Source organism: Azospirillum sp. 11R-A (assembly GCF_049472615.1).
Classification (GTDB): Bacteria; Pseudomonadota; Alphaproteobacteria; order Azospirillales; family Azospirillaceae; genus Azospirillum; species Azospirillum palustre.
The window spans coordinates 1-57671 of the sequence record NZ_JBCEBL010000033.1; the positions used below are offsets into that span (position 1 = coordinate 1).

General features: G+C 63.4%; 49 protein-coding genes and 6 pseudogenes (1 of these 55 running past the window's edge). 31 read left to right on the plus strand and 24 right to left on the minus strand.

The annotated features are described in order from the left end of the window. The first annotated feature begins 990 nt into the window (after positions 1-990). Both VH569_RS29980 and VH569_RS29985 read left to right on the plus strand, forming a co-directional pair. Positions 991-1785, plus strand: coding sequence for a hypothetical protein (locus tag VH569_RS29980; RefSeq protein WP_423320307.1), 795 nt, complete (start codon positions 991-993; stop codon positions 1783-1785). A gap of 34 nt (positions 1786-1819) precedes the next feature. Continuing rightward, positions 1820-2221: a hypothetical protein gene (locus VH569_RS29985; RefSeq protein ID WP_423320309.1), complete on the plus strand. Its 402-nt coding sequence runs from the start codon at positions 1820-1822 to the stop codon at positions 2219-2221. A 241-nt stretch (positions 2222-2462) separates the two neighbouring features. Here VH569_RS29985 and VH569_RS29990 read toward each other — a convergent pair whose 3' ends face one another. The 8 genes from VH569_RS29990 to VH569_RS30025 all read right to left on the minus strand — a co-directional run bounded on the left by VH569_RS29990 (position 2463) and on the right by VH569_RS30025 (position 9887). Beyond that, positions 2463-2816, minus strand: coding sequence for a PepSY domain-containing protein (locus VH569_RS29990; protein ID WP_423320311.1), 354 nt, complete (start codon positions 2814-2816; stop codon positions 2463-2465). A 218-nt stretch (positions 2817-3034) separates the two neighbouring features. Continuing rightward, the gene (locus VH569_RS29995; protein ID WP_423320312.1) at positions 3035-3667 is read right to left on the minus strand and encodes a DedA family protein; all 633 of its coding nucleotides are present in this window, start codon (positions 3665-3667) and stop codon (positions 3035-3037) included. 7 nt (positions 3668-3674) lie between these two features. Then, on the minus strand, positions 3675-4283 hold the full coding sequence (locus tag VH569_RS30000) for an undecaprenyl-diphosphatase (RefSeq protein WP_413342621.1): 609 nt from the start codon (positions 4281-4283) through the stop codon (positions 3675-3677). Between the two features lie 84 nt (positions 4284-4367). Then, a complete protein-coding gene (locus VH569_RS30005; protein ID WP_423320314.1) occupies positions 4368-5039 on the minus strand; it encodes a DedA family protein in 672 nt (223 codons plus the stop codon). 4 nt (positions 5040-5043) lie between these two features. After that, complete coding sequence (locus VH569_RS30010) at positions 5044-6459, minus strand: sensor histidine kinase (RefSeq protein ID WP_423320316.1); 1416 nt, start codon at positions 6457-6459, stop codon at positions 5044-5046. After that, positions 6443-7123, minus strand: coding sequence for a response regulator transcription factor (locus tag VH569_RS30015; protein ID WP_109074839.1), 681 nt, complete (start codon positions 7121-7123; stop codon positions 6443-6445). Before VH569_RS30015 ends, VH569_RS30010 begins: the two co-directional genes overlap by 17 nt. 473 nt (positions 7124-7596) lie before the next feature. Next, the gene (locus VH569_RS30020; protein WP_423320318.1) at positions 7597-8415 is read right to left on the minus strand and encodes an AAA family ATPase; all 819 of its coding nucleotides are present in this window, start codon (positions 8413-8415) and stop codon (positions 7597-7599) included. Beyond that, positions 8412-9887: a Mu transposase C-terminal domain-containing protein gene (locus VH569_RS30025; protein ID WP_423320319.1), complete on the minus strand. Its 1476-nt coding sequence runs from the start codon at positions 9885-9887 to the stop codon at positions 8412-8414. The genes VH569_RS30020 and VH569_RS30025 overlap by 4 nt, the downstream gene beginning before the upstream one ends. Positions 9888-10050: 163 nt before the next feature. On the opposite strand from VH569_RS30025, the gene VH569_RS30030 reads away from it, so the two are divergent. From VH569_RS30030 to VH569_RS30040, 3 genes and pseudogenes are all read left to right on the plus strand, one after another. Continuing rightward, positions 10051-10617, plus strand: a complete 567-nt coding sequence (locus tag VH569_RS30030) for a recombinase family protein (RefSeq protein ID WP_423320321.1) — start codon at positions 10051-10053, stop codon at positions 10615-10617. Positions 10618-10757: 140 nt separating this feature from the next. Next, a complete protein-coding gene (locus VH569_RS30035; RefSeq protein ID WP_423320323.1) occupies positions 10758-11336 on the plus strand; it encodes a recombinase family protein in 579 nt (192 codons plus the stop codon). A gap of 138 nt (positions 11337-11474) precedes the next feature. Further along, a pseudogene (locus tag VH569_RS30040) lies at positions 11475-13748 on the plus strand (Tn3 family transposase); the annotation flags it as partial. Between the two features lie 142 nt (positions 13749-13890). Here VH569_RS30040 and VH569_RS30045 read toward each other — a convergent pair. Beyond that, entirely contained in the window at positions 13891-15954 is a 2064-nt protein-coding gene (locus tag VH569_RS30045) for a tyrosine-type recombinase/integrase (RefSeq protein ID WP_423320325.1), read from the minus strand. Beyond that, the gene (locus tag VH569_RS30050; protein ID WP_423320326.1) at positions 15951-17087 is read right to left on the minus strand and encodes a tyrosine-type recombinase/integrase; all 1137 of its coding nucleotides are present in this window, start codon (positions 17085-17087) and stop codon (positions 15951-15953) included. The genes VH569_RS30045 and VH569_RS30050 overlap by 4 nt, the downstream gene beginning before the upstream one ends. A 72-nt stretch (positions 17088-17159) precedes the next feature. Between VH569_RS30050 and VH569_RS30055 the strand changes: the two are divergent. The 6 genes and pseudogenes from VH569_RS30055 to copM all read left to right on the plus strand — a co-directional run. Next, positions 17160-17861 (plus strand): annotated as a pseudogene (locus VH569_RS30055) (Tn3 family transposase); the annotation flags it as partial. A gap of 229 nt (positions 17862-18090) precedes the next feature. Further along, positions 18091-18291, plus strand: a complete 201-nt coding sequence (locus VH569_RS30060) for a heavy-metal-associated domain-containing protein (RefSeq protein WP_423320327.1) — start codon at positions 18091-18093, stop codon at positions 18289-18291. Positions 18292-18389: 98 nt separating this feature from the next. Beyond that, positions 18390-18716 carry a hypothetical protein gene (locus VH569_RS30065; protein WP_423320329.1) on the plus strand — a complete coding sequence of 109 codons (327 nt, stop codon included), beginning with the start codon at positions 18390-18392 and terminating at the stop codon, positions 18714-18716. A 186-nt stretch (positions 18717-18902) separates the two neighbouring features. After that, positions 18903-21341: a heavy metal translocating P-type ATPase gene (locus VH569_RS30070; protein ID WP_423320331.1), complete on the plus strand. Its 2439-nt coding sequence runs from the start codon at positions 18903-18905 to the stop codon at positions 21339-21341. A gap of 10 nt (positions 21342-21351) precedes the next feature. Beyond that, positions 21352-21795: a Cu(I)-responsive transcriptional regulator gene (gene cueR, locus VH569_RS30075; protein ID WP_423320333.1), complete on the plus strand. Its 444-nt coding sequence runs from the start codon at positions 21352-21354 to the stop codon at positions 21793-21795. Positions 21796-21898: 103 nt separating this feature from the next. Next, positions 21899-22309 (plus strand): CopM family metallochaperone, encoded by a 411-nt coding sequence (copM, locus tag VH569_RS30080; protein ID WP_423320335.1) that lies wholly within the window; start codon positions 21899-21901, stop codon positions 22307-22309. A 544-nt stretch (positions 22310-22853) separates the two neighbouring features. Here the strand turns inward: copM and VH569_RS30085 are convergent. The 3 genes from VH569_RS30085 to VH569_RS30095 all read right to left on the minus strand — a co-directional run bounded on the left by VH569_RS30085 (position 22854) and on the right by VH569_RS30095 (position 24909). After that, positions 22854-23858 (minus strand): trypsin-like serine protease, encoded by a 1005-nt coding sequence (locus tag VH569_RS30085; protein ID WP_423320337.1) that lies wholly within the window; start codon positions 23856-23858, stop codon positions 22854-22856. Between the two features lie 134 nt (positions 23859-23992). Beyond that, positions 23993-24319: a hypothetical protein gene (locus VH569_RS30090; protein WP_423320338.1), complete on the minus strand. Its 327-nt coding sequence runs from the start codon at positions 24317-24319 to the stop codon at positions 23993-23995. Positions 24320-24324: 5 nt separating this feature from the next. Continuing rightward, positions 24325-24909, minus strand: a complete 585-nt coding sequence (locus VH569_RS30095; RefSeq protein WP_423320435.1) for a DUF4167 domain-containing protein — start codon at positions 24907-24909, stop codon at positions 24325-24327. A gap of 62 nt (positions 24910-24971) precedes the next feature. Here VH569_RS30095 and VH569_RS30100 point away from each other — a divergent pair, with 62 nt between their 5' ends. Then, entirely contained in the window at positions 24972-25169 is a 198-nt protein-coding gene (locus tag VH569_RS30100; RefSeq protein ID WP_423320440.1) for a hypothetical protein, read from the plus strand. Between the two features lie 211 nt (positions 25170-25380). Here the strand turns inward: VH569_RS30100 and VH569_RS30105 are convergent, their stop codons facing one another. Next, on the minus strand, positions 25381-25851 hold the full coding sequence (locus VH569_RS30105) for a DUF305 domain-containing protein (protein WP_423320340.1): 471 nt from the start codon (positions 25849-25851) through the stop codon (positions 25381-25383). 184 nt (positions 25852-26035) lie between these two features. Here VH569_RS30105 and VH569_RS30110 point away from each other — a divergent pair, with 184 nt between their 5' ends. Further along, complete coding sequence (locus VH569_RS30110; protein ID WP_423320341.1) at positions 26036-27307, plus strand: type II restriction endonuclease; 1272 nt, start codon at positions 26036-26038, stop codon at positions 27305-27307. A 19-nt stretch (positions 27308-27326) separates the two neighbouring features. Here the strand turns inward: VH569_RS30110 and VH569_RS30115 are convergent, their stop codons facing one another. Further along, the gene (locus VH569_RS30115; protein WP_423320343.1) at positions 27327-27926 is read right to left on the minus strand and encodes a hypothetical protein; all 600 of its coding nucleotides are present in this window, start codon (positions 27924-27926) and stop codon (positions 27327-27329) included. A gap of 238 nt (positions 27927-28164) precedes the next feature. Between VH569_RS30115 and VH569_RS30120 the strand changes: the two genes are divergently transcribed. Then, positions 28165-28659: a Crp/Fnr family transcriptional regulator gene (locus tag VH569_RS30120; RefSeq protein ID WP_423320344.1), complete on the plus strand. Its 495-nt coding sequence runs from the start codon at positions 28165-28167 to the stop codon at positions 28657-28659. Positions 28660-28954: 295 nt separating this feature from the next. Here VH569_RS30120 and VH569_RS30125 read toward each other — a convergent pair whose 3' ends face one another. The 3 genes and pseudogenes from VH569_RS30125 to VH569_RS30135 all read right to left on the minus strand — a co-directional run. Then, on the minus strand, positions 28955-29254 hold the full coding sequence (locus VH569_RS30125) for a hypothetical protein (RefSeq protein ID WP_423320346.1): 300 nt from the start codon (positions 29252-29254) through the stop codon (positions 28955-28957). Positions 29255-29535: 281 nt separating this feature from the next. Further along, positions 29536-29694, minus strand: a pseudogene (locus VH569_RS30130) (ISNCY family transposase); the annotation flags it as partial. Between the two features lie 52 nt (positions 29695-29746). Beyond that, a pseudogene (locus VH569_RS30135) lies at positions 29747-29866 on the minus strand (IS5/IS1182 family transposase); the annotation flags it as partial. A gap of 308 nt (positions 29867-30174) precedes the next feature. On the opposite strand from VH569_RS30135, the gene VH569_RS30140 reads away from it, so the two are divergent. Continuing rightward, positions 30175-31800: a recombinase family protein gene (locus VH569_RS30140; RefSeq protein WP_423320348.1), complete on the plus strand. Its 1626-nt coding sequence runs from the start codon at positions 30175-30177 to the stop codon at positions 31798-31800. On the opposite strand, the pseudogene VH569_RS30145 reads toward VH569_RS30140, so the two are convergent. Then, positions 31720-32417 (minus strand): annotated as a pseudogene (locus VH569_RS30145) (IS5 family transposase); the annotation flags it as partial. The gene VH569_RS30140 and the pseudogene VH569_RS30145 overlap by 81 nt on opposite strands. Positions 32418-32504: 87 nt before the next feature. Between VH569_RS30145 and VH569_RS30150 the strand changes: the two are divergent. Both VH569_RS30150 and VH569_RS30155 read left to right on the plus strand, forming a co-directional pair. Then, positions 32505-33203 carry a transposase gene (locus VH569_RS30150; RefSeq protein ID WP_423320436.1) on the plus strand — a complete coding sequence of 233 codons (699 nt, stop codon included), beginning with the start codon at positions 32505-32507 and terminating at the stop codon, positions 33201-33203. Positions 33204-33376: 173 nt separating this feature from the next. Further along, positions 33377-33553, plus strand: a pseudogene (locus VH569_RS30155) (IS630 family transposase); the annotation flags it as partial. Between the two features lie 162 nt (positions 33554-33715). Here the strand turns inward: VH569_RS30155 and VH569_RS30160 are convergent. The 5 genes from VH569_RS30160 to VH569_RS30180 all read right to left on the minus strand — a co-directional run bounded on the left by VH569_RS30160 (position 33716) and on the right by VH569_RS30180 (position 39213). Beyond that, on the minus strand, positions 33716-35065 hold the full coding sequence (locus tag VH569_RS30160) for an ATP-binding protein (protein ID WP_423320350.1): 1350 nt from the start codon (positions 35063-35065) through the stop codon (positions 33716-33718). Next, a complete protein-coding gene (locus tag VH569_RS30165; RefSeq protein ID WP_423320352.1) occupies positions 35065-35778 on the minus strand; it encodes a response regulator in 714 nt (237 codons plus the stop codon). Before VH569_RS30165 ends, VH569_RS30160 begins: the two co-directional genes overlap by 1 nt. A gap of 214 nt (positions 35779-35992) precedes the next feature. Beyond that, a complete protein-coding gene (locus VH569_RS30170; protein ID WP_423320354.1) occupies positions 35993-36748 on the minus strand; it encodes a copper resistance protein B in 756 nt (251 codons plus the stop codon). Between the two features lie 13 nt (positions 36749-36761). Then, on the minus strand, positions 36762-38636 hold the full coding sequence (locus tag VH569_RS30175) for a copper resistance system multicopper oxidase (RefSeq protein ID WP_423320355.1): 1875 nt from the start codon (positions 38634-38636) through the stop codon (positions 36762-36764). A gap of 10 nt (positions 38637-38646) precedes the next feature. Next, positions 38647-39213: a cupredoxin domain-containing protein gene (locus VH569_RS30180; RefSeq protein ID WP_423320357.1), complete on the minus strand. Its 567-nt coding sequence runs from the start codon at positions 39211-39213 to the stop codon at positions 38647-38649. A 1258-nt stretch (positions 39214-40471) separates the two neighbouring features. On the opposite strand from VH569_RS30180, the gene VH569_RS30185 reads away from it, so the two are divergent. The 14 genes from VH569_RS30185 to VH569_RS30250 form a co-directional block, all read left to right on the plus strand. Continuing rightward, on the plus strand, positions 40472-41956 hold the full coding sequence (locus VH569_RS30185) for a calcium-binding protein (protein ID WP_423320359.1): 1485 nt from the start codon (positions 40472-40474) through the stop codon (positions 41954-41956). Positions 41957-42471: 515 nt separating this feature from the next. Further along, on the plus strand, positions 42472-43197 hold the full coding sequence (locus tag VH569_RS30190; RefSeq protein ID WP_423320361.1) for a response regulator: 726 nt from the start codon (positions 42472-42474) through the stop codon (positions 43195-43197). After that, complete coding sequence (locus VH569_RS30195; protein WP_149226141.1) at positions 43194-44540, plus strand: ATP-binding protein; 1347 nt, start codon at positions 43194-43196, stop codon at positions 44538-44540. The genes VH569_RS30190 and VH569_RS30195 overlap by 4 nt, the downstream gene beginning before the upstream one ends. A 688-nt stretch (positions 44541-45228) precedes the next feature. Next, on the plus strand, positions 45229-46500 hold the full coding sequence (locus VH569_RS30200; protein ID WP_423320364.1) for a TolC family protein: 1272 nt from the start codon (positions 45229-45231) through the stop codon (positions 46498-46500). Continuing rightward, positions 46497-47894: an efflux RND transporter periplasmic adaptor subunit gene (locus VH569_RS30205; RefSeq protein WP_423320366.1), complete on the plus strand. Its 1398-nt coding sequence runs from the start codon at positions 46497-46499 to the stop codon at positions 47892-47894. Before VH569_RS30200 ends, VH569_RS30205 begins: the two co-directional genes overlap by 4 nt. A 19-nt stretch (positions 47895-47913) precedes the next feature. Then, entirely contained in the window at positions 47914-51102 is a 3189-nt protein-coding gene (locus tag VH569_RS30210; protein ID WP_423320367.1) for an efflux RND transporter permease subunit, read from the plus strand. Next, positions 51092-51436: a copper-binding protein gene (locus VH569_RS30215; protein WP_423320369.1), complete on the plus strand. Its 345-nt coding sequence runs from the start codon at positions 51092-51094 to the stop codon at positions 51434-51436. Before VH569_RS30210 ends, VH569_RS30215 begins: the two co-directional genes overlap by 11 nt. A 157-nt stretch (positions 51437-51593) precedes the next feature. Next, positions 51594-52052, plus strand: a complete 459-nt coding sequence (locus VH569_RS30220) for a DUF411 domain-containing protein (RefSeq protein WP_423320371.1) — start codon at positions 51594-51596, stop codon at positions 52050-52052. Between the two features lie 1246 nt (positions 52053-53298). Further along, the gene (locus VH569_RS30225; RefSeq protein ID WP_149226131.1) at positions 53299-53565 is read left to right on the plus strand and encodes a DUF2933 domain-containing protein; all 267 of its coding nucleotides are present in this window, start codon (positions 53299-53301) and stop codon (positions 53563-53565) included. Then, positions 53562-54239: a methyltransferase family protein gene (locus VH569_RS30230; RefSeq protein WP_423320372.1), complete on the plus strand. Its 678-nt coding sequence runs from the start codon at positions 53562-53564 to the stop codon at positions 54237-54239. The genes VH569_RS30225 and VH569_RS30230 overlap by 4 nt, the downstream gene beginning before the upstream one ends. Positions 54240-54435: 196 nt before the next feature. Continuing rightward, a complete protein-coding gene (locus VH569_RS30235; RefSeq protein ID WP_423320374.1) occupies positions 54436-55698 on the plus strand; it encodes an ABC transporter ATP-binding protein in 1263 nt (420 codons plus the stop codon). 85 nt (positions 55699-55783) lie between these two features. Then, entirely contained in the window at positions 55784-56650 is an 867-nt protein-coding gene (locus tag VH569_RS30240) for a hypothetical protein (RefSeq protein ID WP_423320376.1), read from the plus strand. A 24-nt stretch (positions 56651-56674) separates the two neighbouring features. Further along, a complete protein-coding gene (locus VH569_RS30245; RefSeq protein ID WP_423320378.1) occupies positions 56675-57643 on the plus strand; it encodes a zinc metalloprotease HtpX in 969 nt (322 codons plus the stop codon). Between the two features lie 8 nt (positions 57644-57651). Beyond that, a protein-coding gene (locus VH569_RS30250) for a c-type cytochrome (protein WP_423320380.1) crosses the window boundary here: on the plus strand, positions 57652-57671 show its start. It continues 448 nt past the right edge of the window; 20 of the gene's 468 nt are visible here — the first part of the coding sequence; its start codon is at positions 57652-57654; the stop codon falls past the right edge of the window.

Here is a 57671-nt window from a genome sequence, read left to right on the forward strand (position 1 = left end):
AACCCACACCCATCAAAAAACCGCCATCATCGCGGCGTCGACGGCGTGCGCCTTCGCAACCTCCCGATGAACATCCCCGTTCAGCGGCCAAATGACGATTCACCCTGGTGCATAAAGGCGGCTAACGTTCTTGGCCAGCTTGGCGCCTGAGTGATCGGCATAGAAGCGTGCGCCAGCGGACATTTGCGGGCTCAAGAAATCAGTATGCTCGGGCATAAGGGGGACCTGATGCCGCCGCAGTAGGTGAAGCCCACCGTCAAGCGTCACAAGAACAACCGGGCAGATGCCGCGGCAATCTGCGCGGCCGTCCAGCGCCCCAGCATGCGCTTCGTGCCGATCAAAAGCGAGGACCAGCAGAGCACACTGGTCATCGATCGCGGCGGGCAAATAAGTGGTCGTTGCCACTGATCGCGAAAGGGCGCGAGTAGGAAATCCTTCAACAGGATTTCGATGACCTCTCCGTCGATTAGCCCCATTTCGGTTTGCCGCCGCTCATTTCGATGAGCCGCCACTCAGTTCGCCAGTGGGCAGCGTCGTGGCGACCGCTCCCTCATCCAGGCCGACCACCTCGGCTCGGACGCCTTTGCTCAAGCCGCCAAGTGGCTGGCGGAGCAACACCGATCCTCGTGTCGTCGACACGATCCTCCGGATAAACCCGCAGATAGACGGTCCGCCTCCCTATCTTCGAGAGTTCGAGCTGGCGTGGGCTGTGGAGGGGCAGCATCCTGAAAATGCAAATGATCCGCAACATCAGAAACGAGGCGCGCACCTCCTTCGGTCAAACATTGGGTATTTGTAGGGTTTCTGTGGGCTGCCGGTAAGGGACAAGAGGCGCCACCAGGATATCTTTTATCGGGCGGCGTATGATCCGGTGGCACTCACTTCCGACATTGGGATTTTTCAACATCGGGTCCACCGCCGGCGAACCTTGCCGACCCTAGGCTTCTTCCGAGCCGCGAAATCACCGCGAACATGCGAAGGAGCCATCCAATGCACGCGACACACGATGCACGAGCGTCCGGCACCGGTATGCTGAACAAGGTGCCGGAGGTAACGCTCATCTTCTGGATCATCAAGATCATGTCCACTACGGTGGGCGAAACCGGGGCCGACTATCTGGCCGTCCATGTCGGCCTGGGGACCGGCCTGACCGGCGGGATCATGGCCATGCTGCTGGGCGGCGCRTTGCTGCTGCAACTGCGTGCGCGGGCTTATGTGCCCTGGATCTACTGGTTGACCGTCGTTCTGGTCAGCGTCGTCGGCACCCAGATCACGGATGCGCTGACGGACGGCCTGAACGTCAGTCTCTACGTCAGCACCACGGTGTTCGCGGTGGCCCTGGCGGCGATTTTCGCCACTTGGTATGCGGCTGAACGGACCCTGTCGATCCACACCATCGTCACCAGCCGTCGCGAGGTGTTCTACTGGACGGCGATCCTCTTCACCTTCGCCCTGGGCACGGCGGCCGGCGATCTTGCGACCGAGGCGCTCCAACTCGGCTTCCGGCTCGGCGTGCTCGTCTTCGGCGGGCTGATCGCGCTTGTCACGTTGGCCTACTACCGCAGCGCCGACCCGATCCTGACCTTCTGGATCGCTTATGTGCTGACGCGGCCGCTTGGCGCATCGCTGGGCGATTTCCTGTCGCAGGCCCAGCAGTACGGTGGTCTGGGGCTCGGCACGATCATGACCAGCGCCGTCTTCCTGGTCGTCATCGTGGCCCTGGTGGCGATGGTGAGCGTCACCACCGCTCAGCATCGCAATGCATCCGTAGGCGATGAAGCCTGATCATCCTTTCCTTCATGCAAAGCAGAGATCGTCGATGAAACACTCCTGGATCGCACTCACCGCTGTTGCGCTCGTTGCCACGGGTGCCGTGGCAGTCACATATTTCATGCCGGTAGCAGGCGCGGTTTCGCAGGCCGAAGCGTCTGCCGGACTGGGCGACATCTCGGGCTTCCGCAAGATTGTCGTCGATACGGCGGCCCTGGTCGATAAAGGGGACCTTGCGGGCGCGAAGATCCGCATCAAGGATCTTGAAACGTCATGGGACGAGGCGGAAGCGGGCCTGAAGCCCCGAGCACCGAGCCAGTGGCATGCGGTCGACAACGCCATCGACGGGGCACTGTCGGCTTTGCGCGATAGCGCCCCGACGGTGGCCGCGTGCAAGAAGGCATTGACGACCCTGCTCGATACCATGGACAGCAACGGCACACATGGCTGAGTGACCATCGCGCCGATCAGCGTCTGCCGGTTTGACGGGGCTGACGACCCAATAGCCGGACATTCCGAAGGAAAGAGGCGCGGTGGGCATTCCCATCGCGCTTTTCCATGTGTCGGCGGTGGTTGTGCGGGAGGGGGCCGCCGGCATATTCGACATGCCCTCAAGGGCGCCGGAGCCGGTGCCGATCCAAAGAAAATGGCCCGGAAGTCTCCTTCCGGGCCAGACACAGACGGCATCAAGATCATTCGGCGTCGTTGTCTTCCTGTTCTTCACCATCGCCCTTTGCGACATGACGCTTCACAACACTGCCGGAGGCTGCGTCCACGACCACAGTCTCGGTCGCCTTGTCCTTGGCGACCTCGACTCCGAACGCCACCTTTCCATTATCCTGCAGGATGTCGGCAGACAGTGCCTTGCCGCCGGTTTCCTGTTCGGCGGCGGTCACCGCCTGCGACAACGAGATCTTCGCCTGCGACAGCGCCGACAGGTCACTGGCGTCTTCATGGGTCTTCTGGGCGGCCTGCGCGCCATAACCGATGCCAGCCACCAGCAGTGCCGCACAGATCGCAGACGCGGGCTTCATGACGGTCTTCATACGAATCGCTCCTGTTGCAGGGCGCCATGCCCCGGTACGGACGATCCTAGGCGGGGCTGGCTTACCAGCCTTTGGCGAGCGCTATACGGTTTGGTAAGATCGAGGCCGCGGCTTCGCCATGACCGGCGGCAGACCCTTTGGATCGGGCAACCAAGACCGGCAACTCGCCAGCGGTACGGCCCAATTCGGACCGGAGTGCCGGCAGGCAACGGGGGCGATCAACGGTTCGGCTTCGCCGGGGTGCTCAGTCGCCGCCATAGGAACCAGGCCACCGCCGCCGCCATCACGACGATCACCAGAACGTCGAAGCGATGCATCCAGTCCCTCAGCGTCGGGTCGCTGTTCCAGCGTTCTCCCAGCGCGTAGCCGACATAGGCCAGCCCGAAGCACCAGGGCCAGGAGCCGATAAAGGTGTAGAGATGGAAGCGGAGCCTCGGCATGCCGGCCATTCCGGCGGGAAGGGCGATGAAGGTCCGCACAACCGGCAACATCCGGGCCACCAGCACCGCCGGTCCGCCGAGCCGGGAGAAGAAGTGCTCCGCCAGATCGAGGTCATGCTCGTCGAGCAGGACGTAGCGGCCCCAGCGCCGGATCAGCGGCCGTCCGCCCCGCCGTCCCACCGCATAGGCGATCTCGGATCCCAGGTTGCAGCCGATGGCGCCGACGGTGGCGACCAGCATCAGGTTGAAGTGTCCTGTCGAGACGAGATAGCCGGCGAAGGGCATGATGACCTCCGACGGCAGCGGAATGCAGGCGGATTCCAGCGCCATCAGCATCGCGACGCCGGGATACCCCAGCGTCGCGATGACCGACGCGATGATCGATCCGAGTGCTTCGAGAAGATGCCCCACCACGCCCTCACCCGCGGTCCAGCGGGAACAGGGCAGCGGGCAGATGCAGCAACCGCACGGTTCCCTCGTAAAGCCGGACGATGGCCGGCGTCAGCAGTCGATCAACCAAGGGCCGGGCCGGAACGACCAGCAGCGATGCCGTGGCGGCGACCAGAAGCGCTCCAGCCATGTCCAGCGGGAAGTGAACACCGAGATAGATGCGAGCCCAGGCGACGCCGACGCCGAAGGCCATTATCCCCCAGCCCAGCCGCGGCCAGGAACCGCGCAGCAGCAGGCTGATCCCGATCGTCCACATGAAGGTCGCATGGTCACTGGGGAAGGACGAGTCGGCCGCATGCGGGATCAGCTGGTGCCCCAACCCGATCATGAAGGGGCGCGGATGCTGCCAGAAGGCGCCGATCACCGTGTTGATCAGGGCCGCCGTCAACAGGGCGCAGCCGGCGCCGACCAGGGCAGAACGCCCGTTGTGCCGTCCCCACACCCACAGCACCGCGATCAGCGCCGCCGCCAGCACCACCACGTCATCCGCCAGGAAGCGCGCCAGCAGCAGAAGCATAGCCTGCGGATCGGGCGGAGCGTTCAGCAGGAGGAACAAATGCCGATTCAGAGCTTCCATGAGCGATGTCCACTTGTTTCGATGTGATGACAGCCCCGGCAGACAGATGGGCGGTGCGGGGCGCTTCGCGCGTGACGCCGAAGGCTAGGGCTGGAGCGTTCGGGTGAGTTCGGGAGACTGGCGGTGATCGGCGAAGGCCCGGTCTGCGGCACGCTGCAGGCGTTCTTCATGACGCCGCGCATATCGCCAACCCACGACGGCGGCGACCAGGGCAATGCCGCCGGCACCGACCGCCAGGGGGCCATGATAGCGCTCCAACGCCTGCCCGAAGCTCCAGCCACCCAGACCGAACGCAATGGACCAGAGCAGTCCGCCGCAGGCATTCGCGATCAGGAAGCGCCGCCAGCACATACGATTGGCGCCGGCGAGCAGAGCGGTCAGCACCCGCAACAGCGCAACGAACCGTCCAAACAGCACGACCTTGCCCCCGTGCCGTTGGAACAGGTATTGGCCAAGCCGAAGCCGCGGTTCGGTCAGCCGCATGAGCGACCCATAGCGCATCAGCAACCGGTAGCCGTAGTGCCGGCCGATCAGGAATCCGACATTGTCCCCCACCACGGCGCCAGCAGCCGCCGCGCCGATCACGAACTCGATCCGGAAATCGGGGGAGGCCGCCGCCAGAATCGATCCGGCGATCAGCGTCGTCTCTCCCGGTAAGGGCAGACCCATGCTCTCCAGCGCAACCACACCGGCGATCAGCCAATAACCGTAACCGGTCAGAAGTTGGGGAATCAGGTCGTGGAGCGAGACAGACATTGCGTCACCTCGAATGCTGCGTCGTGACCGGGGGGCATTCCCCAGCCGGCCGGGCAGACGCGCCGTCACGGAGATTGAAGTCAAGCGAGACCCGCAGGCCCGGGCCGTTGTCCGTCACGGACACCGTCGCCTCATGACGGTCCGCGATGGCCTTCACCAGACTGAGACCAAGCCCGCTGCCATCGGTGGTGCGGCTCCGCTCCAGCCGGTAGAAGCGGCGGAAAATGCACCCGCGCTCTTCCGCCGGCACACCGGGACCGTCGTCGGCGATCGTCAGCCGCGCCACTCCTGGACCGGCGGCCAGAGCCACCTCGATCCGCGTTCCGGCCGGGGTGTGGCGAATGGCGTTCTCAACGAGATTGACGAGCATTTGGGTCAGCAATTCGCGGTCGCCCGCGACCACCGCCGGGTCGAACCGTGGACTGACCAAGACCTTGCCGTCCTCTTCGGCCGAGGGGGTGAAGGCCTCGACCACTGTCTCCACGATGACGTGAAGCTCCACCGGGTCGCGAACCGGCGGTCGAGCGCCGCCCTCGATCTGGGCGATGCGCAGCAGCGCGGCGAAGGTCTCCAGCAGCGTGTCGGTTTCCGCCAGGGCCGCGTCCACTGCGACCGCGTAGTCGTCGGTCGATGCGGCGGTTGTCCGCACCCGCTCCAGACGCTGGCGCAGCCGCGCCAACGGAGTGCGCAAATCGTGGGCGATGTCGTTGGACACCTGCCGCAACCCCTCCATCAGATCGGCGATGCGGCCGAGCATGTGGTTAAGCGTATTCGACAGCCGGTCGAGGTCGTCGCCGGTTCCCCGCACCGGGATGCGACTGGCCAAGTCACCGGCGATGATCGCTTCCGCCGTGCGCGAGATGGCATCCACCCGCTGCAGGAAAGCCACGCTCAACAGAGCACCGCCGGCGATCCCAAGCCCGAGCGTTACCAGCACCGCGACGGAAAATGCGTGGAAGATCGCCTCGTCGGCATCCTCTATCCATTCAAGATCGTCACCGACCGCCAGCAGTGTGCCGTCCGGCAACCGGACCGTCAGGGTGCGGATCCCCACGAGTTCGCTCTCGTCGCTGGGCATCCGGTGCGGTTCGATGGTACTCCAGCCCGGCTGAGGAACCGTCGTCATATCGCCGGCCAGAATGGTGCCGCCTGCATCGGCGACAAGTTCATGCAGCGCGCCGGGACGGCCAGCGGTGCGCCGCACCTCGGCAGCGAGCTGCGCCTGACCGCCGGTCTGGAATTCACCGCGGAGCCGGTCAAGATCGGCCATGATCCGGCTGTTCATCTGCTGCTCCAACGCCGCGTGGGTGGTCCAATAGACCACTCCCCCCAGGATCAGCGCCGACACCGCGAAGATGAGAGCGAAGGCGGCGGCCAGCCGGAAACTGGCGGTACGGAACAGTCTAGGCAGGGTCGTCATTCAGGGTGTATCCGGCCCCGCGTACCGTGCAGATCAACTCTCTGCTGCGGCCGCGGTCCACTTTGGCCCGCAGGCGGCTGATGTGGGTTTCTACGATGTTGGTCTTGGGATCGAAGTGGAAGTCCCAGACATGCTCCAGCAGCATCGTGCGGGTCGTCACGCGCCCGGCATTGCGCATCAGATACTCCAGCAGCTGGAACTCGCGCGGTTGCAGATCGATGGATTCGCCTCCTCGGGTCACGGAGCGTTTCAGGAGGTCCATTTCGAGGTCGGCCACCCGGAGCACCGTGGGGACGTCGTTCAGCGGCGGACGCCGCACCAGAGCATTGAGACGGGCCAGCAACTCGGCAAAGGCGAAGGGCTTGACCAGATAGTCGTCGCCTCCAGCCTCCAGCCCCTCCACCCGGTCGCCGATCCCACCGAGGGCGGTGAGCAACAGCACCGGCGTCTTCACCCCCGCACCGCGCAAGGTTTTCAGCACCGAGAGTCCATCGAGGCCTGGCAGCATCCGATCGACGACCAAAGCGTCGAACGGCTGTCCCGCGGCGAGAAGCAGGCCGTCGCGCCCGTTGCCCACGCATTCAACGCTGTGCCCCTGTTCTCGCAGACCGGTCTGGAGATAGCCCGCCGTTTCCGGATCGTCTTCAATGATCAATATYTTCATTGGCGCAGCCCCCCGATCYCTCCTCGAAATGTCCGTCTCTGATCCTCWCAGCCGGTCAAACAAGATAGTCGAAGTCGTCTTAATGGGCGGTCACTGATTCTATACGGATTTGTAACCTGGGCACCTCCCGAGGCGGATGGAATGAACAGYTCCTTCAACTTTCCCGGTATCATTTCACGAGGGACATCTGCCCCTCTATGCATGGGGCCAGAAGACGGGTTCAGCTGCAGCGATGCATGTGAAGGCCAAATCGAGATCGACGATGGCGCTGAAGGCGCCAACCGCTCCGCATGCGCGCTGCCGCCACCCTTTCCAGCGGCTTGAACGCTCGGAATCTTTGAACGTCCGGCAATATTGACCTCACGGCGAAACCGCAACGGTTGCTTGCCTCGCGAAACTCCTAAGTTTCGCGACAGGTGGGTGCCGGATTGGATCTGTGACCTTCGAAGATAAGTGGCGGTCTTTCTCCAGCGCTATGTGGCGCCGATGACGAGTGTACTCCGCGCCGCCTCGACCACATCGTCGGTGATCACCGACAGGCCGTTGATCTTCAGGATTCGCCCGATCTGGACGAACAAGCGGTGGAGCAGGCGGAAGTTACCGCCCGTGATCCGCGCGATCGAGGCCATCGCCTGGGCATCGGTGAAGTCGGCCTCGTCGAGGGCAAGTCCGAGCTGCCGCCAGTGGCGGGTGAGCACAAAGGTGAGTTCGTCGCCCTGCAAAGGACGGTAGTGGTGAGCAAAGCCGACACGGCTGTAGAGCTGCGGGTAGCGCGACAGGCGCTTTTCGATGCCCGGCATGCCGATGAGGATCACAGCCATGCCGGTTCTGTCGAAGATGTCGCGCAGGTGCTCGACTGCGGCGGTCGAGAGCCGCTCGGCCTCATCGACAATGAGCAGCTCGGCGGGATTGGCCTGGGCTCCCGTGCGGACGAGGTCATCGCGATGCAGATGTTCGTCAATGCAGACGCCCGCACGCGAGATCAGCTTGGCAATGCCGTCGCGCAACTCGCGGAACGGGCAGCAGACCGTGGGCGTGTAGAAAACAGTTCGGGTGCCGGCGATCGCTGCGTACACCTTCGCATCGGAGGGTTGGCGTGGTCCCCATTCAATAAGCAGAGGCTCGGCAACGTCCCACTTCGCGTAGCGCCGCGCCGACAAGGTCTTGCCGACGCCGGCAGGGCCGAAGCAGAGGCCGATGTAGCGGTGCTTGCGCACGGCATCGGCGAACTCGGAAAAGCGCCGGTGTTCCTTCGTCGCGATGAACGCACCCTCCCGCTCGCCGTCGGTCACGGATCATCCTCCTCGTAGACACGCAGCCGTGGCCGGGCCGATGACGCCGCCGGTCGCGGAGGCGGGGCTTGCCTCGACGGCTGGTCGTGGCGGGGCAGGAAATCGGCGACCTTTGCCACACGTTCGTTGATCGCCGTACGCAAGGACCGGCGATGGGCACGTCGCGCCGCCTGGATGTCCTTGAGCGTCACCACCTCCCCAGCGTGTTCCTCGCTCACCGCGCGGCAGAGGAAGGCGTTGCGGTGGAAGAGCCGGACTTCGGACAGGTCGCGTGGGTCGTAGCGGACGGTAACCGCCTCGCCGACGAAGCCTGCGAGCGTCGGGGCGACGTAGCGCAGTCCTTGGAAGCGGACGCCGTCGCGCCGTACGCGGCGCGGCTCAGCATGCAGGATCAGCAGGAGGTCAAGATCCTCGAGGCTGTCGGGAAGGCAGGGCAGGAAGCCCTCGCCGCGCCACGCGTCGAGGGGCGTCTCGCCGATCTCGCCGTGAATCCGGGTATGATAGGTGCCGGCGATAAAGGCGCCGACCTCGCGGTCGAGCCGCGCCAGCGACAGCGTCGGGGTCGAGGCGGGCTTCCCCTTGACAAGGTGCCCAGGCAACTCGGGCAACAGCTCGGTGTTGATGGTGCCGAACAGGCGCTCGACCTTGCCCCGACCCTGCGGGCGGCCGACGGCGGAGTAGACGACCCGGAACCGCAGGTCCGCCGCCACCCGGTCAAGGTGCCGGCTGGTGAAATCGCTTCCGTGGTCGACGTAGAGGACGTCCGGCACGCCGCAGACCGGCCAGGCGGGGTCGGCCTTGCGCCAGATTGCCTGACGGAGCGCAAGGCACGTGTTGAGCACGCAAGGCGCGCCGAGGAACACCAGGTACCCGGCGACCGCGCGGGAGCGGTCGTCGATTACGGTGGTGAGCCACGGCCGCGCCGGCTTCCCGTCCTCGTCGAGGACGAGAACGTCGAGCAGCGTGTGGTCGGCTTGCCAGAGCGCGTTGGGCGTCTCGGCACGGTGCCGATGGATCAGCTCGTAACGGTCGCAGTAGGCGGCTGGTCCGTCCAGCGCGAGCGTCACCATCGCCGGGTCCAGGCTTGCGAGGATGGCGTGGACCGTGCCGTAGGACGGCGCGCGCCATCCCTGCGCCGCGGCGACGTCGCAGACCCGACGGTGGATGGTGGCGGCCGACAGTCGCGGCCGTTTCAACCCCATGCCCTCGATCAACGTGACGAGTTCGTCGGGCGCGCGACGCGCGCCGGCATCGCTGCGGCCACGACGCGCGAGGCTGGCCAGCCCGTCCCGGCGGTAACGGGCGAGCCAACGCTGCGCCGTTCGCAGCGGCACGCCAGCGTCAGCCGCCGCGCGCGCCAGGGGAACGCCGTCCTCGAGATGAGGCCGCAAGGCGGCGAAGCGCGCCATCGCCTGCGCCTGGCCCTCCTCGTTTAGGGCCGCGAACGAGGCCGTCGTCCTCTCCGGAGCCATGGCCGTCTCCCGAAACCGGCGCTCCCCCGCCGTCCGCAAGGGGATCGCTCAACGGACGGTGCGCACCGTGCCGACCATGCCGCTCGGATCACGGAGCTTCCCGTCTCATTGAAATGGTACGATGATCCTATCATTGAAGGGGCCCTTATCGTACGCTTCGGCCATGTCCGCGATCACCATCGGTTATGCCCGCTGCTCGACCGACAAGCAGGACCTCGCTGCCCAACGGGCAGCGCTTGAGCGCCTCGGCGTACCACCCGAGCGCATCTACACCGACCATGGACTGACCGGCACGAACCGGGCCCGGCCGGGGCTCGACCAGGCGCTCGCCGCCGTGCGCGCCGGCGATACGCTCGTTGTGCCGAAGCTTGACCGGCTGGCGCGCTCGGTTCCCGACGCGCGCGCCATCGCCGATGAGCTGGTCGCCCGTGGCGTCAAGCTTGCGCTCGGCTCGAGCGTCTACGACCCGGCGGATCCCCTGGGGAAGATGTTCTTCAACATCCTCGCCACGTTTGCCGAGTTCGAGGCCGACCTCATCCGCCTGCGCACGCGCGAGGGGATGGCGATCGCTCGCGCCCGCGGCAAACTCCGCGGCAAACAGCCCAAGCTCTCCGAAAAGCAGCAGCGCGAGCTGCGCCGTATGCACGACACCGGTGAGTACTCGATTAGCGATTTAGCCGAGTTGTTCTCGGTCTCGCGCCCGACCGTCTACCGCACCCTCGCCCGGTAGCTACGTCATCGGCGCCACATAGCGCTGGAGAAAGGCCGCCACTTATCGTCGAAGGTCACAGGATCCCTGGGGCTTTTGATGTTGCAAAAGTCTATCGCAAAAGGAAAGAGTTCTGCGATGACTTTTGCGACGGATGCCCCATGCTCATCGGCTATGCGCGCGTCTCCACGGACGACCAGGATCTTTCGCAGCAGCGGGCGTCCCTACAGACGGCCGGCTGTCGCCGGATCTATGAGGAAAAGGCCTCCGGGGCAAAGCGCGACCGGCCACAGCTTGCCCGGCTGATCGACCAGCTCCGGGCCGATGACATTGTGACGGTCACGCGCCTCGACAGGCTTGCCCGGTCGACCCGCGATCTTCTCGATATTGCGGAGCAACTCCAGGGAGCCGGTGCTGGTCTCCGGTCGCTCGCGGAGCCATGGGCCGACACCACCTCGCCAGCCGGCCGGATGGTCCTGACCGTGTTCGCCGGCATCGCCGAGTTCGAGCGTTCCCTGATCGCCGAGCGGACTGGCACGGGGCGCGTGGCTGCCAAAGCGCGCGGTGTGCGGTTCGGCCGACCACCGAAGTTGACCGCTGACCAGATCGCTCTCGCTCGACGCCTAGTCGATGAAGGGCGGTCTCCCCGCGAGGCAGCCAGAATTCTCAATGTCCATGCATCGACGCTGTACCGGGCATTTGCCCTTCAAACTCCCAAGGGTACTGCCTCCGGTTCTTGATCGGTCCTATGACAGTTTCCTGTTCTGCCGCTACCCGGACCAAGACCGGAAGTGGCGTTTGGGTCAGCTCACTCCGTGACACCCGCAGACACGCATCACTATTCTCTCCCGAAAACGAGGTAATGGGAGATTGGAAATATGGCGCGCCGGCGACTGCTGACCGAGGACCAGTGGGCAAGGCTCCTGGCGGTGCCGGACGACGAACGCGCGATGGTGCGCCACTATACGCTCAGCAGGGACGATCTCGACATCATCACCCTCCGGCGCACGACGCACACCCGCCTGGGCTGCGCCATTCTGCTCTGCTATCTCCATCATCCTGGGCGGATTCCCGGGCCGGACGAGCGCCCGCCCATCGCGCTGCTGGCGTTCGTCGCCCGGCAGGTGGGCGCCGAGCCCGACGATTTCATCGCCTACAGTCGACGTGACCAGAACCGGCGCGAGCAGGTTGCCACGATCATGGCACGGACCGGCCACCGTGCCTTTGATCGAACCCTCTTTCGCGACCTCGCGGCCTGGCTGACCTCCAAGGCACAGATCGCACGGGACCCGATCATTCTGGCGACCACCCTGATCGATGAGTTCCGGCGCCGTCGCATTCTGATCCCTTCGGCAGCGATCCTGGAACTGATGCTCCATCAGGCTCGTGGCCGGGCCGAACGGGTTCTGCATCGTGCCCTTGTCGATGGTATCGACCAGCGCACAATCGACGCGCTGGACCGATTGCTGACCCTGCGGGCCGACACCGAAGCGACGATGCTCGCTTGGTTGCGCCGTGTGCCGGCGGCCCCCACCGCCCGCAACATGCTGGCGGTCATTGAGCGCCTTTCCGCCTTGAAGGAACTCGGCATCGACCGGTCGTTGCGCGGACGCGTGCCGGAGGTCGCGTTCGAGCGGCTTGCGGCCGAAGGCCTGCGGATGACGCCGCAGCATCTTCAGGATCTGGCGACGTCGCGTCGGCGTGCTGTGCTCGCAGCTACCGCGATCCGGCTGGAGATGGATCTGACCGACGTTACCCTGTCGATGTTCGACAAGCTGATCGGCAGTCTGGCACGGAAGGCCGAGCGCCGGACGGCGGAAAACACCCTGCGTTCCGTTCGCGATACCCAGATCCAACTGCGGGTGCTGCTGACCGCGTGCAAGGCGGTGATCGGCGCGCGGGAGGCCGGCGCCGATCCCTACGAGGCCGTCGACCAAGGAGTCGGCTGGTTCCGCTTCATGAAATGCGTCACCGACAGCGAAGCCCTGGCGAAGCCGGAGATCGCTGACCCGCGCACCGAGATGCTTGGCCGCTACGCCACCGTTCGAGCCTTTGCCCCCACGCTCCTCAATCGCTTCAGCTTTCTCGGCAGTCAATCGGTGACGCCGTTGCTGCGGGCGCTCGACACCATTCGGGTCATGTACGCCGCCGGGCGCCGTACTCTGCCTGAGAAGCCACCGACCGGCTTCATCCGACGCTCCTGGCGCCCCTTCGTCATCAAGAAGGAGGGCATCGACCGGAAAGCTTACGAAATCTGCGCATTGTCCGAACTGCGTGACCGGTTGCGGGCAGGCGACGTCTGGGTGGAGGGGAGCCGCCAGTACCGGGATTTCGAGAGCTGCCTCATGCCGCGTCCGACCTTCGATATCCTTTGCGAGGAGGGGGCGTTGCCCGTGGCCGTTCCACGCAGCGCCGACGGCCACCTTGCTGGAAGAGGCGCGGAACTCGACCGGATCGTTGCCGAAGTGGCGGACCTTGCCGAGGAGGGGTTGCTTGAAGATGTCGACCTGTCCGACGGCGAACTCCGCGTCACACCGATCCGGGACACGACCCCACCAGAGGCCGAAGACCTTGGCCGCCGAGCTTACGATCTCATGCCACGGGTCAAGATCACCGACCTTCTGCAGGAGGTGGATGGCTGGACCGACTTCTCCGGCTGCTTCACGCACCAACGGAGTGGCCGACCCGCCGACGACCGGGCGGCGGCGTTGACCGCTGTCCTGGCTGACGGCATCAACCTCGGCCTGTCACGGATGTCGGAAGCCTGCCGGGGATCATCCATGCGGCAACTGGCCTGGATGCACGACTGGCACGTCCGCGACGACACCTACATGGTGGCGCTCGCCCGCATCATCGACACGCACCGAGCCTTGCCGTTGGCTGCCGTCTGGGGTGACGGCCGCACGTCATCCTCCGATGGGCAGTTCTACCGTGCTGGCGGACGCGGCGAAGCTGTCGGCGATGTAAATGCCCATCATGGGAACGAGCCGGGCATCGCCTTCTACACCCACGTCTCCGATCAATACGGCCCCTTCCACACAAAGGTGATCGCAGCGACTGCCAGCGAGGCACCCCACGTCATCGACGGCCTTCTCCATCACCAGAGCGGTTTGGACATCGAGGAGCACTACACGGACACCGGAGGCGCGAGCGTTACATGGACAGTCAAGAGGGAACTGGAGGCGGCTGTCCGGATAGTCCACAGAGGGGCCCCGTGCGCCGCGAAGCGCTCCTCAAGCAGCTGGCGGAGCGGCGCACGGGGGGTTGCTGTGGACCCATCCGGTCAGCCGCCGGTCAGCCTTGAGGTGGCGGATCAATCGGCTCGCCCAACTCGCCGAGCAGCCCCTCGATCCTGGCCACAACGGCGCGGTGGCGGTCCACCTCCCGGGGCCATCCCCGGCAGCGCGCATCCTCGACCAAGGCCATCTCGACGTGCCGCCGCTCCCGTAGCCGGCCGACGTAGGCCGGCGTTGTCACGAACCGCGCGCAGGTCAGGTAGAGGTCGCACTCGCACGGCCCCTCGGAGGGCAGCCGCAGGCAGTGTCCCAACTCCAGTTCGGTCTTCAGGAAGTTGAGCTTGAGCCAGTCCACGGCCTCATCCGACAGCCGGCCCGCGCGCAGCGCTTCGACACCGGGGCCGGCGATGACGGCGCCCGGGCCCAGCACGGACCGGTAATCGCGCAGAACCTCCGGGTCGCTGATCCGCGCATACACCATCGACATCGCGGGGCTCTGGTGGCCCAGGATGCTCATGATCGTGTGCAGGCGGGCCCCCTTCTCCGCCAGCTCAGTGCCGACGGTGTGCCGGAACCGGTGCGCCGACACGGTGCCTCGGCCTCGGGCATCGACCAGTCCGGCCTCACGGCAGGCAGCCTGCAAGGCCGTCTCGAACAAGTAGTGCAACGACAAACGCCGCCCGTTCATCACGAACAGGTAGCGCACGCCAAGGCCGGTGACCTCGTCGGTGCAGGGCCGATCCGGACGGCCATCCCGCAGCGCCTGCACCACCCGGATCGCCTCGGCCGCCTCGTCGTGCAGGGGCACAATGCGCTCACGCAACGTTTTGCCGGCCGGCAGCCGCAGCCGCGCTGTCCCGTCGGGGTAGCGGTCAAGGCAGTCAATGGCGAGGCGACGCACCTCCGCCCGCCGCGCGCCGGACCAGCGCGCCACGAGTAGGGCGGCGCGTTGATACACGCACGTCATGGACCGGATGGCCACCATGAGCCGCGCCAGCTCGTCGGCAGGGATGTACCGGGGGATGCGCTCCGCTGCCCGAGGATAGTCACGCCGGTCGACCAGTTGCCGGGGCGGAGCGCCCTCCCAGCCCCAGGCGGCCGTCTGCCGGCAAAACTGCGCCAGAGCGCCTGTCCGGTCGCGACGGGTGTTGGGCGCCAGAATGCGTCCCGTCGTTGGCCGGATCTCCGTCGCCATCCGGTGCATGAAGCCCTGCGCGTGGTCGCGGGTCACCGCGCCGAAGTCCTGCACCTCCGGCACGGTCTCCGCCAGATAATGCAGGAAATGCCGCATGCCGACGGACAGGTGATAGACCGTGGACGGGTTGTCGGTCAGCCGGCGCACCTCCAGCCAGCGCTCGACCAAGGCCAGCATGGCCGCTTGCGGCGGCGCGGGAGCCGCGTAGCCCGGCATCGCCTTGCGCGGCTCGGCTGCAGCCTGGCCGCGGTGGTAAAGGATCATTCGCAGTCGGCCGAGGTGGGTCACCCAGGCCTTGGCGGGCGACACCCGGAACCGCTCTGCGGAGCCCCAGAACTCGCCGACGTCCGGCCGAGCGCCGAATTCCCGGATGGCCGCCATCAGCGCATCCACATGGTCGTCCGAAACCGCGGCGGCCCCGCGGGCCCCGAAGCACAGGGCGATGCGCGCCATCGCCCAGGCTAAGCTGAGCTTGGCGCCGAACCGTTCCAGTCCGTGGGCAGCAGCCTCCGCCGCAAGCAATTCGATTCCCAGGTCGATCCCGAGCGACGCCGCCACTTGGACGGCCCGGAGGTCGCCGATGGCCAACAGCCAGGGCGGATCGAGCCGGATCCGATCCGTGAGTGCCAGATAGTACAGATAGCTGCGCGCCGCGTAGCTGTTGATGCGGACGGCGTCGCCCTGGTGCCGGGCCGGCAATCGGGCGACGCGCACCCCCATGGGCGCCGCGAACCAGTCCGCGAGTTCCGGCCAAAACCGCTCGAACCGGCGTCGGATCGCGATGCGTTGGCGTTTGACCATGGGCGCCAGCGGCAGCCCGTGGATGTAAGCCACGTACTCGGCATCGTCACAGTGCCTCGGCGGAAAGACGGGGGCAACGCGATCACGGGCGTGCATCGCCGCCGCCGGAACGGGTCCGGCCCTCATGGGACCTCCCGATCAAGCCCGACGGCCCGGCGATACTCCGCGACGACGGCGGCATCGGACACCCGGGTGTAGATGCGCGTCGACACCGGTGAGGCATGTCCCAGCCGGCGCTGCAGCGCCAGTTCGCGCATCCCACCCTCCCACATGCGTGTGGCGTGTGTGTGGCGCAGCGCGTGCGGAGTGACCCAGGCCTCGCGGATGCCGGCGCGCGCTGCTGCCCGGGCGAAAAGCTTGGCCAGCGCCGCGTAGCTCAGCGGCTCCAGTCGGCGTCGGCCGTGGCCACCGACTAAGAACAGGTAGGGAGAGTCCGCCTCAACCGGCCTCTCAGACATCATGTAGTCGGCGACGGCGGCGAGGGTCTCCGGTTCGTGCAGGTCGACAACGCGCTCCGTGCGCGATTTCGGCCGCACACCCTTGGGGTGCTCGGTATCGTGCCGTATCACCACCCGGCGCCGGCCGTAGGCGACGTCCGCGACCCGCAGCGCCAATGCCTCGCCCGGGCGCAGGCCCCCGTCCAACATGAGCCTGACCAGGGCAAGGTCCCGCTTGCAGCGCAGGCAGCCGACCAGCGCCGCCACCTGCTCGGGCTCGAGCGGGCGGGGCAACCGGAGCGCCGTCCTCACCCGCATGCCGCGCCGGATCGGCGAGCGCCGCGCGATGCCATCCAGGAACGGCCGATGGCGGTCCGTCACCGGAACGGCGTTCTTGTGCTCCCCGCACGCCAGCGGGTTGGGGCCATCGAGACGCCCCGCGACGATGGCGAACTCGTAAAGCGAGGCCGCCGCAGCAAGCGCCCGGTTGATAGCCGCAGCAGACAGGCCCAGCACGCGATCACCGCCCGCCGCAAGCAAGGACGGCTCGGCGCGCCGCCTCCGGCGAACCGCGACGCTGCGCAGATGGGCGAGCAGACCGATCGCATCGGGGGGCAGCATCCGGTTCCAGGGCAGACCCGAGGCTTCCAGGAAGGTCCAGAGGTGGCGCAGGTCGAAGGCGTAGGCGGCTACCGTGTTGGGTGAACAACCCCGGGCGAGCAGGTGGGCGAGGAAATCCTGGACGATCGGCACCGGCTCACCCGCTGCCGAGACCAAGCGATACCGCACCGACTGCCCCTCCGTGCGCTCGATCCTGGCCATAGATGCCCCCTGTGTCCGATGTCGTCACAAGAACGCTCGAAAGGCTCCTTGGAGCCAAATGTCCATATAATGTCCGATCACGTTTTCGGCCTATGTGCCCTGCTCGGATTCCGTTTCGCCCCGCGTATCCGCGATTTGAAGGACCGGAGGCTTTACCTGCTGCCCGGTCGGGAGGCACCCGCCATTCTGCGGCCCTTGGTTGGCGGAACCATCGACATCGAGCACCTCGCGGCCAATTGGACGGAGTTGTTGCGGCTGGCGACCTCGATCCGCTCGGGCACCGCGACGGCCTCCACCATGCTGCGGCGGCTCTCGGCTTACCCGCGCCAGAATGGCTTGGCCCTGGCTCTGCGAGAACTCGGCCGTATCGAGCGGACCGCGTTCACCTTACAGTGGCTGCGTGATCCCGCCCTCCGCCGGCGCGCCAACGCCGGCCTCAACAAGGGAGAGGCTCGGAACGCCCTGGCCAGGGCAATCTTCTTCAACCGCCTGGGTGAGATGCGCGATCGCAGCTTCGAGAACCAGGTCTTCCGGGCATCGGGGCTGAACCTGCTGGTGTCCGCTATCATCCTGTGGAACACACGCTATCTCGAAGCTGCCTTCGCCGAACTGGCAAGCCAAGGGCATGGCGTAACCTCCGAATTGATGCGGCATGTGGCGCCTCTGGGATGGGAGCATATCGGCCTCACCGGTGACTATGTCTGGGGGGCCGACCCTCTTCCGGAAACCGGTCTCAGGCCGTTGCGGAGATTGCAGTCCTTGCTTGCAGCATGAGTTCCCAGTCCGTTCTCACATCCCGGACAATCTGATCACTTTCGTGTAGTGACCCCAATTCCGGGTCGGTGCTCGCCTCACCGGTGGTTACGAGCAGTACCGATCCAGGTCAGACTCTGAACCTCCAAGTCCTTTACCCTCGGTCGCCCTCAAGCGCCGTGAGTTGGATATTGACCTTCCAGCGATAGGAAGCCGGAAACTGGGGGTATCCGCTAACCAGGAGGACACCATGCTGAAGTTCAAAGTCGATGGAATGACCTGCGGTCACTGCGCCCAGACCGTCACGAAAGCTGTGGAGGCTCTGCCACGGGTCGAACGCGCGGTCGTGGACCTGAAGGCCGGTGAGGTGACCGTCCAGGGCGATGCCGACGAAGGCGCCGTCAGGCAGGCCATCGAGGACGCCGGTTACGACGTCCGCAACGCCGCGTGATACCGAGGACCGGGAGCGGCCAGGAAGCTGCTCCCGGGACCGTCGCCGATCACCGGGATCTCACTGGAACTATATCCACCCTTGGAAAGGAGAGGACGATGATGTTTGGTCACGGTTTGCGCGCCAGTTCGCTAGCTGCCCTGATGCTTGGGCTCGCCGCCTGCGCCGGTGGCACCGGGGAGGCGTCCAGGACGACCACGTCGGGACGCCAGGGAGGCATGACGAGTCAGTCGGGCATGAAACATTCTGAGATGGGCCAGATGGACCACGCCCAGATGATGCAGCACTGCCGGGACATGATGCAGGGCAGCAGTGGTTCGATGGCCTCGGGAACCATGGGTCAGATGGACCACGCCCAGATGATGCAGCACTGCCAGGCCATGATGGGCCAGACGAACCAGAGCGGTGCGCCGGCGAGAAGGTAGCATCGCCCGCTACGATCTCGCGGTTTGGGCGCCACATGCTTCCGGTGATGCGGAAGCAATCTGTGGAGTTCTCGGCTGAATCCATGCAGACGGACGTGCCGAATCCGCCGCTGCCGATTCCCCCCTTGACCTTCCAATGACTGGAAGGACCATCTCCATGGTCAGCTAAGGATGAAGGAGCCAACCATGGCTGATGCAGTTGCAAGAGAATGGACGGGACCGCAGGAGTTGGCCGCGTCGGAGATCGACATCACCGTCGGCGGGATGACCTGTGCGTCCTGCGTTGCCCGGGTCGAGAGGGCCATCCGCAAGGTGCCGGGCGTAGCGGACGTATCGGTGAACCTGGCAACAGAGAAGGCACGCATCTCCTTCGCCGATTCAGTTCCGAACACCCTGGGCGTTGTCGAGGCGATCGAGAAGGCGGGCTACGAACCCGCGACCACTGAGTTTGACCTCCGCGTCGAGGGTATGACCTGCGCGTCTTGCGTTGGTCGGGTCGAGAAGGCGCTGAGGAAGGTGCCCGGTGTCTCCGATGCGGCCCTGAACCTCGCGACTGAGCGTGCCCATGTCACCGGTCATGGCATCGACTCCTCGACCCTGGCGGCTGCCATCGAAAAGGCGGGTTACCAAGCCAGACCCGCCACCGAGGGCACCACCACGGCGTCGGACGAGGCGCAAGACCGCAGCCGCAAAGAGCTCCAGCACGTCTTCATCGGCGCGGTGCTGTCGCTGCCGCTGGTGGTCGGTATGGTCGGCGACCTGCTTGGCTACGATGTCATGCCGCCAGGCTGGCTCCAGTTCCTGCTGGCAACTCCGGTGCAGTTCTGGCTTGGATGGCGTTTCTACAGGGCCGCCTACAGAGCCGTCCGGGCAGGCGCCGGGAATATGGACCTCCTGGTCGCCATTGGCACGACGGCGTCATGGGGCGTTAGCATCTACATGCTCCTGACCGCGCATCCGGGGCATGGAATGCCGCACCTCTACTTCGAGGGCTCGGCGGTCCTGATCACCTTTGTGCTGCTTGGGAAATGGCTGGAAACCCGTGCCAAGGGCCAGACCGCGGTCGCCATCCGTGCCCTGATGAGCCTGCGGCCGGATACCGCCCGCGTTCGTCGCGGCGCCGCCGAGATCGAGGTGCCGGTTGGCCAAGTGAGGCGGGGCGACCTCGTGGTTGTGCGGCCCGGCGAGCGCATACCGGTCGATGGCCGGGTTGTCGAGGGCACTGGCAGTGTCGACGAGAGCATGCTGACGGGCGAGCCGCTGCCGGTTGAGAAGGCCGCAGGGGCCAAGGTCACCGGAGGCTCCATCAATGTCGATGGCCTGCTGATGGTCGAGACGACCGCCGTAGGTGCCGAGACCATGCTGGCAAAGATCGTCCGGATGGTGGAGGGCGCGCAAGCGTCCAAGGCCCCCATCCAGCGTACCGTTGACCGCGTCAGCGCCATCTTCGTGCCGGTGGTCCTGCTCATCGCCATCGTTACATTCGTGGCTTGGTGGGGCTTCACCGGCAACGTGGAGGCAGCCATCGTGACGGCTGTCTCCGTCCTGGTTATTGCCTGCCCCTGCGCGCTCGGCCTGGCCACGCCGACCTCGATCATGGTCGGCACCGGTGCGGCCGCGCGGCATGGCATCCTCATCAAGGACGCCGAGGCGCTCGAGCGGGCGCACGCCGTCACGACCGTGGCCTTCGACAAGACCGGGACGCTGACCGAGGGCAAGCCGATGGTGACAAATGTGTCCCCGGCAGCCGATCAACTCCGCACAGAGGTTCTGCGTTTGGCGGCTACCCTACAGCAGGGCAGTGAGCATCCGCTCGCCCGGTCCATGCGCAAGCGTACCAGCGTGGAAGGCATCACGGCTGCGGCCTTGAGTGATTTCAAGGCGCTCCCAGGGCGCGGGATTTCCGGCATCGTGGAGGGCCGGACTCCTCAACTCGGCTCAAGAAGGCTGGCTGCGGAGAATGGTCATGCCGAACACGCCCTGGAGGTCTCTGCTGCCGACTGGGAGAAGTCTGGGCAGACGGTCTCCTGGCTGTTCGAGTTGGCGCCGGAGCGGCGTGTGCTGGGCATCGTGGGGTTCGGTGACACGGTGAAAGAGGCGGCTCGCAAGGCTGTCCAGAAGCTGCACGAGCAAGGCATTGAGGCCGTCATGGTCACCGGCGACAGCAAAGGCGCCGCCAATGCCGTCGCCCGGGAGCTTGGCATCGACCGGGTGTTCGCCGAGGTGCTGCCCGGAGACAAGGCGGAGGTCGTGGCGAGCCTGAAGCGCGAGGGCAAGGTTGTGGCCATGGTTGGCGACGGCATCAACGATGCTCCGGCCCTGGCCTCGGCCGATGTCGGCATCGCCATGGGCACCGGCACGGATGTGGCCATGGCGACGGCCGGGGTGACCCTGATGCGTGGTAACCCGGTTCTGGTCGGCGGGGCCGTGGACGTCTCCCGGCGGACCTATGCCAAGATCAAGCAGGGCCTGTTCTGGGCCTTCGCCTACAACGTCATCAGCATCCCGCTCGCCGCCCTCGGGTACCTGAGCCCTGTGCTGGCGGGGGCCGCCATGGCGCTGAGCTCCGTCAGCGTTGTCTTGAATGCGCTTACGCTCCGCGGCTGGAAGCCCAGGGGCATCTGAGGAGAACGCCATGAACATCGGTCAGGCTTCTAAGGCGTCTGGCGTCGGCGCCAAGCTCATCCGGTACTACGAGTCCATCGGCCTCATCCCGGAGGCGGGCCGCACCGCCTCGGGCTACCGGGTTTACACGGCGCAGGAGGTGAATGTCCTGCGGTTCATCAAGCGGGCCCGTACGCTCGGCTTCTCCATTGAACGCATCCAGCACCTCGTTGGCTTGTGGGGGGACAAGGAGCGCGCAAGCTCCGAGGTGAAGCGGATCGCCCTGGATCACGTCGCCGAGTTGGAGGCGAAGATCGCCGAGATGCGGGCGATGGCGGACACGCTTCACGAGCTTGCCGAGGCGTGCCATGGCGACCAGCGGCCGGATTGCTCCATTCTGCGCGACTTGGAAAAGTCCGGCCTTGCCTGCAGCGGTGTCCAGCGCACCCTCGAGCCGGCAGCGGATGGTGGCTGACCCCTGCTGAATTCGCGGCAACAATACCGGGACGGCCCGGTTAACCGTTCTACGGCAGCCTAACTGCGCGATGTCCGGCTGCCCTGACAAGGAGGACATTTCCATGTTGTCGAACACTTCGCTCCGCATTGCCGTTCCGTTGGCGACGGCAATTCTCCTCGCGGCTGGCCCGTCCCTCGGGCAGAAGTCTCAGGGCATGATGGATCACAGCCAGGGCGGCATGCAGCACGAGATGCCGAAGACCCCGGCGTCGGAGGCGTACATGAAGACCATGGACAATATGAACCAGTCCATGATGGCACAGCCAATGACCGGTGATGCCGACCATGACTTCGCGTCGATGATGCGGGCGCACCATCAAGCCGCCGTCGACATGGCCAAGGTGGAGATCCAGTACGGGAAGGATGCCGAGATGACGAAGCTGGCCAAGAAGGTCGTCGAGGATCAGGCCAAGGAGATCAGGCAGCTGGACAAGTGGCTCGAGCGCCATCCTCCCCAACAGGCACAGCGGTAAGGGTCCGGCCCAGCTGGCGCGTTTCCGCGTGGCGCGCCGCATGCCGACACCCGCGAGAAGGTGACGGTCGCCCGCAACCCATCTTCCGGACGGTTCAGGAGGACGACGTCGCCGCCGTGCCCCGCGGACGACGAACCGGGCGAGGGTCAGGCCAAGGCCGAATGCCGCCACTCCAGTGAACTCAAGCACGACGTTCCGCTTCCAGTGCACGGTGGCCATTACGCGGCGGGATTGAATCGGACCTGCGGCGGGTCGGCCCCATCGGAAGTTCCCTCCACGAAGAACATCCACACCTTGCTGATCTTCGCGGCTTCCCTGGTTCTCCTGTCCGGGGCCGCGAGCGCTGGTGCGCCGACGAGCTCTGCAGACCGCTTCCGCGTTGAACTGGTCGAAGTTGGGAACAGCATGGTTGGCGACGTCGGCGCGCCCCTCCTGCACTCGGACCGTGACATGGCTGTCGTCCATCTCGGCAGGGCCGGGCCCCATACCCGGCAGGCGACGAGGATGTTGTCACCATCGACGTGGCACCGAATTCGAAGGCCGCCTACAGACCATCCTTCCGCTGGGTGGCACGCCTGACCTCGCCGACGCCGACCATGTCGTTTCCTTCCGGAGCTACCGCAAAGGCTGGGGACGCGGGGAGCCAACGGGCTCGTCCGGCGTGCTGCTTATCGAGCACCTCGTCGATCCAGGCCCGATACGTTCCCAGTTTCGTCAGGCCGAAGCGATGAGAGCAAAGCTGTGGGCCGTAGCTCAGGAGGCTGCGGCTCACCAGGGACGAGACGGCAAGTTCGCCCGATGGCAGCGTCAGGAACAACGGCGCGCCGGAGTCACCCTCGCATGCGCCGACCCTCTCGTCGTTTGCGAAGAGTTCCGTCACGGTCCACTCCCAAACCTGGGAGGTCAGCTGCGCTTGGTGCAGATGGCCGGCGCCTACGTTCCGGTCGTGCGATGTACTGCCGTACCCGGCAACCATCGCCCGCCGGTGGTGCCGCCAATAGCCGGACCCTTCGCCGACCGCCACCAGTGGGGCCGGGTGATACGGGGATGGGGCCTCCCCATCGAGAATAGCGATGGCGACGTCACCCCGATCCCACGGCTTGTCGTGCCCTTCGGCCCATGCGGGCGAGGGCTCGAAGTGGGAGGCTGGCAGAGACGGGGCCGTGGCCAGATGACCGGCCGCGTGCGTCGTAAAGACTATCAAGAGCGACCGCCCCGGGGAGGAGCCGCAATGCGCGGCCGTGAGAACCGCCCTCGTCGTCACCAGGGTTCCCGTACAGAGGCGAAAGGTCGTTGGGTCGTATACCGCAACGACGCTGTGCGCGGCTCCGGATCCCTCCGGAGCGTCATTCCCCCCCTCCGCGGCTACGGTGGAGGCCGCACAGGACAGGAGCAGCGGCGCGGACAGCAGAATGGAGGTGAACCTCATGGCGGCCACCCGGAAAGGCGCGCCGCTCGATACGCCAACCGGCACTCCCAACGATATGCCTTCCGCAACCTGACCACCATGGCCATTGTGGGGATCCATCCGATGGCCCGAGAACCTCATCCGCGAGGTGGCTCTGACGACCGTCGGCGCGCTGTGCCGCGCGCCTGGTGCTGAAGGACCTCGCTAACCGGCTCGCCGAAACGACATTCAGCCTCACGGCTGTGGCCTGCCACTGGCCAGCCGTGACCTGCCGATTACCCACGGCGCAGCTCATCAAGGAGATGTTGATACTCACTCGGTGGCAACGCGCGCGGCTCTTCGGCCATATGCCGGAGAGCCGCAAGCCCAGCTTCGGTAAAGCGAGCCCGCAACCAATGACCACCATCGTCCCGCAGCTCCAACAATCCGCGGTCCAGCATTCCTTGAATGACCGACCCGGGCTTGGGCTTTCCTTTGTTCGGTCCGGTGGCCCAGCGCCTCACCAGGATGCCGTTGTCCAGCCTCGGCGCTTGCCCAAAGCGCACCATGAACTCGTTGCGGACCAATGCCCGTTCCCGCGCTGTCAAAGTGGTTTCGCTCATCACCCTCAATCCTCTCCCCGCGATACACGGAACCAATGCTCGGCGTACTGCCGGCACAACTCCGCTTCAACGCGGTCGCCGGCACGTTCGGCATCGAGAGCTCGAGAAAGCCACTGAGCCTGCTTTTGGAACGCCGATCCGCTCATCCTGGCCGCTGCCGGGCGAACTCCGGTCGCGCCGGCGCCAGCAGACCGTGCCTTGCTGAAGCTGGGACGAGGCGCTTGACCAGCGTGGGGATTGATCGGTGACATTTGGCATTTCGATTTTTGTGAGGATCGGAAGGGACGCACGGACGATCCTTGGTCCTCAGCTGAGGGAGGATCATCACCGCCGCAGCACCAGAGTTTACGCTGCGGCCGTTCGCAGACGCGATTGATTTCGTGTTGATCGTCAACCCGATTCAACGCTGATCGCAGGCAGATCGAGTGGATGGGAGCGATGATCGGCTGGGTGGTGGACCGACGTCGATCCGAGGCCTTATGGATCGAGGTTCCGGGGGCATTTCCATGTCCTGTTTTCCGGGGCTTGGCAGCTGCACCAAATCTGCCTTCCAGACGCTCCGCGTTGGTCTCCGGGTCCGTCGTGGTCATGCCTCCCTGCAGATAGGGAAGCTCCCGATTGCCATCACTCTGCTGCAGCGCGATAATCAGGGATGCAGACACGATACCGTATTGGCTGGGATCTCACCGGATGGACGGTGATCGACACGGCTTCCGGGCAACTTGCGGAGCTCAATGGGCTTCCGCTGATCGGACTTCAGCCGGAGGAAGCCGAAGACATAAGCAATGCACTCAATGAAAACTCGGCATCTTCAATGATGCAGTTCGGGCAGTGTTTCCAGCGACATTGATCTCAAGTCCGATCTTTCGTTTTGAGGATGATTGAGCAACGCAGTTCTTTCTGTGTGCCATTCGAAATGGCGGCAGCCATGTTGGCTCCAAGTATCGAGGTGTCAGTAAGCCCGATTGATCGGACCGACGGTGGACGGTGTATTTGAACCGTCCACCTCGGCCGACGCCGGAGACAGCGGTCTCAGCGACAACAGGCCAACGTTGCCGCCATCAGCTCTGGGGCGGCTTGGCCGGATGGCGGGCGAGCCAGCGGTCGAGTTGCCGGATTTCCTTCTCCTGGTCGGTGATCATTTTCCTGGCCATCTTCTGGAGCTCGGGATCGCGCCCGTTCTGAAGTTCGACCCGCGCCATGTCGACAGCCCCCCGGTGATGCTCCCGCATCATGGAGGCGAGTTCGTGATCGGTATCGCCGGTCATCGGCTGCGCCATCATGGACTGCTGCATCTTCTGCATCGACCCCATCATCGCCTGAGAGCCTGGGGAGTTGGACATCGAGCCCCCCTGCATCATGTCCTGATGTGCCTGCGTTCCCTGCTGCATGGCCGTGCCCTGCTGGGCGGGCATGCCGGTCGTCGTCGGTTGACCCGTGGCCTGCTGTGTCGGCGCGCAGGCGGCGGTCAGGGCCGCGGTCAGCACGGCGATCGTCGGAAGAATGGCGGACGTCTTCGGGCGCTGTGGCATGAGAGGTCTCCCAGAGGCAGATGGGGATGCGTAGCAGCACCCTACGAGCAACCGGGGCCGATGCCTCAGCGTTCCCGCCCGATCAGTAATCGGCTCGGATCCCGTCGTCAGGCCTCCCCCTAGTTGCGATGGAGGGAGCGCTGCTTTACTCTGGGTTCACTCACCTCGAGCGAAGGAGCCTTCCTTGTCCGACCCGATGCGCGCGCTGATCCAACGCTGGCGTGAGGATGCCGGTGCGACGTACCGGACCTGGTTTCTTTGGGACGAGCGGGTGAAGAACTTCCGCTCGATCCGCCGCGGCATTCAGCAGGTCGTGAGCGACATTGAGGGTAACACCTTCGGCAACGCCTATCGCGGCTCGTCGCTGGAGACGGTGGTGCACTCGATCGCCGAGCAGCGCCAGATCTTCAAGGGAGCCGACCACGCTTTCCTGTGGAAGCCCAAACTGCGCATCCCGGACATCTATGAGAACCCGGACAACCAGCGCGCCTTCGGGCGGCTGCTCGACGCCTGCATCTGCTGCAACGTCGAGGCGCAAATCCTCGCCGCCATCCGGCAGATCAACGCCAGGCAGATCAAGGGACTTGGGCCGGCGGTGGCGAACCTGCTGTACTTCCTGCACCCGACCCTGGTGCCGCCGTTCAACACGGCCATCGCCAGCGGTTACAACGCTCTAACCGGCGCCAAGGTGAAGCTTGGCCGGTGGGACGAGTTCCTGGCGATGCGTCAGGGCATTCTGGCGCTGAACGCCGAATACCGCGACCTTCTGTCCAACGATCTCGGGGCCATCGGCGGACTGCTGTTCGACGTCGGCTCCGGACGCTACGCCGCGCCGCCGCGCACCAACGATGCCGCCGCCCGCGCCGCGTGGGAAGCCGACCTCGCCAAGGTGCGGGAGGAGAGCGCCAAGGCTTCCAAGGCTGCGGCGGCCGAGCGCGAGGGCGACCGCACGCACACCGAGATTCAAGGATGGCTGCGTGATCTGGGCAAGGCGCTGGGCTATGACGTGTGGATCGCCGCCAATGACCGCAGCCGGGCCTACGACGGCGGCAAGCTCGGTGAGGGCTGCCTTGAGCGACTGCCGGAGGCGATCGAGAAAGCGCCCGGTGCCGATGCCATCCGGCTCATCGACGTCCTGTGGCTCGACCGGGGCAAGGCCCATGTTGCCGCTGCCTTCGAAGTCGAGCACTCGACCTCAATCTACTCGGGCGTCGTCCGCATGCTCGATCTGGCGCTCGGCACCGAGGCACATGCCCTGGAAGGGATGTTCCTGGTGGCGCCGAACGGCCGCGAGGACGAGGTCCGTGCCCAGTTGACCCGACCGGCGTTCAGCCGCGTCGCCGACCTCCAGGTGCGCTACCTGCCATACGGCGAACTCGAGAGCCACCGCGAGCCCATCGCCCGCTTCGGTTCCGGCATGAAGGCCATCAACGCCATCGCCCGCACCCTGGTCTGAACGGATTGCGGTTCTGCCATCAGTGGCTGACCTCACCTCTCGTCGTGGCGAGGTGGTGCATTTGATGGTGGCCGCCCTGGGCCATGATGCCGATGAACCCAAGCCCCCGGATATGGGCCGTCTGCTCGGGTTCTAGAGCGGTGACGGTCAGCACGACGCCGGTCGCTGCCGACACGGCCTTGACTGTCCAGCCGTTCACACCATCGATCTCGTGAGCATGCGCCGGTACCATTCGGCGGATCGCCTCCAGGGTCCGCCCGTCACCGGTGACGGTATAGCTGGCTCCGCCGTCCACCAGCGTCGCAACAGCTTTCGCATTGAGCGTGACTTCATTCATGTCGACGAGGTGATGGCGTAGCGCCTCGATGTCCACCCGGGCCCAATCCGTGGCCGCGTCCTCCTCAAGGATGCGGACGATCTCCTGAATGGTACCGAAGGCTTCGTGGCCGCGCATAGTCAGGACTGCGCTGGGTGGAGACACAGGTGCGTCAGCATGCCGGGCGGCATGATGGGCCGCATGGTCCATCGGCATGGCGGTCTGAGCCGCGGCGCTCCCAAGCCCGACAGCGGTGACGACGGCGAGGGTGATGGCGAAGGTCATTGCGGTGCGGATCGGCATGGGATCCTCCTGGTGGATGAACTCCCTGGTCGGTAGCTGGGCGCCCAGCACCCCGATATGATCGCAGTCATATGGCGGTGGTTTCGCGGCAAGGCGGCTTTGAGAATGCAGGGAGCAAACGCATGGGTCGGGCTCATCGAACCACAGCGGCTCCATCGTCGTCGCCTGAAGCTTGGCGACGCGTTATTCTGGCAAGGGGATTCGACCGTGGCGGTCTTCCCGAGGCCGGGTGCGCCTCGTGCGGCATCTCGAGGGCGGTTCATCGGTGACGCTGCACGTTGCCCGCGCCGACGAGACCTTTGCCGAGGCCACCCTGTGGGCGGAGGCCTACCACTGTGACTGCGTCACCGAGGTACCATCCGAGGTCATGGTGATCCCCAAGCCGGACCTGCTCGTCGCCCTGGAGGGCAACCCCCAAGCCGCGCTTGCCCTGGCGCGTGGGCTTGCCGCTCAGGTCCGCGACCTGCGCAGCCGGCTGGAATTGCGGAATATCCGGTCGGCGTCGGAGCGGGTTATGGCGTGGCTTCGGCTCCAAGTGTCGGGCGCTCCGCCCATGGTGCGGCTCGACCGGCCATGGACGGAGATCGCCGCCGAAAACGGATTGACGCACGAGGCCATCTACCGGGCCTTGGCCGTCTTGGAGCGTACGGGGCGGCTTGTCCGGGAGAATGGGGTGGTGACGCTCTCCGCCGGTCCGGGACCGGCTGGGGAGGTTGCCCCGAAGAAACGATAACGAATCATGTCTCCACCACCTACTTCCCGGCTGGAGGCGTCCGCCTTCACCCGGGTTTCGAAACGCGCTGTCCAGTGTGGTCAGGGTGATGTCCTGCAACTATGACAATACATTCAGCTAAGCGGACGGCCTAACGAGCAAAACGATTGTCCCCCTGCCACTTAAAACAGGGAAGGGCCAGAATTGCGGTAAGCGCCAGAGCCGGGCTAGCTCTGGCGCTTTCTTTCAGGTTTCAAAGGATCCAATCAACACAATACCGAAAACAGACAAGCTATTCACTTCATACGTTATCTGATCATCGGGCATTTGCGGAGAGCCCAAGTTTACCACGCGCGAAATTCAAGTACTGTTGAGCTTTGGCAGATTGTCCCTGGCTGAAAAGCGATTCAGCAACCCTAATATGTTGTTCCGCCACATTTCGCTCGCTGCGGCCGATCCAAGCCGGAGTATTAACCCGCAATGCAGCCTTCGCCTCAGAAAGTTGAGTTGAAAACGAGTCATCGGCGGTATTTTGTACCGATGCTGCGATGCCGACATTCGTTCCGAGAACGAGTGTCGCAAGAATGGTGGCCGCTGCCATCTTTCGGAACATCATGGTCGATTCCACTTCGCGTCTGGTTCTTGCATTTGTTTGTGGCACAGCAGAACCGCTATTGGTCCTGCGCACTACGTTCATATTTAATACGCTTTGATTTCTACAGTAGGACGGCAATGTAACAATTTATTACGGTTACAGACTGCGATTAGAGGACCGCAAATCTTTAGCAACGCAAACTGTTGGGCATACCCCACTTTTATCTGGGCTTCGTCTTGATTCTTAACAATCAATAAAAAGTACTTATGCAGGCCTTTCTCAGCATGCCAAAGGAGTTAAATATCCTGAAAAGGCAGCGCGATCGCCCCTTCCGCCTCGGGGTGGATGGGGCAATGATGACACGAGCCCTGCCGGTTCTCGCACCATTGGATCTTCAGCCGAAGCCGGACTAAGCCGCCTAGCGTCAGCACCGTACGACGGTTGTCGTAGCGCATCGGAATCGAGGCCAGCGGTGGATATGAGCGGCCGGTTCGGGATGCCTAGGGTCTGGACTCATAACCAATATGCGACGGTTGCGGCGATGTGGACGGCGGCCATGAAGTTGGTGGCGGACCGGTCATAACGAGTGGCGATGCGCCGGAAGTCCTTGAGGCGTCCGAACATGCGCTCAATGGGCTGATCGCAAATGACAAATTCTGCCTGTCACGCTCAGGGCGGCTTTCCCTGAGTTGGTGGCGGCTTGCTTTGCGTCTACGGGATTGCACGCAAATGGGCGTGAGCACGGTTCCCGATCTGAACCCAGATCGGGGAGGTACCGATGAAGCGCCATTGGCAGGTTCGCCGCCAGATGCAGGCGAAGACGGATGGGGCCCGGCGATGGGATCGGGCATACATGCTCATCCTGGAGATGACCCTTCAGGCCGTCTCGCCGGCTTCACCGGAAGCGGTCGCCCCCTCCCCACCAGCACAGGAGGGGAACCATGAAGACGGCGATCTATGTGCGGGTTTCGACCTCACGGCAAGCCCAAGCCCAGACCATCGAGCAGCAACTCCATCGCCTTCGCACCCATATGCAGGAGCAAGGCGAGGACATCGTCAGCGACACCATCTTCCGCGATGACGGCTATAGCGGGGCGACGCTGAACCGGCCGGGCTTGGATCGGTTGCGCGATGCGGTACGGGCTGGTGCGGTCGGGCGGGTGTTGGTGACGGACCCCGACCGTCTGGCCCGTAACTACGTGCAACTGATGGTTTTGTTGGAGGAACTGGAGCACCATGGCTGCCAGGTCGAGTTTCTAGACCGGCCAATGGGACGCGATCCACAGGATCAGCTTCTGTTGCAGATCCGGGGCGCCGTGGCGGAGTACGAGCGTACCTTGATTGCCGAACGCATGCGACGGGGACGCCAGATGAAGCTGCGCGCCGGATGTCTGTTGCCCTGGACCAGAGCTCCTTACGGCTACCGCCTGGACCCGGATCGTCCGCGCGATCCGGTCGGTGTTACGGTCGATCCAGCGGAGGCGGCCGTCATCCGTGAGGTGTTCGCCCGTTTCATTGAGGACCACAGCAGCTTGTTCAGCTTGGCCAAGTACTTGCGCGCCCTGGGCATCTCCTCGCCGACTGGCCGGCCGCATTGGTCCCCAACCACCCTGCGCGGCATTCTGACCAACCCCAGCTACACCGGCCAAGTCTTCGCCGGGCGGTGGCGCAGCCGTCCACCCCGCAGCCGTCGGTCGGCCACTCACCCCATCGGCCGCCCGTCGGACTCGTCGATCCCGACGCCAGCAGAACAGTGGATGCCAGTGGCGAACATCCCGGCTTTGATCAGTGAGGAACAGTTCAAGCAGGCGCGGGACAAACTTGATCAAAATCAAGCGTTTGCACGACGTCATAACACCCGACATGAGTATCTGCTGCGAGCGTTGGTAAGCTGTGGCGTCTGTCAGTCAGGGTGTGTGTGCCGCACCGTTCACCCAGGATACAATTACTATGTCTGCCGCGGCAAAGGCGATGTGATTACCAGCCGGCGAGAAACCTCTTGTTCAGCACGCTACGCTCCGGCTCAGCAGCTTGATGATTTGGTTTGGAAGGATCTCTGTGCACTCCTTACCGCCCCTGAGCAGATTGCCCAAGCCCTCAGCCGGGCGCATGGCGGAGGCTGGCTGCCCCAGGAGCTGCAAGCCCGACGCGAACAGCTACGTAAAGGTCAGTGTGGGCTTGAGCAGCAGATGGAGCGCCTGACGGACGCGTATCTGCTCGGCGTGATCCCTCTGCCGGAATATCAACGCCGGCGTCAGGTGGCGGATGAGCGGATGCAAGGTTTGCGCACCCAAGCAGAACAGTTGGACGCTCAGGCCGGCCGGCACATGAAGCTCGCTGGCTGGGCCGCATCGGCAGCTGATTTCTGCCAGCGGATGCAGTCGGGTTTGGCTGACGCTGACTTCGCGCGGCGGCGCCAACTCGTGGAGTTGCTGATCGATCGCATCGTCGTTACCGGATGTGAGGTGGAAATCCGCTACGTCATCCCGCTCAGCCCGGACGGCGAGCGAGGGCGTTTTTGTCATTTGCGGAAGGACTATTTCGATGACGTTGCGGTTCCGGTATAGGTAGGGTGAGAAGCAGTTTTTCCAGCGCTTGTTAGCGCGTGGCGGGATGTTTGGCGCGGCTCCGGCCTCTTCGATCTTCCGGCGGACAGCGGCACTGTCGTAGCCCTTGTCGCCGTGTAGAAGATCGGTGGCGGGCATCCGGTCGAGCAGACGGTCGGCGGCGGTGCAGTCGGCGACCTGACCGCCGGTCAGCAGGAAGGCAAGCGGCCGACCGCGCGGATCGCTCAGGGCATGGATTTTGGTGGTTCGTCCGCCACGGGACCGTCCGATGGCCTGGGCGCGCTCCCCCCTTTGCCGCCGCTCGCCGAACGATGGGCACGCACCGCTGTGGAGTCGATCATCACCTGGGCCGGTGGGCCACCCGCCGCCGCCAAGGCATGGAAGAGGTCTTCCCAGACGCCCTTGGCCGCCCAGCGGACGAAGCGGTTGTAGAGCGTCTTGCGGGGGCCGTAGACCGGTGGAGCATCCGCCCAGCGCCCGCCCGACTTCAGCACATGGACGATCCCGCTGATCACACGGCGATCATCCACGCGCGGCTTGCCACGGGTGTCGCGCGGAAGGTGCGGCTCCAGCCGCCCAAACTGCTCCACCGTCAACCAGAACTGACCGTCGCTCATCGCAAAGCCCCTTTCCAGGGCGTTGAATCACAACAACTCCCTGCGGGAAAGGCTCTTTATGGGTCTGGACCCTAACAGACTGTCGGCCTGTCGGTACACGTGTTCGATCCGGCTCGCGTACGCTATTTCGCCAGGGCCACAGGTCAGCGAGCCAAGAACGACACGATCGACGCCGCGTTGATTGCTGAGTTCACCGCCTCCCAGGTGGCTCTTGCCACCACGCCACCCGACCCGACCCGTGAAGAACTGGCGGACTTGGTCAAGGCCCGACGCCTGCTGGTCGACAAGCGCGTCGATCTGCGTCACGCTTCGGCCGGCGCGCCGGCGATCGCGCAGGCAGTGTTGGAAGAGGCCGTCGAGGGGCTGACGGCGGCGATTGCGACGCTGGAAGCCGAGATCCACAGCCGGGTCGAGGCCCAGCCGGAACTGGCTGACCGAGTGGCTGCGCTCCAGACCGCGCCCGGCGTCGGGCCGGTCGTGGCCACCACACTCGCGATCCTACTCCCGGAGTTGGGGAAGACAACCGGAGAACGCATGTCCGCCTTGGTCGGTGTTACTCCCTTCGATTATGACAGCGGCAAATCGCGCGGCAAGCGTCACATCGCCGGCGGACGTGCCGCCGTTCGGCACGCCCTCTACATTGCGGCCGAAGTCGCCGCGACCCACAGCAAGGGCGCAATCGTCGACGTCCACTTACAGTTGAAATGGCGCGGCAAGCCGTCGAGGGTGACGCTGACTGCCTGCATGCGCAAACTGATCGTGCGCCTCAACATCATGCTTGCCTAAGGTCAGACTTGGGAGGCCCACCCCACCTGACGACGCCGACCGAACGCCAAGCACACCGAACCGCGGGCGCGAACCGGTCAAGGCCGAAACCGCCCGAAGGGCGGGCGCGCCTCGGCGCGCGCCTTGACAGGGAGCACACACGGTTCATTGCCTCCGTCAAAGAAGACGGTTGCTACAGCCCCGATCTCAATCCCATCGAGATGGCTTTCGCCAAGCTCAAGGCTCATCCCCGCCGCATCAGCGCCCGTACCATTGAGGAGTTGTAGAGGGCTGTCGGTTCCATCTGCGACCTCTACACACCCGAGGAGTGCTGGAACTACCGCAACCACACAGGATATGCGTCAGATTAAACGCTTGAAACTCTAATCTAAGGCCAATCGGACACTGATACCGTCAATTGAACATTTCATTACCGACAAGCCACAGTGAAGCCTTCTCTTCAGGTTGTGGGCACAGAGACAAAAAATACTTTGAAGGATTGATTCGCCTTTTAGGCGTTGCGCTGCTCAAGATCAGCATTCTATACATGGCAACAACACGGTCACGCGCAATCCGCCCTCCGCGCGATTGCTGAGTACAATATCTCCCCCATGTGAACGGATCGCTGAACGTGCAATGGTCAATCCCAGGCCATATCCTCCTGTTTCACGGCTGCGCGACCGCTCAACACGATAGAACGGCTGAAATACTCTATCCAACTCAGCTTCTGGGATGCCTGGGCCATGGTCGATGATCTCCACTTGGACATTCCCGGCGGTCACGCTCGCGCAAACCTGAGCTCCATTGCCGTACTTGATGGCATTGTCGATAAGGTTCATGAATGCACGCCTGAGCGTTACCGGTCTGCAATTCACCGTGAGATGACTTACGCCGACATAGTGTGCATCACCGCCTGCATCATTCAGGACGTCGCATATCGTTGCTAGGGTAACTGCCAAGTCAGTGAGCGCGGTGTCTTCCTGCTTGTTATCGTCACGCAGGAACGACAAAACCGCTTTTATCATCTCTTCCATGTCCGCGATGTCTGACAGCATCTTTTCATGCTGATCATCGTCTTCGATGTATTCGGCTCGAAGGCGCAATACCGTCAGCGGAGTACGAAGATCGTGGGAAAGAGCAACGAACATTTGTGTTCGATCAGACAATAGGCGTTCGATACGCCGCTGCATTTCATTGAATGCGCGTGCAGCCTGACGTACCTCGCTTGGTCCGACTTCCGGTAGAGGTGGCGCAGCAACATCGACGCCAAGGCGCTCAGCCGCTCGGGCCATCGTTTGTAGCGGAGATGTCGAATACCGGATCAGAATGATTGATAGGATGAGAGCGGCAAACGCCATCAAGCCCGTCGAGAGGAGCAGACTGTGCGGTGTGGCAGGCGTCGGCTCAACCAGCACACATTTCAAATTCAGCCAGTCGCCGTCAGGCAATTGAGCTGAAACGAGCACGAAATGAATGGCTTGGTTTGCGTGCTTGGCACCTTCGGCCACCTCCGCAAATACCAGCCGCAAGGGGAGCTCGGGTTGATCGGGGAGCGCTCGGCGCAGTGCGTCGCGTAAGGACCCGAGGTGCTCATCGACGTAATTCTCCTCAGAAACAAGAGGCACCCTGCTCCAGTGCACGTCGAGCCAAGCTCCGGACAGGAGTTGCGCCGTCCGCTCGCGTTCCTCCAGGGTTGCCTTCTGGACTGCCGAACGTGCCGCGACAATTCTCTCGACCATTTCGTGTTCGACGGAACTGTCGAATTGATCGATGAGATCCATACGGTAGGCTCCCAGACTGGCAAAGTGTGAGAGCATCAGCCCGACCAGCATGACCGCTATGGTTCGTGCCGCGGTGCTATCGGGAAGCAGGCGCAGGTTCATCAATGGCGTTCCACCGGAATCACAAACACATAGCCTGCACCGCGCACGGTTTTGATCATGCTGTGTTCCGGGTCATTATCGATTTTCCGCCGCAATCTGCTGACCTGGACGTCGATTGTGCGATCGAATGCCAATGCTGTGCGGTTGCGCGTGATGTCGAGGAGATGATCACGGCTCAGAACGCGTTGGGGGCTTTCGACAAACGCCGCCAGCAAGTCATACTCGCCACCGGTCAATTCAACCAGCGCCCCGTCAGGTGAATGCAATTCACGGCGCACGAGATCAATAGTCCAACCGGCGAAACGCAAGATGCGGCCACCACTGTGTGAGGCGTCGAATGCCTCCCCAGAAGCGTTTGTCCTACGCAAGACCGCCCGAATACGAGCGAGCAGTTCACGTGGATTGAACGGCTTGGTGACATAGTCGTCCGCTCCAATTTCCAACCCGACGATCCGGTCAGTTTCTTCAGCCATTGCTGTCAACATGATGATCGGAATTGCCGAAGTCGAACGCAGTTCACGGCACAGTTTCAGTCCGTCATCTCCTGGCAGCATCAGGTCGAGCACGAGCAAATCGACTAAGGAGCCGCAGATACACTCGCGCAACTCATAACCATCGCGGGCGGTGGTGACCTTGTACCCCTGCTTGCGAAGAAAGCGGCCCAACAGGTCGCGGATCTCCTGATTGTCGTCAACAATCAACACATGCTGCATGCTCGTGAGACCTGGCTTGACCCTGATGCCCGAGGAGGACGACCCAGCCGAGCGAGAGCCGGAAATCGGTGGGTCGATCGTCCATTCTGTACCAAGACATCGGGTGTGCTGAGGGCATGAGGTGGTGGGCCGTCACCTGATCACCCTCATTCTGACGATGTTGAGGCCGCCGTGAAGAAGGGGCCGATCACCTCAGCGATCGACCCCTTCGGGATTAAAACCAAAAGCGGACGCCAGCTAGGAAAGCCAAGTCACTTGGATCTTCCCCGTGTCGACGAGCGATATTGGCAGTTTCGCCGAGCTTGCGCTCCCAGCTGACACCCACGTATGGAGCGAACTCCTTGACAACCTCATAGCGAAGCCGAAGGCCGAGCTCAATGTTGTTGATGCCTCGGCCCAGGTCCAACTCCCGCACGCGTTGTGCGGAGAGGTTGATCTCGGCCAGTGGCTGCAGGATCAGCTTTTGCGTGATAAGGACATCGTACTCGGCCTCGATCCGGCCGCTCAGATTACCCTCATCGCTAAGAAATGCCTGAGCAGTCACATCGAAGTAGTAAGGCGCAATTCCCTTGACGCCAGCCACAGCATAGGTGGTCTGTGGTTGCGGGCGGACGTCATAGCGAATGCCGGCTTGAACATCCCAGAACTCTGAAACCATACGGCTATAGAGAAACTGGAACTCCGCCTTCTCGACACCGCCTTCGACGGGCTTGCTTCCCCGGGCGTTCACCCAGAATTTATGTGTGTCACCGCCGATCCAGCCGCGTGATTCCCAATCGACAGAGTTCTCACCATCCCTCCAGCGATGTTCGAGCTGGTCGACAAGCAGCGTCGCCAGGACAGGAGGTTCCTCGTGGAACTGCTGAGCCTCATGCTCCTCACCCGCGCGGGCAGGGCCGGAGAGGCTTGCCAATGTGAGCATGCCGGCGAGGAGCACGGCCTTATGCTGGCCAGCTTTTATCAGTCGCATCTGGTGCTCCGGATCAAAGGCTTGCTGAACGGCGCTCGACGATGAACCGCGTCATCATGCCGGAGGCCATGTGGTAGAGCAGGTGGCAGTGGAAGGGCCATTCACCCGGTTCGTCAGCTGTCAGTTGGACACTGACCGTCTTGCCTGGCGGCACCAGGACGACGTGCTTTCTGGGCAGCCGACCCGCCTGTCCGTTCTCGAGCTCCATGAACATCCCGTGCAAATGCATGGGGTGCGCCATCATGGTCTCGTTCACGAAGCGGATGCGCACACGGTCCCCATAACCGACCCGGATCGGCTCTCCTTCGTCGAACTTGTTTCCATTCAGGGTCCAGATGTAGCGTGACATCATCCCACTGAGGCGAACCTCGATCTCGTGGGTCGGCTCGCGGACATCCTTCGCTTTTGTCAGCGATTTCAGGTCGGCATAGGAAAGGGCTTTTGCGCCCGGCGGAGTGCCTGCGTCGGCCCACCCCATCGCCTGGTCGTTGCTTGACGCAGCAGCCTTGGCCATGCCCTCCATAGAGCCGTTGTTCATGCCTGGCATGTTGCTGTGATCCATGCCGGGCATCGCGCCGGCTCCCATGCCAGCCATCTTGCTGTGGTCCATACCCGGCATGTTGCTGTGATCCATGCCGGGCATCGCGCCGGCTCCCATGCCGGCCATCTTGCTGTGATCCATACCCGGCATGTTGCTATGGTCCATGCCAGGCATCGCGCCGGCTCCCATGCCGGCCATCTTGCTGTGGTCCATACCCGCCATGGCTCCATGATCCATGCCTTCATGGGACATGCCCATGTCGGCCATCGTGAGAATGGCACGCGGGCGGCGTTCGGGGATCTCGCCCTCCAACCCATCGCGGACTGCCAGCGTCGCTCGGGCATATCCGGTGCGATCGATCGGCTCGGCAAAGAAGGTGAAGGGTTTGTCGCCTTGAGGAAGCACAATGACGTCGTAGGTTTCACCGACGCCGAACCGGAACTCGTCAACCTTGACCGGCGCCACGTTCTGTCCATCGGCGGCCACCACGGTCATAGGAAGGCCAGGGATGCGGACATCAAAGATCGTCATGGCGGAACCATTGATGATCCGTAGCCGCACTCGCTCGCCCGGCTTGTAAATGGCAGTCCAGTTGTCCTTGGCACCTTTGCCATTGACCAGGAAGTGGTAGCCGGTAACGTCTGCAAGGTCCGTAGCGTCCATCCGCATCTCGGCCCAATCCAGACGGTCCCGCACTGTGGTGCTCCAGCCATCGCGCTGAGCATCCCGGAAGAAATCAACCAGTGTCCGCTTCTTATTGTTGTAGTATCCTTCGCTGACCTTGAGATTTCGGAGAACCGAGTTGGGCGACTCGATCGTGTGATCGGAAAGCAGAACGACGTATTCACGATCAGCACGAACCGGATCACGTTCCGCCGGCTCGATCACGATGGCGCCGTACATTCCTTCCTGCTCCTGCCCAGCGGAATGGCTGTGGTACCAGTAAGTTCCCGCCTGCCGAAGTTTGAAATGGTAGGTGTAGGTTTCACCCGGCCGGATGGGCACGAAGCCGTTAAAGCCGGGAGCGCCGTCCATGACACCCTGCAGCAACAGGCCATGCCAGTGGATCGAGGTCGGCTCATTCAGCCGGTTGGTCACACGGATCACGACCTCCTGGCCTTCGCGCAGCCGGAGGGTGGGGGCCGGGATCGAGCCGCCGATAGCAATGGCATTGCTTGTCACGCCGTCGACGGTGATACGGGTGCGCTCGACCGCGAGGTCGAGCGTCTGGTCCGCAGCTGCGAAGGAGTGACGACCTGGATACGCCGTCACGACGCCGGCCATGCCGGCCATGGCGGCGAGCTTGAGCGCGTCGCGGCGTGTGAAGAAGTTCGACGTGCGGTCCATGCGGCCGTCCTCAGCGCGTGAAAGCGATCTTGCCGACCATACCGGACTCATAGTGCCCCGGCATGTTGCAGGCGAATTCCAGTGCGGTGTCCTTGGTGAACTTCCAGGTCAGTTCCTTGGTCTCTCCAGGGCCGACCAGCGCGCTGTTGGGATCGTCGTGCTTCATCTCCGCCATGCCCATCTTGGAGTGGTCCATGCCGCTCATGTTCTTGTTGATGCCCGTCGCGGTCAGCATCCCATGCTCCATCATCATGGCCATTTCCTTCTGATGGGCAGCGTGCATGTCGGCGGTACCGATGTTGAACTCGTGCAAGAACTCTCCTTTGTTCTTGAGGACAAAGCGGACCGTCTCTCCCGCCTTCACCTGGACCGATTCGGGTTTGTAGTAATTGTCGCCCAACTCGACCTGAACGGTACGCTTGGCCGCCGAAGCTTTGGCGGGCTCGCCAATTGCCGCGGTGGCGTGACCATGTCCCGGCTCGCCAGCCCCGGCGAACGCCGTGCCAATCAGCGACAGGAAGGTGGCGCCGGTCAGCAGGGCGGCGGCGGTGTTCAGGGTACGGGTGTGCAGACGCATTATAAGTTCCTTAAGTTTCGGCTCGCAAAGCGGCCAAGAGAGTTGTGATCGAGGTTGCGGCCGCGGCCGGTCAAACTGGACACAAGTGAGAAGGAGGAAGACAACGGGTGTGCTCGGGGAATCCCGAGTTCACGCGCGAGCGTCAGAGTGTGTGGATGTCGAAGGAGCAAGCGCTCGATCGGTTAGGCGTACGCCGGATGACAGCAACGAAGAGGTGGTCGCCAATTCCAAGCCCGGGGCTCGGTCGCCAGCTGCGATGCGGTCCATACCGGAGCGCTTGCGCGGAAGTGACGCTGGTCCGCAGTCAGACCGAGCGCCTTGGAGGGCGTAGCCAGGGACATACGGAACGATCCCGGAGGAGGTCGTTCAGGACAGTCGATGTGCGAAGGGACGTCACTCCCATCGGGACCATCAACGGGGCCACGGGCTCTATAGCCGTGCCTCCGCAGGCCGTCAGGCAGCGCCCTTGCTGAGAATGCGCAATATCATCGGCATCATCTCCGTCAGGTTGTCCAGACTGGTTGTGATGGGCGTCGAGAGCCATGGTGAGCGCTGCGTCATCGCAACCAGACGTCCAATCGTCGGCGGTACTGGTCCATTCAGCCTTGGGCAGTGCCTGTTTGGCGGCGGCTGGGGTGGCGATAGCCCCCCACATCAGGAGGAGACTGGCCAGCACAATCGCTATGAGGCGTGTGAGGCAGGTGTCCACGTTTCCCTTCCACCAACAGTAGAGCCCAAGGCCGATTTCTGCGATCATATGTCACATGGATTGGGGGCAGCAAGCGGACTCACGTTGCAAAGTGTTACAGCGAACCACGACCGAATGACACGCCGCGCAGCTCCATCTGGCGTGAAAAAGGCACATCGGCGGCAAAGCTGTCCAGATGTGTTGCCGAAGCAGGGGATGACGCTGTTGCCTGGCTACCGCTGTAACAGTCAGGGAGGTTCCAAGTTCTGCAATGCCAAATCGGCCAGCAAGCATGGCCAATTACTCGTGCAAACGTATTAGGTTTTTTGCACAGCATTGCCGACTTCTGCAGTTATGTTTGTGCCTCAAGCAAGCGAAGCCCGCCTTTCTGTTAAAACGTTAGCCGCATGCACTTCATCTGTATAGCAGAAGATATTTTCCTTTTGACATGAAGCCGATCGTGAAACAGGGCATCTCCTTTGTTACAAAGAGTAACAAGTCCTCCCGCCGTCGGGATCAAGTGAGACTGCGCATGTTTTGCAGGTTCACACACAGACGCAGGAGGCCGACGTGCCCGACGAGTGGACGCCTGAAGGCCATGGCAGCACTGCTGCAAACAGTGAGCTTGCCGCGAAATACCTCCAACTCAGCGGCTTGACATTCGACTTTGCTTCCGGTGACCAAGATGTCAATTATCGCATTGCAATTGGAGAGGACGGACCGACCACGATCAGGGGCGATGAGGATCGTGATTATTTGTGGGGGTTGGCGGGCTCCGACCGACTGCTTGGTGGCGCCGGCGACGACGTTCTGCATGCCGACCGTGGGGATGATGTCCTCTTTGGCGGTATGGGATCAGATGCCTTGGACGGCGGTCGCGGAGACGATAGCTTGTACGGCGGCGCTGGAGCCGACAATCTGATCGGGGGAGACGGAAACGACCTTCTTGACGAAGGGCCAGGACACAGCATGGTCACAGGGGGGATGGGCAATGACACTCTTATTGGCGGTGCCGGCCCCGACGCTTTCGCCATGGACCGAACCAGCGGTGACGATGTAATCCGCGATTTCACCGCCGGCCCCGGAATGTTCGATCATCTTGCTCTTCGTGATCTGCGATGGGACGATCTGACCATCGAGGGCGTCGATGGCGGCGTCCTTGTCCGCTGGGAAGGCGGTTCTGTTCTGCTGGAGGGCGTTCAGCGTTCTCAGCTGGCGCAGGACGACTTCATGTTCGCTGACGCGCCCGACTTGCCACCTGGTGCCAGGAAGCCGGATGACCCTGGCGAGGGGCGCATCGTGACAACTGCCTTTCCTGAAGCCGGAAAGGGGGCGTGGATCGGTGGTGAGTTCGATCGAGCCGCGGATAAAGCTCTGAAGGACGGCAGCGTGTCCTTTGATTTCCATGGCGATACCACATACCGGCTGATCGCCGGGCGCCCGACGGACGATGATCGCGGTGGTGGCGAGACCTCAGATCATATCTTTGGCCGGAACGGCGACGATCGGTACATCGGGTATGGCGGTGATGACGACCTGAACGGAGATGCCGGAAACGACCGGCTGGATGGTGGTGCGGGCATGGACCGCCTCGACGGAGGTGTGGGGAACGACACGCTGTTCGGTGGCAACGAAATGGACGAGCTGATTGGTGGGAGCGGCAAAGACTACCTGGATGAGGGGGCAGGGCACGGTATGCTAAACGGCGGTATGGGCGACGACTATCTGGTAGGTGGCCCCGGAGCTGACGCGTTCATGGTGATGGCCGACAGCGGCAATGATGTCGTGGCCGATTTTGAGGCTGGCGGCGCCGCGCAGGGTGCTTTCGATCACATCGCATTCCAAGACATCATGCCCAACCAGGTGAGCGTGGCTGAACGAGAGGACGGTACTCTGGTTAATTGGAGCGTCGACAACTCTCCAGGGCCTGACGGCTCGGTCCTTCTCCTCGGGGTGGCCGCAGGGGACCTCCGCCAAAGCGACTTCATGTTTGGTGAGGCACCCGGGTTCGTAAATGGCGTCAGCGATGCAGGATCCTGGTACATTTTCTCCTGAGACACCCTGAAGCTTATCCAGGCGCTGTGCACATTGCGCGGCGCTGCCTTCCGGGGCTCGTTATGCATGCCAAGTTGTTGCTGTCATCCGTTTCCGGCGGAAGTCCAGGCAGCCAAGCCCTGTCGGGGCTTCCGTTGTAAAACATGCAGGGATGGACCACCATTCTACCGGCACTATCGGACGTCTCGGCAAATCGCCGTTCGTCAGGAAGATCTCTGCCCGAGATGGTGGTTGTGCCGATACCTGGACTACTGACGTGTGGTTGCTCTCAACGGCGACGGAAAGCCGTCGCTGCGGTTCCTTCGGGCTGGCGCCAGCTTCAGCATCTTGTCATCCGTACGTGAAATTGCTCAAAACAATCTGTTACCATGGCCGAGCACCACCAGTCGCCCTGTCTGAACACAAGGACAACACACGTGGTTCGGGCAAAGCCGGATTGCCAGACTGCATACCGGTCGGCCATCTGTCAGCGCCAGGGAGATTGTACCGCCACTGCTTCCGGACCGCGATTTGCTATGAATTCCACACCTCATATCCTGATCGTCGATGATCACCAGGAAATCCGTGACCTCCTCAGTCGCTTTTTCCTCCGTCACGGGCTCCAGGCGACGGCGTGCGCCGACGGTATGGAGATGCGGCGCATGATTGGCTGTACCCGCGTCGACCTCATAATTCTCGACCTGATGCTACCTGGCGATGACGGACTTACCCTCTGCCGTGAGCTTCGTGCCCCAGGCTCGGTTCACCGTGACCTGCCAATCATCATGCTCACAGCCATGAGTGATGACGCCGATAGGATTTCCGGATTGGAAATCGGCGCCGACGATTATGTTCTCAAGCCATTCAATCCCCGCGAGCTGCTTGCGCGGATCAAGGCGGTTCTTCGACGGACATCCTCACCGGGTGTGGATGTTGTCTCCTCACCGAAGGCCATACATTTTGCCGGTTGGACCTTGAACCTGACGCGACGCGAGTTGCTGTCCCCGGAGGGCGCCATCGTCGCCCTCACCGGCGCCGAATATGACCTGCTGTTGACCTTTGCAGAGCGCCCAAATCAGGTTCTTGGCCGTGACAAGCTGCTCGAACTTGCCCGAAACCGGCTTCATGCCTACGACCGCAGCGTCGATGTCCAAGTCAGTCGCCTGCGGCGCAAGCTGGGGGATGACGTCTCGGCCCATCCTCTGATTAAAACCGTCAGGGGAGCCGGCTACGTCCTCACCGTGGAGGTTCAGCGATCATGAGCGCTCTTGGGCCGATATTCCGCCGGATGTTGCCGGATACCATCACAGGCCGGGCTGTCGCCATTCTTCTGGTGGCGCTCACGCTGTCGCACTTGGTGAGTATGTGGTGGTACCAGACACGGCTGTCCGACCAAGCCGACCTGGCTGACGAACGGATCGCTGCTGAACGCATCGCTGCGGTTAAGCGAACCGTGATTCTGGTTCCACCAGACGATCGGGAGAAGACGGCCCATCTTCACTCCGGTCGGGGCCTTGACGTTCATTGGAGCGCCATTCCACTGGTACAGCAGGATCGCTCTCCTGATGAGAGGCTGGACCTGCTGACACGCCGGCTGCAGCAGTTGGTTCCCGACCTCGACGAAGAGGGGTTGCGCGTAGCTTATGGCGCGAAGAACGACGGGGCAGACCATGTGATGCAGGTCTCAGTGCAGCTCCCCGACGAAAGTTGGATCAATGCACGGGTAACGACCCTCGGGTCTGCAGCCATAGCCGACTCCCATCTGCTGGTGCCGACCGCCCTCATGGCTCTGGCGATCTTTGCTGTGTCGGTGTTCCTGGTGCGCGTCTGCACCGCCGAGTTCAAGGCACTGACCAGGGCGGCCCGGCGTCTCGGAGTGGACGTCAGCGCACCGCCGCTGCCGGTTCGAGGCCCTGAGGAGGTGCGGGAGGCCGCACAAGCGTTCAATGAAATGCAGGAGCGCATTCGTAGCCTGCTGACCGACCGAACGCAGATGCTGGCGGCTGTTTCTCACGACCTGCGCACGCCGATCACGACGATCCGCCTACGCGCCGAATTCCTTGAGGAGGGAGAGGAACGTGATCGGATTTTGGCTCAGCTGGATGAGATGGAGGAGATGGTATCGGCAACCCTTTCTTTCCTCCGCGATGACAGGGGGCGTGAAGAGGCCAAGGTGTTGCACATCGGTGCGTTGCTTGAAACGATCTGCAACGATCTGTCGGACACCGGACGTCCAGTAAGCTACGACGGCCCCGCCGATGTGACGTTCCAGGGGCGGCCGGTTGCGCTGAAGCGCGCTTTGATCAATCTGATCGACAATGCGGTAAAATATGGTGGTCAGGCCATGGTATCGCTGAGGGCGCACCAAGATCGTGTGGTTATTTGGATAGAAGACGAGGGGCCAGGCATCCCTGAAGGTGAATTTGAGAGAGTCTTTGGCCCGTTCTACCGAATCGAAGCCTCGCGCAACCGTGCAACCGGAGGCTTTGGATTGGGATTGACCGTCGCTCGTTCTGTCATCAAAGCCCATGGCGGTGAAATTACTCTCATCAACCTGCCAAACTCAGGCTTACGGGCAGAGGTCTCGCTGCCCAGGGTGATCTAACCGGGACAGGCGGGGAACGTCCGGAGGAGCCCCTGCTCAACGCGACCCATCCGTGTCGCCTCCCCGGTGCGGAAAGCAAAACGCCAACCCCTTGCGAATTCGGATGAGGACGTTGATCAAGATCAACGCCGACCCTGGCCAACTCTGGTGCAATGCGTGAGGCTCATGGGGTAAATTCGTTTTACCCCGCGCCACGTGGAGATGCAGATGCGGGTGGTCCGCAACTTGTTGACGGCATTGACGCTGACCCTCGCCCTGCTGATCGGTGTGGCGGGCGGTGCGGTGGCGCATGCCGTCATGGCCGACCACCATGACGCGACTCCGGTCAGCACAGACCAGGGGGCCGCAGTCAACGAATCCCAACGCCCCTGTGGCGACTGCCCCGATAGAGCGGAGCCGCGTGGCATGCCCATGGCGACACCCTGCTGCCCGGGGCTGGCACTGCCGATGCGCTCCGAGGTGTTGCACACCAGATCCGTCGACTGTGTGGTGTGGCATCCGAGCCGGGCTCACGCTCCCGCCGCTCGTCTCATTGCACCGGAGCCGCCCCCTCCCAAGTCCGTTTGACGGTTGCAATCCGCTCTGCCGCGCCGCTTGCCGGCCGGCAGCTGCTATCGTCCTCACGTGATTTGAAGGAGCCCGTCTGCCTCCAGCGCTACGCGCAGAGGGGCAAGGGCAAGGCATAGCCATGATCAATCGACGTTATCCAGGGCGACCGCTCACCGTGGCCGCCACGGCGCTCGTCCTGCTGCTGACAGGCGCGGCGGCTTCGGCCGCCGAGCATGACAGGACAATCACCCAGCTCATCGAAACCGCTCGCCGCATGAACCCAGAAGCGGCGGCGACCGCCCTCGAGACCGATGCCGCGACAGCGCGTATCACATCGGCCGGGGCGCTGGATGACCCCAAATTCAAGGTCGAGCTTGAACTGCCACGCAGCGGGTCCGGCTACCTGCCGCGCTACCGCGCCGGGCAGGAGCTGTATCAGGTCCGCCAGATGTTCCCGTTGTGGGGCAAGCGCGACCTGAAGCGCGAAATCGCATCCGCCGACAGCCGCAAGGCAGCCGCCGCCCAGGCCGAGGTCGCCAATCAGATCGCCTACCGCGTCAAGGTTGCCTACGCCGAGTACCACGCGGCCCATCTGGCGGCCGACGAGACACGCAAGCTGCTTGGAACCGTCCGGCGCTTGTCCGACCTGGCGCGCGCCCGCTACGCTCAGGGCCCTGGCAAGCAGCAGGACATCACCGGCGCCAACGCCGAAGCCGGCGCGCTGACCGCCGAGCTCGCGCGCATGGATGCCGACCGCCATCGCGCCCAGGTGCGGATCAACGGCCTGCTGGCCCGCTCGCCCGAAACACCCTTGCCGGCGAAGCCTCTGCCCCGGCTGGTGCCGCCGCTGCAAACCCTGTCAGCCGACGCGCTGGTGGATCGCGCACGCGCCGACTTCCCGGCGGTCCGTGCCCAATTGGCCCAGATCGATTCGGCCGAAGGGACCCGCCGCCTCGCTGAGAAGAACGGCTATCCTGACGTCGAGCTGGGCCTTGGCGCGATGCGGCGAGACGGCCGCTTCGACGGCTACCAGGCGATGGTCGAGTTCAATATTCCGCTCTATGGCGATCGTCGGCAAGCCGAGCAGCGCGAGGCCGCGTCAATGGCCGGCGCGGCGCGGGCGAAGCTGGAGCAAATCCGCCTCGACGTCGCCACCGACGTGCATGAGGCCTACGTCATGCTGGCCGCCGTCAAGGAGCGCAAGCGCATCGTGCGGGAGATCACCCTGCCGCAGGCGCGCATCGCCCTGGAAGCCGCCACCCGCGGCTACGAGCTGTCGCGCGAGGAGTTCGCCAACCTCCTGCTGGCCGAGCAGACGCTGCGCCGCGCGCTGGTCGAATCCGTGAATGTGACATTCGAGGAGCAGGTCCGGCTCGCCGAGATCGAGCGCCTGATCGGAGGTGAATTGTGAACCGCTCCCCAGCCCTACTCGTCGTCCTGATGGCCGGCACCATTGTCGCCGGAATGCCAGCTTTCGCACAGTCCTCCGCTGGAGCCAGCCATGCCGGTCACGGCGCTCCTGCCGCGGCACAGCCCGCCGGAGCGGGCAAGGTCCTGTATTACCGCAACCCCATGGGCCTGCCCGACACCTCCCCAGTGCCGAAGAGGGACAGCATGGGGATGGAGTATGTGCCGGTCTACGAGGGGGAAGCTGCTCCGGTATCGGTAGCCGCGCCGGCGCAGAACCCGGCCGGTCCGCGCAAGATTCTGTATTACCGCAACCCGATGGGCCTTCCGGACACCTCCGCGGTTCCGAAGAAGGACCCGATGGGCATGGACTACGTGCCCGTTTATGAGGGCGAGGACAGCGCGTCGGGGACTGTTACCATCAGCTCTGACAAGGTCCAGAAGCTTGGCGTACGCACCGATGCCGCGATGCGGCGGGCGATCTCCCGCCAGGTTCGGGCGGTCGGCACCGTGCAGGTTGACGAACGCCGCCTCTTCGTCGTCGCGCCGAAGTTTGAGGCCTGGATCGAGAGACTGCTGGTCGATACCACCGGCGACACCGTCCGCAAGGGCCAGCCGCTGATGGAGGTCTACAGTCCCGAGCTGGTCCTGGCCCAGCAGGAATACCTCGTCGCCCGGCAGGGCGGTGCCCAGCTCGCCGAAGCTTCGCTCCAGCGCCTGCGCAACCTTGATGTCCCCGAGGAGGAGATCGACCGGCTGCGCAAGACCGGCAAGGCGTCACGGACTCTGACCTACCGCGCGGCCGCTGGCGGCGTGGTGCTGGAGAAGTCGGCCGTGCGCGGCATGCGCTTCATGCCCGGCGAAGCGCTCTACCGTATCGCCGACCTGACGCACGTCTGGCTGGTCGCCGACGTGTTCGAGCAGGACCTCGGTTACGTCAAGCCGGGCCAGGACGTCGACGTCACCGTCAACTCGCTGCCGGGCAAGACCTTCACTGGCAAGGTCAGCTTCGTCTACCCGACCCTGACGGCGGAGAGCCGTACCGGCAAGGTGCGTGTCGAACTGCCCAACGCAGACGGCCTGCTCAAGCCGAACCTCTACGCCACCGTGCACCTGAACGCCGACCTCGGCGCCATGGCCAGGCTGGCCGTACCGGACTCCGCACTGCTCGACACCGGCAAACGGCAAGCAGTCCTGGTCGAGATCGGCGAAGGCCGCTACGAGCCGCGCGACGTCAAGGCCGGCGCCCGTGCCGACGGTTACGTCCAGATCCTCGCCGGGCTGGAGGAGGGTGAACGCGTGGTGGTGCGCGCCAACTTCCTAATCGACTCCGAGAGCAACCTGCGTGCGGCCCTGAGCGCCTTCGGCGGCAGCGGCGGCCAGCATCAGCAGCATTAGGCTGGCGGAGGGTACCCCCATGATCGCCGCTATCATCCATTGGTCCGCGCGCAACGTCGCGTTGGTCCTGCTCAGCACACTGTTTCTGATCGCTGCCGGCCTCTATTCGGTGTCTCGCATTCCCTTGGATGCGCTGCCGGATCTCTCCGACGTTCAAGTCATCCTCTACACCGATTACCCCGGCCAAGCGCCGCAGGTGGTTGAGGACCAGGTCACCTATCCGCTCACCACCGCCATGCTCAGCGTGCCCAAGTCGAAGGTGGTGCGTGGCTTCTCGTTCTTCGGCGCCTCCTTCGTCTACGTCATCTTCGAGGACGGTACAGACATCTACTGGGCGCGCTCGCGCGTCCTGGAGTATCTGAACTTCGCCGCCAAGCGACTGCCCAACGGCGTCACCCCGACGCTGGGGCCGGACGCCACCGGCGTCGGTTGGGTCTACCAGTACGTTGTGCTCGCCAAGGACCGCACGCTGGCCGAGCTGCGCACGCTGCAGGACTGGTACCTGCGCTACCAGCTGACCAAGGCCGAGGGCGTGGCCGAGGTCGCCAGCGTCGGCGGCTTCGTCCAGCAGTACCAAGTGGTCGTCGACCCCCAGAAGCTGCAAGCCTATGGCGTGCCGTTGGCCAAGATCGCCCAGGCCATCCGGACTTCCAATCAAGACGTCGGCGGCCGCGTCGTCGAGATGGCGGAAACCGAGTACGTGGTGCGCGGGCGGGGCTACCTGCGCGGTATCAAGGACATCGAGGAGATCGTTCTCAAGGTCGACCGCGGTACGCCGATCCTGCTGCGCGATGTGGCACGGGTCGAGATTGGACCGGACGAGCGTCGCGGCCTCACCGAACTGAACGGTGAAGGCGAGGTGGTCAGCGGCGTCGCGCTCCAGCGCTACGGCCAGAACGCCCTGAGCGTCATCCAGAGCGTCAAGGACAAGCTGGCCGAGCTGAAGGCCGGCCTTCCGGAAGGCGTCAGCATCGAGAGCGTCTATGACCGCTCCGAGCTGATCCTGCGGGCGGTGGAGAACCTCAAGGGCACGCTGATCGAGGAGAGCGTCATCGTCGCGCTCGTCTGCATCGTCTTCCTGTTGCATGTCCGCAGCGCGCTGGTCGCTATCGTCACCCTGCCGGTCGGCGTGCTGATCGCCATCATGGTGATGGACGCCATGGGCATGACCTCGAACATCATGAGCCTGGGCGGCATCGCCATCGCCGTCGGCGCCATGGTCGATGCCTCCATCGTGATGATCGAGAACGCCCACAAGCGGCTGGAGCATGCGCCGCCAGACGCCAACCGGGCCAAGGTGCTGATCGACGCGGCGGTGGAGGTCGGACCGGCGCTGTTCTTCAGCCTGCTGGTGATCACCGTCTCCTTCCTGCCGGTGTTCACGCTGGAGGCGCAGGAGGGGCGGCTGTTCAAGCCGTTGGCCTTCACCAAGACCTTCGCCATGGCGGGTGCCGCGTTCCTGTCGATCACGCTGGTGCCGGTGCTGATGATGCTCTTCGTTCGCGGCCGCATCATTCCCGAGCGCAAGAACCCGGTGAACCGCGCTCTCATTTGGCTTTACCGGCCGATGATCCGGCTGGTGCTGCACGCCAAGATCCCAACCATTCTGATCGCGCTGGGGCTGTTGGGTTGGTCTGTGGTTCCGGCCTCCAAACTCGGCAGCGAGTTCATGCCGACGATCAACGAGGGTACGATCCTCTACATGCCGAGCACACTGCCCGGCCTCTCGATCACCAAGGCAGCCGAACTGCTTCAGACCCAGGACCGCATCCTCAAGAGCTTCCCCGAGGTGGGGTCGGTCTACGGCAAGGCCGGCCGTGCGGTCACCGCCACCGATCCGGCGCCCACCGAGATGTTCGAGACGGTCATCAACCTGAAGCCACAGGCCGAATGGCGACAGGGGATGACCTATGACAAGCTTGTGGCCGAAATGGACAAGGCAGTCCAGATGCCCGGCATCTCGAACGCCTGGACGATGCCGCTACGCGCCCGCATCGACATGCTCTCCACCGGCATCCGCACACCGATCGGCATCAAGGTGTTCGGCAAGGATCTGGAGGAGATGGAGCGGCTGGCCCGCGAGATCGAGGCGGTGGTCAAGCAGGTCCCCGGCACCACCAGTGCCTACGCCGAACGCATCGTCGGCGGCTTCTACCTGGAGATCGACCCGAACCGCGAGCAACTGGCCCGCTACGGCCTGACCGTCGGTGACCTGCAGGACACCATCCTGACGGCACTCGGCGGCGAGATGGTGACGACGACCGTCGAAGGCCGGGAGCGTTTCTCCGTGAACGTCCGCTACCCGCGCGAGCTGCGCAGCAACCCCGACGCCATTGCCAGCCGCATTCTGCTGCACCCGGAGGCCGGTGGGGCAATTCCGTTGGGCCAGCTTGCCTCGGTCCGGCTGACCAAGGGGCCGGCCACCGTGCGCACGGAGAACGCCTTGCTGTCCGCTTACATCTACGTTGATATCCGTGATCGCGACATCGGCGGCTACGTCGCCGACGCCCGCAAGGCGGTGGCCGAGCAGGTCCAGATGCCGGCCGGCTATTACGTCACCTGGAGCGGCCAGTTCGAGTACATGGAGCGGGCGGTGGAGAAGCTGAAGATCGTCATTCCGGTGACGATCGCCATCATCTTCCTACTGATGTACCTGAACTTCCGGCGCATCACCGAGACGCTCATCGTCATGCTGTCGCTGCCTTTCGCACTGGTCGGCGGCGTCTGGTACATGTCCCTGCTCGGCTTCAACCTGTCAGTGGCGGTGGCGGTCGGCTTCATCGCGCTTGCCGGTGTGGCTGCCGAGACCGGGGTAATCATGCTCATCTACCTCGACCATGCGCTGCAGGATATGAAGCGCCGTCGAGCGGCCGAGGGGCTGGCGATGACCAAAGCTGATCTCTACGAGGCCATCATGGAAGGTGCGGTCGAACGCGTGCGCCCGAAGATGATGACGGTCGTCGCCATTATGGCAGGCCTGCTGCCGATCATGTGGAGCCATGGCACCGGGTCGGAGGTGATGCAGCGCATCGCCGTGCCGATGATCGGCGGCATGATCTCCTCGACGGTGCTGACGCTTCTTGTGATCCCAGCCATCTACGCTCTGGTCAAGGCTCGCGAAGTGGGGCGCCCCGCAGGCGGCACGCCATTGCCAGCGGCAGAAGTCCCCAACCCCCAATCCAAAAAGGAGCTTGCCCATGTCGCGTAAGATTGCTCGTACTGCCTTGCTCGTGGCGGCCGCCTCGGTCTCTCCGGCAATCTCTTGGGCACAAATGGATCATAGCGGTCACGCCACCCAGACTGCCCAGCCGCAAGCAGCTGGCACGACCGGCAAGGTTAACGCCGTTGATCCGGCAAAGCGTGTGGTGAATCTCTCGCACGGCCCAATCGCGGCCCTGGGATGGCCGGCAATGACCATGGACTTTGCCGTCGCGTCGAGCGTTGACCTCAAGGCCTTGAGGCCGGGCGCGGAGGTCGCGTTCACCGTCGGAAAGGATGCTGCCGGCATGTACCGGATCGAGACACTTACCCCGAGGAAATAGGCTCATCCCCAAGCCCCCTCCCATCGACACGGTTTCGGTCCGATGCTGTGCCGACGGGACGGCACGATGATGTATGAGGACGGTCATGACAATGAGACGGCGGAAGAGGAAGCCGACGACCGCGTCACCTTATGCCCGAGGAGTGGTGTTGCAACGGATGAAGGCCGCACGCTGGGGCGGGCTGCTCGCCGTCGCCCTGGTGGGCTTCCATCTGACGGCAGGCCTGCCGCTCTTCGATGACGATCACGCCTCTGCCGCGGAACTCACAGTCTGGAAGTCATCCAGTTGCGATTGCTGTGGCAAATGGATCGAGCACATGCGGGCAGCAGGTTTTTCCGTACTCGTCCACGACACCCAGGACGTCCGATCGGTCAAGATCGCCCACGGGGTTCCGGAATCGCTGTGGTCCTGCCACACCGCTGTGCTCGATGGCTATGTCATTGAAGGGCACGTCCCGGCCGAGGACGTCCGACGGCTACAGGCGGGACCGTCCGGGAACAAAGGACTGGCCGTTCCAGGAATGCCCGCAAGCGCACCAGGCATGGACCAACCCGGCCAACCCTATCAGGTCGTGACCTTTGGGCCGAACGGGAGCGGCATCTATGCCAACCATTAGCAGCGAGGCTCACAGCGAGGACGTGCTTGTGACCGGCAGAATAGGCCTCGACACCGCTCCAGACCTGCGTGAACGCAGCGCAGGTCAAGCGCTGACTGAAACGGGAATGGACCTTGTTTCTCTTGCCCGGCACTTCCGCTATGCATTGGCGCAGCATGCCACATGCACGCGGCGGTCTCCGTCCGGCCGGCGCAACGAATGGACGTCTGCTGGCGCCCTTGCTAGACGAGGTCACCGCAGCACGACGATGCGGCATCCGCTGGCAAGTGATCGCGGTCGAACTTGCCAGGGCCGGCGTTCACAAACTGAGTGGAACTCCATTCTCCGCGGCGGATCTCCGCTCTTATGTGTGGCGCGCATCTCCTCGGAAGGAGTAAAGCCGAGGCGATGCTGGAGGTGTCGCACGCGTCACGAAGGCTCCGGTCAGCAACCGTCGGACTGCACATGGATGGCCTGTGGCTCTCGGGCAATTGACCGGGATCAATGCGCTTGGTACAGGATGCATTAGTATTGGCTGAGCATCGGACAGGCTGCGGTTCGCAGAGTGGCTGGAACCGCTGGATCGGTGGGTTCAGCATTGGGCGGCGCAGCCGGAACGACGAGGTGATCCGCCATGTGGCAGCGGACAAGGGTAGCAATTGGGAGGGTGGTCGTGAGCCTGCTGGTGCTGGCCACATTGCTCGCCTATGCCGCTCCGATCCAGGCGAACGCCCCATCGTTCTCCCCGGCCATGGGCACGCTAGCGCAAACGTCTGAACAGACAACTGCTGCGTTGATTTCTGTGATCGTGGAGGACGGGCACGCACTTTGTGGTGACATGGACCTCACCGGAGGCGCCTGCTGCAGCTCCGTGCAATGTGTGACGATGCATGGTGGTCTGCTCCCGGCTTCCTTCGAGCCACTTGCTCCGCTCTTGGTCGTCTCGCGCCCCATACCCTCCCTAGCGACACCTGACGGGATCGGCAGCGACCCCGCCCTTCGCCCTCCGCTCTGAAGTTCCGACATCACGAGTCCGTCCGCATCCGCTCAAGGGCCCGCTTCGGCGGAGGATGCCGACGTCTCAGCCTGACCTCTCGTCAGTGTGGCCGGACCTGCTAAGCAGCCAGCAGAAGACACTGACGGCGCGTCTCGAAGACTTGCGATCCCTTGAGACCGTTGGCAGGCCATTTATAACCGTGTTTCTGACGAGCGGAAGGCCACGGCCAACCAACTTTTCGCCAGCCCCTTATTGAGCGAGGAGGCGATGATGCATGATCATTCCCAGCATGATTCTGAACACCAGGCGCGTCTTCCCTGGTACAGGACTTGGATCGGTCTGGCTGGTCTTGGAACCGGTGCAGCTGCAGCTTTGTACCTGTCCCTCTACCATGTCACCCACGTCCTTGACGTGCTTCCGTTCCTGATACTGCTCCTCTGCCCGCTGATGCACCTTTTCATGCATGGCGGCCACGGCAGCAGCCACAGTGGCGGGCCGGATGAGCCCGGCACGCCGAACAAGGGGGACACCCCATGACACATGATGCTTCGGCTTACGGGTTGTGGCCGCTTGTCATCCTCAACTCGGCCATCTTCATCATCTTTGCCTTCAGCTTCGGAAAGCCTCAGTCGCGCCGCGACTGGCGCTCGTTCGGTGCATTCAGTGCTTTCATCGTGGCGCTGTTCACCGAGATGTACGGCATTCCGTTGACCATCTACCTGCTTTCGGGATGGCTGCAGACCCGCTATCCGGGAGTGGATCTGACGTCGCATGATGCCGGCCATCTTTGGTCGACCATCTTCGGATTCCAGGGCAACCCGCACTTCAACGTGCTGCATATCCTCAGCAATCTGTTCATCCTGGTGGGTTTCATCCTGCTTTCGGCAGCCTGGAAGGTACTTCACGCCGCTCAGCAGCAACACGGTCTTGCATCCACTGGCCCATATGCTTACGTCCGCCACCCACAATATGTGGCCTTTATGGCGATCCTGTTCGGTTTTCTGCTGCAATGGCCGACCATTCTGACGCTAACCATGTTTCCGCTGCTCATCCTCATGTATGTGCGGTTGGCTCATGCTGAGGAACGGGAGGCACGAGATGCCTTCGGCGCCAGGTACGAAGCCTATGCTGCCGCCACTCCGGCATGGCTGCCTTCTCCCATCGGGCACAGACCTGCCGGTTCCAAATCGGGTGGTGTAGCCCGCAGATAGGCCGGTGATGGGCGCAAACATGCACTGAGCCGCGCTTGTGCTCCGGCTGACTGATGAATACCCCACAAAGTGATGGGGTGAACGACACAAGCCTCCGTTCACCTCACTACGATGATCAACGGATGCCAGTGCGAAAGAACGCACCGTTCATCGGCTCTGGCGTCCCTAAGCGGAGCAGAAAAGCTCCGGGAATGACATGAATAGCATCTTCATGCAGGATAAAGTCCACCAGTTGAGCGACTGGATTCTTCACACGGTATTCCCCAGCCCCTACTGGTGGATACACGTTCTGATCCATGTCATCCTCGTAGTAGCGCCACTCGCTTTCCTTGGCCTGCTATTGACCTGGGTGGTGGGTATCGCCCGGCGTCGGCTGTCCGGCTGGCATCGGGAGATGCCGCTGGACGTGACCTCGCCCTTTCCGCCCAACATGTTCCTGTACATCCTCAAGTATACACGTCGGACGCAAGTGGCACTTCTTGCGGCAGCCCTGCTGTCATTACCGCTGCTCTATGCGGTGCTTGACCTCCCCAAACAAATCATCAACAAAGCACTCAGTTCTGAGGCCGAAACTGTTCTGGTTTCTGGATACGCGCTGAATCAATATGAGTTGCTTATCGTCTTGTGTGCCGTTTACCTTGCTGCTGTTCTGGCGAGCGGTGTGGTGAAATACGTTATCAATCTTCTCAAAGGACAGCTTGCCGAAGGAATGATGCGCCGCATGCGCTTCGCGGTGTTCCGCAGTTGGTCGCGTGGCAGGAGGCCATGTGACCATGCCCAGATCATCCCGTTGTTGGTACAGGAGGTCGAGCCGATCGCTGGGTTCTCCGGCGACACCTTTCTGACGCCTGTTCTGGAGGGAGGCACCTTCGCAACCATCCTGATCTTCATGGTTGTTCAGGATCCGGTGTTGGGCGCCGCCGCGCTCACGCTGGTCCCGCTACAGATCGCCCTGGTTCCGCGTCTACAACGCCGGGTCAGCGCCTTGGCGCGTGATCGCTCACGGGAACTACGCTCTTTCGGTGCCGCGGTGGCCGAAGCCTCTCCTCATCACCAGGAGAGTCGCCCTCGTCCTGTGCTAACGGTTGCACGCTCGCTAAAACGCATCCAAGCGATCCGGCTCGAAATCTATCGGCGCAAGTTTTTCATTAAGAGTTTAAACAACTTCATCGCACATCTCACTCCATTCTTCTTTTATACCATCGGGGGATATTTGGTGATTGAAGGTAGACTGTCCCTTGGTGCCTTGGTGGCAGCGCTCGCTGCCCACAAGGACATGTCGTCTCCACTTCGCGAACTCCTTGGCTACTATCAAACCATGGACGACGTTCGCGTGCGCTATGAGGATATCAGGCGCTTCCTAGGTGACCAGAACAAAGCCGAGCTGCCTCACGGGGCAGTTGCAGGTCCAAGCGCCAGCGACCCGCGGCCGCCGCTGGCCGGCGGATGTGCGATATGAGCCGCACGTTCGCCTGTGGCAGAGCATTATCATGCTACGGCAACCGGCGCCTCTTTACACAACTCTTTCAGCATGGAGATGCGCGATGTGCGCCGACAAGAAACTCACCGTGATCACCTCGGCGCTGATGCTTGGTATGATGCTCGTCGGACCGACTCAGGCTGCCGAAACCCTAAAGCTGTCCGAGGTGTCGCACCTGCATGGCATTGCGGTGGACCGGGAAGATTCATCCCGCCTGTATCTCGCCTCGCATCATGGCGTGTGGCTGACCAACTCCGACGGCACGGCGACCCGGGTCTCGGACAATTCGCATGACTACATGGGCTTCACGCCCAATCCGGCACAGTCCGGCACCTTCTTCGCCAGTGGTCATCCCGAGACTGGCGGGAACCTCGGCGTCCTCGTTTCGACGGACGGCGCCAAGACCTGGAAAGCGGTCTCGAAGGGCGTCAACGGGCCGGTGGACTTCCACTCGATGGACGCCAGCCCGGTCGATCCCAACGTGCTCTACGGCCACTACGGCAGCGTCCAGGTCAGCCGGGATGCTGGGAAGAGCTGGGAGGTCACCGGCAAGCCGCCTGCCGACATGTTCGACCTGGCAGCATCGGCCAAGGACGCGAATACCGTCTACGCTGCCACGCGCACCGGCTTGACGGTCAGCCGCGACGCCGGAAAAACTTGGCAGGCTGCCTATATGGTGGCGCGCCCTGCGACCATGGTCACAACGAGCAAGGACGGCACCGCCTACGCCTTCATGGTTGGCACCGGCCTGCTCAAGACAACCGAGCCAAGCTTGGCGTGGCAGCCGGTCAGCAACGGCTTCGGGGATGCGATACTGCTGCATCTCGCGGTCGATCCGATCAACCCTGAGCGGCTCTACGCCGTGACCGACAAGTCGGCCATCCTGGCCAGCCAGGATGGCGGCAAGACCTGGAAGCCGTTCCGGTTTTGATGGCCAACGCAGGGGTTGAGCACCATGCCGATGGTCCGTTTCAATGAACGGCAGCACCGCCGCGATAAGCTTCGGAACGCAGGGCAATCCATCTTGCTGGTGGGAAGCTTGGCGTTGCTCGCGGTGGCGATCGGCTGGCTGCTCGGCGGATGGTTCGGCGTCCTCTGGGCAGCCATCCTCATCGGTGCGACGGTAGTGTTCAGCCCGACTGTCTCACCGCACGCCGTTCTGGGTCTCTACGGAACTCGGCGGCTCAATCCTCACGACCTTCCGGAGATTCACCAGGTCATCCAGGTACTGGCCCAGCGCGCCGGGCTGCCAAGCGTTCCTGAGTTGCACTACTTCGCGACTCCGGTACCGAACGCTTTCACGGTCGGCTCCTCTCGCAGCAGCGCTATCATCCTGACCGATGGGCTGCTGCGTGCGATGACCCTGCGCGAACTGGCGGGGATTCTGGCCCACGAGGTCAGCCATGTCCGCAACCATGACCTCTGGATCATGGGTTTGGCCGACATTATCAGCCGGGTCACTGGGGCTATGGCGACCATCGGCGTCGTCCTGTTGCTCCTGAGCCTGCTGCAGATGGCGGAGCAGCACAGCAGTGTCCATTGGCCGCTGATCGCGCTTCTCTGGGGAGCGCCCACCATCAACACGCTCATTCAGCTTCAGCTGTCACGCACCCGGGAGTTCGACGCCGACCTTGATGCCGCCGCCCTGACTGGCGATCCGGAGGGGTTGGCCTCCGCCCTGGCGAAGCTCCAGCGATACGACCCCGGCTTCTGGGAACGTATTCTCTGGCCAGGACGGCGAAATCCGCATCCATCCGTGCTGCGCACCCATCCGGAACCCGAAGAGCGCATCGAGCGGCTGCTTTCGCTCCGACAGGCTAATGCAGCGCATCCCACCGTTGAAGCTCGGACGGTCGGACTCCCTACACATTGGACGCAGCCAACCCATCGGCCTCGTTGGCGCGTGTCCGGTCTCTGGCATTGAGGTTCACCATGCGGTTTCCTAAGAGGGC

Coding starts and splice junctions, on each gene's coding strand:
- VH569_RS30180 (WP_423320357.1), bottom strand. CDS start 39,213: ATGCGTCTGCACACCCGTACCCTGAACACCGCCGCCGCCCTGCTGACC.
- VH569_RS30240 (WP_423320376.1), top strand. CDS start 55,784: ATGTGCGCCGACAAGAAACTCACCGTGATCACCTCGGCGCTGATGCTT.
- VH569_RS30085 (WP_423320337.1), bottom strand. CDS start 23,858: ATGAGGTTCTCGGGCCATCGGATGGATCCCCACAATGGCCATGGTGGT.
- VH569_RS30090 (WP_423320338.1), bottom strand. CDS start 24,319: ATGAGCGAAACCACTTTGACAGCGCGGGAACGGGCATTGGTCCGCAAC.
- VH569_RS30025 (WP_423320319.1), bottom strand. CDS start 9,887: ATGGCTCCGGAGAGGACGACGGCCTCGTTCGCGGCCCTAAACGAGGAG.
- VH569_RS29985 (WP_423320309.1), top strand. CDS start 1,820: ATGAAACACTCCTGGATCGCACTCACCGCTGTTGCGCTCGTTGCCACG.
- VH569_RS30220 (WP_423320371.1), top strand. CDS start 51,594: ATGAAGGCCGCACGCTGGGGCGGGCTGCTCGCCGTCGCCCTGGTGGGC.
- VH569_RS30210 (WP_423320367.1), top strand. CDS start 47,914: ATGATCGCCGCTATCATCCATTGGTCCGCGCGCAACGTCGCGTTGGTC.
- VH569_RS30035 (WP_423320323.1), top strand. CDS start 10,758: ATGCTCATCGGCTATGCGCGCGTCTCCACGGACGACCAGGATCTTTCG.
- VH569_RS30225 (WP_149226131.1), top strand. CDS start 53,299: ATGCATGATCATTCCCAGCATGATTCTGAACACCAGGCGCGTCTTCCC.
- VH569_RS30230 (WP_423320372.1), top strand. CDS start 53,562: ATGACACATGATGCTTCGGCTTACGGGTTGTGGCCGCTTGTCATCCTC.
- VH569_RS30005 (WP_423320314.1), bottom strand. CDS start 5,039: ATGTCTGTCTCGCTCCACGACCTGATTCCCCAACTTCTGACCGGTTAC.
- VH569_RS30010 (WP_423320316.1), bottom strand. CDS start 6,459: ATGACGACCCTGCCTAGACTGTTCCGTACCGCCAGTTTCCGGCTGGCC.
- VH569_RS29990 (WP_423320311.1), bottom strand. CDS start 2,816: ATGAAGACCGTCATGAAGCCCGCGTCTGCGATCTGTGCGGCACTGCTG.
- VH569_RS30070 (WP_423320331.1), top strand. CDS start 18,903: ATGGCTGATGCAGTTGCAAGAGAATGGACGGGACCGCAGGAGTTGGCC.
- VH569_RS30140 (WP_423320348.1), top strand. CDS start 30,175: ATGAAGACGGCGATCTATGTGCGGGTTTCGACCTCACGGCAAGCCCAA.
- VH569_RS30125 (WP_423320346.1), bottom strand. CDS start 29,254: ATGATGTTCCGAAAGATGGCAGCGGCCACCATTCTTGCGACACTCGTT.
- VH569_RS30115 (WP_423320343.1), bottom strand. CDS start 27,926: ATGCCGATCCGCACCGCAATGACCTTCGCCATCACCCTCGCCGTCGTC.
- VH569_RS30050 (WP_423320326.1), bottom strand. CDS start 17,087: ATGGCCAGGATCGAGCGCACGGAGGGGCAGTCGGTGCGGTATCGCTTG.
- VH569_RS30030 (WP_423320321.1), top strand. CDS start 10,051: ATGTCCGCGATCACCATCGGTTATGCCCGCTGCTCGACCGACAAGCAG.
- VH569_RS30165 (WP_423320352.1), bottom strand. CDS start 35,778: ATGCAGCATGTGTTGATTGTTGACGACAATCAGGAGATCCGCGACCTG.
- cueR (WP_423320333.1), top strand. CDS start 21,352: ATGAACATCGGTCAGGCTTCTAAGGCGTCTGGCGTCGGCGCCAAGCTC.
- VH569_RS30045 (WP_423320325.1), bottom strand. CDS start 15,954: ATGAGGGCCGGACCCGTTCCGGCGGCGGCGATGCACGCCCGTGATCGC.
- VH569_RS30235 (WP_423320374.1), top strand. CDS start 54,436: ATGAATAGCATCTTCATGCAGGATAAAGTCCACCAGTTGAGCGACTGG.
- VH569_RS30190 (WP_423320361.1), top strand. CDS start 42,472: ATGAATTCCACACCTCATATCCTGATCGTCGATGATCACCAGGAAATC.
- copM (WP_423320335.1), top strand. CDS start 21,899: ATGTTGTCGAACACTTCGCTCCGCATTGCCGTTCCGTTGGCGACGGCA.
- VH569_RS30060 (WP_423320327.1), top strand. CDS start 18,091: ATGCTGAAGTTCAAAGTCGATGGAATGACCTGCGGTCACTGCGCCCAG.
- VH569_RS30170 (WP_423320354.1), bottom strand. CDS start 36,748: ATGCGACTGATAAAAGCTGGCCAGCATAAGGCCGTGCTCCTCGCCGGC.
- VH569_RS30245 (WP_423320378.1), top strand. CDS start 56,675: ATGCCGATGGTCCGTTTCAATGAACGGCAGCACCGCCGCGATAAGCTT.
- VH569_RS30100 (WP_423320440.1), top strand. CDS start 24,972: ATGCAGACACGATACCGTATTGGCTGGGATCTCACCGGATGGACGGTG.
- VH569_RS30175 (WP_423320355.1), bottom strand. CDS start 38,636: ATGGACCGCACGTCGAACTTCTTCACACGCCGCGACGCGCTCAAGCTC.
- VH569_RS30105 (WP_423320340.1), bottom strand. CDS start 25,851: ATGCCACAGCGCCCGAAGACGTCCGCCATTCTTCCGACGATCGCCGTG.
- VH569_RS30095 (WP_423320435.1), bottom strand. CDS start 24,909: ATGACCACGACGGACCCGGAGACCAACGCGGAGCGTCTGGAAGGCAGA.
- VH569_RS30195 (WP_149226141.1), top strand. CDS start 43,194: ATGAGCGCTCTTGGGCCGATATTCCGCCGGATGTTGCCGGATACCATC.
- VH569_RS30215 (WP_423320369.1), top strand. CDS start 51,092: ATGTCGCGTAAGATTGCTCGTACTGCCTTGCTCGTGGCGGCCGCCTCG.
- VH569_RS30200 (WP_423320364.1), top strand. CDS start 45,229: ATGATCAATCGACGTTATCCAGGGCGACCGCTCACCGTGGCCGCCACG.
- VH569_RS30065 (WP_423320329.1), top strand. CDS start 18,390: ATGATGTTTGGTCACGGTTTGCGCGCCAGTTCGCTAGCTGCCCTGATG.
- VH569_RS30160 (WP_423320350.1), bottom strand. CDS start 35,065: ATGAACCTGCGCCTGCTTCCCGATAGCACCGCGGCACGAACCATAGCG.
- VH569_RS30000 (WP_413342621.1), bottom strand. CDS start 4,283: ATGGAAGCTCTGAATCGGCATTTGTTCCTCCTGCTGAACGCTCCGCCC.